We start from the raw sequence: 55951 nt of genomic DNA, 5'->3' as shown, positions 1-55951 counted from the left end.
CGCCGTGGACCGACACGCACGCGACCTCGCCGGCGGCGTACAGGCCCGGGACGACGGTGGTGTTGTCCATGAGGACCTCACCCTCGACGTTGGTCGGGATGCCGCCCATGGCGTAGTGCGCGGTGGGCTGGATCGGGATCGGGTCCGTGTACGGCTCGATGCCCAGGTAGGTGCGCGCGAACTCGGTGATGTCCGGGAGCTTCGCGTCGAGCTGCTCCGGCGGCAGGTGCGTCAGGTCCAGGTACACGTGGTCACCGGCCGGACCGCAGCCGCGGCCCTCACGGATCTCGGTGTAGATGGAGCGCGAGACGACGTCACGGGACGCGAGGTCCTTCATGACCGGCGCGTACTTCTCCATGAAGCGCTCGCCGTCCTTGTTGCGGAGGATGCCGCCCTCACCGCGGGCGCCCTCCGTCAGCAGGATGCCCATGCGCCAGATGCCCGTCGGGTGGAACTGGAAGAACTCCATGTCCTCCAGCGGCAGGCCGCGGCGGTAGCAGGCCGCCTGGCCGTCACCCGTGAGGGTGTGCGCGTTGGAGGTCACCTTGAAGAACTTGCCGGTGCCGCCGGAGGCGTAGATGACGGCCTTGGCCTGGAACACGTGGATCTCGCCGGTGGCGAGCTCGTACGCGACCACACCGGCCGACTTCTTGACGCCGTCCTCCTCGACCAGGAGCTGGTCGAGGACGTAGAACTCGTTGAAGAACTCCACGCCCTCCTTGACGCAGTTCTGGTACAGCGTCTGGAGGATCATGTGGCCCGTGCGGTCCGCGGCGTAGCAGGACCGGCGGACCGGGGCCTCGCCGTGGTTGCGCGAGTGGCCGCCGAAGCGGCGCTGGTCGATGGTGCCGTCCGGGGTGCGGTTGAACGGCAGGCCCATCTTCTCCAGGTCGAGGACGGCGTCGATGGCCTCCTTCGCCAGGATCTCGGCGGCGTCCTGGTCGACCAGGTAGTCACCGCCCTTGACCGTGTCGAAGGTGTGCCACTCCCAGTTGTCCTCTTCCACGTTGGCCAGCGCGGCGGCCATGCCGCCCTGCGCGGCGCCCGTGTGGGAGCGGGTGGGGTAGAGCTTCGTCAGCACGGCGGTGCGGCTGCGCTTCGTCGCCTCGATGGCGGCGCGCATGCCCGCGCCGCCGGCGCCGACGATGACGGTGTCGTACTTGTGGATCTTCATGAGTCGATTCGCCTCAGCCCGTGCCTAGCGGATGTTCGGGTCGAAGGTGAAGATCACCAGCGTGCCCAGAAGGATGGTGAACACCGTGGCGGTGTAGAGCAGGCCCTTCAGCCACAGCCGCGTGTTGGCGCGCTCCGCGTAGTCGTTGATGACGGTACGCAGACCGTTGGCGCCGTGCAGCATGGCCAGCCACAGCATCAGCAGGTCCCAGACCTGCCAGAACGGGGACGCCCAGCGGCCGGCCACGAAGGCGAAGCCGATCTTGGAGACGCCGCCGTCGAGCACCAGCTGGATCAGCAGGTGGCCGATGACCAGGACGACGAGCACGATGCCCGAGAGGCGCATGAAGAGCCACGCGACCATCTCGAAGTTGCCGCGGGTCGAGCGCGGGGTCTTGCCGGTGCGCTTGCGCGGGGCCTCGATGTACGGCGCCGGGTTCTCGGTGTCGTAGAGGGGCGTGCCCTCCACGTCGCCGAGGACCTTTGCGGAAGAAGTGTCAGAAGACATACGTGTCACTTCCCGAACAGTTCAAAGTAGGCGTGGCCGAGTACGGGGTACAGGGCGAAGGCCATCAGCACGGCCCAGATGATCACGACCCACCAGAGCATCTTCTTCTGGTGGCGCGGACCCTTGGACCAGAAGTCCACGGCGATGACACGCAGACCGTTGAGCGCGTGGAACAGGATTGCGGCGACGAGGCCGTACTCCAGCAGCGCGACGATCGGAGTCTTGTAGGTAGCCACCACATCGTCGTACGCCTCGGGGGAGACGCGGACGAGTGCGGTGTCGAGGACGTGCACGAACAGGAAGAAGAAGATGAGGACGCCGGTGACTCGATGAGCCACCCAGGACCACATTCCTTCCCGGCCGCGGTACAACGTTCCAGCCGGCACGGAAAACCCTCCGGAAGCGGGGCGGGGGCCAGCCGGCTTCTTTGTCGGTCGGGCCCGGCCGGGTACGGTCCTCCGGCCCCGGACATCGTAGCGACGCTTTGTCGGTTCCTTCGCGCGGGGTCCATCGGTGTGATCAAACAGGCTCGGACGGACTATCCGACAGGGGCGAATAGCCCCATTTCCACCCCGGACAGACCATCCGTCGACGTCAGCCAATGTGTCAGGTCGCACAGTCGGGCCTGCGCGACGCGGCGCAGCTCATCGGCGGAGATCGCGCGTTCCTCGTCCTCCTCGTGACCCATCCGCCGGCGGATCGCGGCCAGCAGATGGGCCGCCTGCTCGTCCGGCGGGTGCCCGTCGAGGCAGATCACGAAGGCGTGGCCGAACTTCCGTTCGTACTCGGCGTGGGCCGCGTCGAGGGCGAGCAGCGCCGCGTACGAGGCGCCGTGGTCCAGCTCCTCCGAGCACTCGGCGGCCAGCGCCTCCGTCAGGTCCGCCTGCGAGAGGTCGTACGAAGCTTCGTCCGCGGCGGCGATCAAAGCGTCGAGATCGGGGTAAGGGCGGTGCATGGCGACCCGGTGTGCCCAGCGGTGGCTTCCGCAGCACTGCGTCAGGGCCGCCCGGACGGCTTCGGGGGACAGGGCGTTGAACCGCGCCAGCCCGGAACCGTGCGAAGGAACGGCGCTTCCCGCAGACTTCTCCCCCGGACTCCTCCCCCACGCTCCGTCTGGGAGGGGCCCGCAGGGAGGGGCTCCCGAGGAGGTAACCCCATGGGCCTGTGCCGGAAGGTGGCTGGACAGCGGGGGGCTCCTCGGGGCGTGACGCGGGTGTACCGCCACGCTATAGACGCAGGGCAGGGTGTGTCGTACCCATTCGGGGATTTCACCCGGAAGTGAGCCGAAAGGATGACGTGGGTACCGTGGACCTGAACGGGCGAGCGCCCGGGAGCGGAAAGGGGAGGGCGGCCGAGGCCGCCACCCCCCACAGGAGAGGCCCCGGCCGCCATCCGTCACGGGCTCGTGCGACAAGCCCGTATCCCTGTCAGCGTCCTGAGTGCGTTTTGTGTCACACCCCGCTCCGCGCAGGATTGGTTGCTCGTTGTACAACTCGTGGACGAAGGTGCGGGAAAGCCGTAACGTGCTGATTTGCGCCAGACGTACAGGACAGTGAACGGGTTGGGGACTTTGCTGGGGGACGACGCGGAGCTGACCGCCGCGGTGCTCGCGGCACAGGGCGGCGACGAAAACGCGTTCCGTGCTGTGTACCGCGCCGTGCACCCACGCCTGCTCGGATACGTACGCACGCTCGTCGGTGACGGCGACGCGGAAGACGTGACCTCCGAGGCCTGGCTGCAGATCGCCCGCGACCTCGACTCCTTCACCGGCGACGCCGACCGCTTCCGGGGCTGGGCAGCCCGCATCGCCCGCAACCGGGCCCTCGACCACATCCGCATGCGCGGCCGCCGCCCCGCCATCGGCGGCGACGACACCGAGCTCGCCGGCTGGGCCGCCGACAGCGACACCGCGGGCGCGGCCATGGAGTCCCTGTCCACCGGCACGACCATGGCGCTCATCGCGCAGCTGCCGCAGGACCAGGCGGAGGCCGTCGTCCTGCGGGTCGTGGTCGGCTTGGACGCGAAGAGCGCGGCCGAGACCCTCGGCAAGCGGCCCGGCGCCGTGCGCACCGCCGCCCACCGGGGTCTGAAGAAGCTCGCGGAGCTGCTCGGAGCGCAGGACGCGGAGGGCGGCATCGGGCCGGATGCGGTACCGGACTCCGACCCGGGCCGACGCGTCGGCCATAATGCCGGTGGCCAGGCACGGGGCGGCGGGGGCGGGAGGGATCTCGACGCCGTACCCGCACAGCGCGGCCACGGCGGGGGCCTCGTAGAACAAACCGGTGTGACGCATTCACGTTGGCGGACGCAGAAGGACATGTGATGGCCGACGAGCGCGACAGGTGGCTGGACAGAGCCGCGGCGGACAAACTGCTGCGCGGTGAACCGGCGGAACCTGTGGGACCGGCCGCCGACCCGCGGACCCGGCGCGAGGCAGCCCGGCTGCGCGCTGCCCTCGACGCCCTGGCCGGACCGCCGCACGCGACCGGGGAACTGCCCGGCGAGGCCGCGGCCGTGGCCGCCTTCCGCGCGGCGCGCGGTGCCTGCGCGGCCGTGCCCGAGCGCCCCGGGCCCGCGGCGTCCTTCGGTGAACCCCTGGTCGACCTCGGCCGCGCCACCACCCTGCGCGTACCCGCGCCCCGGCGCGCCCGGGCGGTGCGGTTCGGCCTGGCGGCGGCCCTGGCGAGTGTCGCGGTCGGCGGACTGGCCGCCGCGGCGGGCGCCGGGCTGCTGGACGGGTCGCGGCACGACAGCGCCGGTCCGGGACCCGCGATGTCGGTGAGCGCCGACGGCGTGCCCACCCCGGGCGATGACGGCGGAGCCTCGACGCTCAGCCCGCAACTGCGGCCCACCCCGATGCGGGACGGCGCGGGTCCGTCGGCCTCCGCGGGCACGACCCAGCCGCCGGGCACGCCCGTGGACAGTACGGCGTCAGCCGGCGGACCCTCGTCCGGTACGTCGGTCACCGGCGGCTCGGGCAAGGACGGCAAGGACGGCAGGTCCAAGACGGACGGGACCCCGGACGTCTCCGGCAGCGCGGGCGGCGGCACCGACCGCGACCAGGACCGGGAGAACCAGCGCCGGGCCGTGGACCTCTGCAAGGACTACCGTGCCGGTCACCTCAACGCCGACCGGCGCGAGCGGCTCTCACGCCTGGCCCGGGGCCTCGACCGCATCCCGTACTACTGCGGGGCGCTGCTGGACGGGGTCGTCGACGGCGGCAGGCACCTGGACGCTCCGGGTAGCTCGGTGGGTACGGGCGACGGGGTGGTCAAGGCCCCGACCCTGACGCCGGCGCTCCCGGGGGCTTCGGTGACCCCGCCCGACCAGCTCTGACCGGCCTCCACCGGCCTCCGGCCACCTGCGCCGAGCTGCCTGTAACACTTTTCGAATCGGCGACGCAGTACATAACGAGCCGACTGGTCATCGGCCGCGCATGAGCCGGGGTTCCCCCCGTACCCCTGGGCTCTGCGCAAACGGCGCGGGCGGGGCACGTTCCCCCGGCCCTGCCCGCGCCCCATACTTCCGACCATCGGCCGGCCTCCGGCCGCCGCCCGGCTCACCAGTAGACGACGACCTTGTCGCCGACCTGCACCTGGTCGAAGAGGGCCGACAGCTTCCCCTTGTCCCGGACGTTCACACAGCCGTGCGAGGCGCCGGCGTAGCCGCGGGCCGCGAAGTCGGCCGAGTAGTGCACCGCCTGGCCGCCGCTGAAGAACATCGCGTACGGCATCGGCGTGTGGTAGATCGTCGACGTCCACTCCTTGGCCTTCCAGCCCACGTTGAACACGCCCTCACGGGTCGGGGTGTTCTCCGAGCCGAAGCGCACGTCCATCGTCGAGACGACCTTGCCGTCGATCATCCAGGCGAGGGTGCGGCTCTCCTTGCTGATGCACATGACCCGGCCCTCCATGCAGCGCGGGTCGGGCGCGTCCGCCTCGTTGACCGTCGGCGGGCGCAGCTCGTCGGCGGTGGGCTTCTTCGTGGAGCTCTGGATCTTCTTCCAGGTGGCCTCGTCGACCGAACCGGTGGGGTTCAGGCCGTTCTTCGACTGGAAGGACTTGACCGCCGCGGTGGTCTTCGTGCCGTAGAAACCGGTCGGCGCGACCGACATCAGCTTGAGCTGCTTCAGGCGGGCCTGGAGCTCGCGCACCTGGTCGGTGTCGTCGCCGTTGGCCATGATCTGCTTCACCGTCGGCGAAGGCTTGGCGGACGGGGACGCCGACGCCGAGGGCGAGGCCGAGGGCGAGGCGTCGCCCGGCTTGCCATCGGTGGACGGAGAGGCTTCGGGGGTGGCGCCCGCCGTGGGCGAGGAGGGGGCCGAGGAAGCGGAGCCCGCGGACTCCGACTTCTGCGGTCCACAGGCGGTCGCGGCGAGCGCGACGGCGGTTGCCACCCCGATCGTGCGGATTATGACTCTCTGGCGCTGCATTGCAGTCCCCCGATTTCTACGTCGTGTATTTAGGTGATGCCTCGCATGCGTGGAGAGTTGCACTGGGGCCCGGGATGTTGCGCCATTGTGACCAGGGGTCGTCCGCAGCCTTACGAAGCGATTGAGCGGGGACGTTGTATCAGTCCCGGGCCCGGTCGCTCTATGGAGGGTTTCGTCACATGGCACGCACCGAGAGCGGCATCCCGATCGAACCGGTCTACGGGCCCCGCGACCTGACGGAGTGGGACCCGGCGGTCGAACTGGGCGATCCGGGCGATTTCCCCTACACCAGGGGGATTTATCCGACCATGTACACCGGCCGGCCGTGGACCATGCGCCAGTACGCCGGCTTCGGCACCGCCACCGAGTCCAACGCGCGCTACCGGCAGCTCATCGAGGGCGGCGGGACCGGGCTGTCCGTCGCCTTCGACCTGCCGACGCAGATGGGCCACGACTCCGACGCCCCCCTCGCGCACGGCGAGGTCGGCAAGGTCGGCGTCGCCATCGACTCGATCGACGACATGCGGACCCTGTTCGGCGGGATCCCCCTCGACCGGGTCTCCACCTCGATGACCATCAACGCGCCCGCCGCGCTGCTCCTGCTCCTCTACCAGCTGGTCGCCGAGGAGCAGGGGATCGAGGGCGCGCAGCTGACCGGCACCGTCCAGAACGACGTGCTGAAGGAGTACATCGCCCGGGGGACGTACATCTTCCCGCCCGAACCCTCGCTCCGGCTCACGGCCGACACCTTCCGCTACTGCCGGGCCGAGATCCCGAAGTGGAACACCATCTCCATCTCCGGCTACCACATGGCCGAAGCGGGGGCCTCACCCGCGCAGGAGGTGGCCTTCACCCTCGCCGACGGCATCGCGTACGTCCGTACGGCACTGGCGGCCGGGATGGCGGTCGACGAGTTCGCGCCCCGGCTCTCCTTCTTCTTCGTCGCACGCACCACCCTGCTGGAGGAGGTCGCGAAGTTCCGCGCCGCCCGGCGGATCTGGGCCCGCGTCATGCGGGAGGAGTTCGGAGCGCGGGACCCGAAGTCGCTGATGCTGCGCTTCCACACCCAGACCGCGGGCGTCCAGCTGACGGCACAGCAGCCCGAGCTGAACCTCGTACGGGTGGCCGTGCAGGCACTGGCCGCCGTACTGGGCGGGACGCAGTCGCTGCACACCAACTCCTTCGACGAGGCGATCGCGCTGCCGACGGAGAAGTCCGCCCGCCTGGCGCTGCGCACGCAGCAGGTCCTCGCGTACGAGACGGACGTGCCGCACACCGCGGACCCCTTCGCCGGCTCGTACGCGGTGGAGCGGATGACGGACGACCTGGAGGCGGCCGCGCTCGACCTGATGCGGCAGGTCGAGGCCCGGGGCGGAGCGGTGGCCGCGATCGAGGCCGGGTTCCAGAAGGACGAGATCGAGCGGAACGCCTACCGCATCGCGCAGGAGACCGAGAGCGGGGAGCGGGTGGTGGTCGGGGTCAACCGTTTCGCGCTGGAGCGGGAGGAGCGTTACGAGCCGCTGCGGGTGGATCCCGCGATCGAGGCGCGGCAGTGCGCGGCGCTGGCGCGGCTGCGGGCGGAGCGGGACGGGGCGGCGGTGGCGGCCGCGCTCGCGGCGGTGCGGGAGGCGGCCGCGGGGACGGAGAACGTGCTGTATCCGATGAAGGAGGCGCTGCGGGCCCGGGCCACGGTGGGGGAGGTGTGCGGGGCGCTGCGGGAGGTGTGGGGGACGTACGAGCCGGCCGGTTCCGCCTGGTGACCGCGCTCATCGGAAAACCGACTGGCGCGACAGGTGCGTCCTCATGCGACACTCCTGCACATGCTGGGTGTCACCGATCTGCCTACCTATCTCGCCGGCCTGGTGCTGATCATTCTGCTGCCGGGGCCGAACTCGCTCTACGTGCTGTCCGTCGCCGCCCGCCGCGGGGTGCGCACCGGGTACAAGGCCGCCGCCGGGGTGTTCACCGGCGACGCCGTGCTGATGCTGCTGACCGCCGTGGGCGCCGGTGCGCTGCTCAAGGCGAGCCCGCTGGTCTTCACCGTGGTGAAGTTCCTCGGCGCCGGGTACCTGGCGTGGCTGGCCGTGGGCATGATGCGGGGCGCCTGGGCGCTGTGGCGCTCGCGCGCGACGCGTGCCGAGGCGGAAGCCGCCGCCCCCGCCGATCCGGGCGAGGCCGAGCGGCCCTACCGGCGGGCGCTGCTGATCAGCCTGTTCAACCCGAAGGCCATCCTCTTCCTGATGTCCTTCTTCGTGCAGTTCGTGGACCCGTCCTACGCCTACCCGGCCCTGTCGTTCCTGGTCCTGGGCGGTCTGCTGCAGACGGGCAGCTTCCTGTACCTGACGCTGCTGATATTCGGCGGCACCCGCCTCTCGGCGGCCTTCCGGCGCCGCAAGCGGCTGTCGGCCGGGGCCACCTCGGCGGCGGGCGTGCTGTTCCTGGGCTTCGCGGCCAAGCTCGCCGTCAGCTGAGGCGTCAGCCGAGGCCCCTCAGCCGAGGCGCCTCAGCCGAGGACGCGGCGCAGCCGCCGGGCCACGCGCCGCACCGCCCGGCTCCGCGGCAGGAACGACAGCTGGGCCGGGATGCCGCCCGGCAGGCCGAGGGCGGTCAGCCGGCGGCGGGTGAAGTACCGCCAGGTGCGGGTGGTCAGATGCCGGGCCAGGTAGGCCTCGGCCACCGGCCGGCGCGCCGCGAGGATCTGCGGCTGCATGGTGAACCCGACCGCGGTCAGCAGCCCGGCCGACTCCGTCCGGACCCGCTCGGGCGTCGGGGGAGTCCAGGAGCCCACCGCCTCCGCGTCCCCGAGGTCGGGGAGCAGCGCGTCCACCAGCACCAGCGGGACCCGGTTGCTGTTCGGGTACGGCGTCAGGCGGGCCAGTACGGCGTCCGTACCGGTCCGGGCCACCGGGAGCCCGTACAGCGTGGCGGCGGTCAGCAGGCCCGTCGAGAAGCAGCCGACGACCAGCGCCGGGCGCAGCCGCTGGTAGAGGGCCTCGGCCAGGACCGGGGTGTCGATCACGGTGATGCGGGCGCCGAGCCGCTCGGCCTCCACCTCCGCGCGCCGCGAGTAGGCGGCGGGGGCGCTGGGGTGCGGCTTGAAGACCAGCTCGGTGTGGCCGAGGGCGTGCGCGCCTCGGACCATCGAGACGTGGAGCTCCTCCTCCTGGTCCGGGGTCATGAGGTCGAGCGCCGAGAGGTACTGGCCCAGCAGCAGGGCCGGGGACTCCCCGATGCCGTCCAGGTCCGTGTCGTGCGGGGGCAGCTCCGCCAGGACCTTCAGGAACGGCTCCGTCGGCACCAGTTCGACCCGTACCCCGAACTCCGTCAGCAGCAGCGGCTCCAGCCCCGGCACCAGGTCCAGGTGGAGTACGCGCCGCACCCGCATCCCGAGCTGCGGGTCGAGGCGGAAACGCGTGGGTCCGTAACTCATCAGCCCGTCCGCGTAGACGTCGACCGCCGCGCCCGGGAAGAGCCGGCAGAGGGTCTGGGCGGGCGGTACCTGGAGGGACTCCACGACGAGCTCGACGCGGTCCTCGCCGAGGCCCCACAGGGTGCGCAGCTGCCGCTCCCACAGGGGGACGTCCTCCGCGCGGGGGGCCCAGGTGCTCGGGTGCTGCGGCTCGATGACGCGGTTCCAGTCGAGCACCTCGTCGAAGCGGGTGCGCAGGGCGGCGAAGCCCGGCATGTCCGCGATACCGGGGCTGACCTCGGCGGTGACGGCGTGGTTGCTGGTCAGCAGGATGCGGCGGCCGGCGGGCGGGAAGCAGCCCGCATCGATGCCCGCCGCGAGGGTGGCGGCCCCGTAGAGGGTGGATGCCAGGAAGACCTGCGTGGGCATCAGGCGGCCGCTCCCGACGTGGTGCGGCGGCGGCCGCGCAGGCGGCGCAGCAGGGTGGAACGTTCCGTGTCCATCGAGTCCAGGACCCGGTCGAGCACGTCCTGCGGCATGTCCCCGAGCGCCGCCGTGCTCATCGAGCGGAGTTTCCTGGCCACAGCCGGTTCGAACCTCTCGATGGAACCGAAATGGTGCGCGATAATCGCGCAATACGTTCGGACGGCTTTCGGTAGGAACAGGTCGGATTCCCGGTCCGCGGTGACATCCGAGATCACTTGATCGAACGCCCGGATGAAATCGAGCTGCCTTTCATCCTTGATTTGCGTCAGTGAGGTGGCGACCCCTCGCCGGTAGAAGATCCCGGGCAGTCCCACCGCGGCGAAGGACCGGGCCTCCCGGTGCAGCCGCCAGATCCACGGCCGGTCCTCCGCCGTCCGCAGCCCGTCGGTGAAGTGCAGCACCCCGCGGTCCAGGAGCCGCCGGTGGTACATGCCGGCCCAGGCGTACGGGTAGTCCACCGAGGTGGCCCGGTCGGCGGGCAGGATCGCGCTCCGCGGATCGGCGACGACCGACTGCGGCCCGTACGGCACCCGCTGCACGCTGCGGGACCTGCCCGTGCACTTCACGTGGTCGGTACGGACGAAATCGCAGTCCAGGGCCTCGATGGCGGCCAGGGTCCGGGCCAGGTGGCCGGGGGCCAGCCAGTCGTCCCCGTCCAGGAAGGCCACGTACTCGCCGCGGGCCGCGTCCAGACCCGTGTTCCGGGCGGTGGCCAGACCGCCGTTGTGCCCGTGTCTGAGGTGCACCGCCCCGGGCAGCTCGCGGGCGGCCCGCTCCAGCAGGCCGGGAGTCCCGTCCGTAGAGCAGTCGTCGACGAGCAGGAACTCGAAATCGTCCCGGGCGTTGAGTTCGAGACTCTTCAGCGCATCCGGTGCATATGTCTGCACGTTGTAGAACGGCACGACAACAGAGAGCTTGGGCACCTGCGAGACATTAGGGCGCCGTCCGGCATTCACCATGGCCCGGATGCAGATTCCACATGAACGACGCGGGGCGGGCGCGTTAACCCGCACGCTTTCGCAATCAATCGACGCGTTGTTAACCCGCTGTTGTGCGTTCGTTGGGCCGATCACCGAAATTGCGGAATAGCTTCTGCCGCGTGCCAGAACGCAAACGCGTCGCCGTCCTCGCCGATTCCGACACGCGATGGAAATGGGGCGCACTCACCGCCCGCCGTCTCGCGCCCGACCACCGGCTCACCGGATACCTGCTGCGCGGCCGCGCCACACCCACCGCGCGCCAGCTCGGCGAAGTGGGGGTCCGGGGCGACTGGCCGGCCGAGGTGACCTGCGCCGAATTCCTCGCCGAGATCGGGCGGGAGCAGTACGACGTGGTCGTCCTCGCCCTCGTCGGCGGGGCCGTCCAGGCCGTCCTGCACGGGGCCCGCGCCCTGTGGCCCGAACCGGCGGGCCGCCCCGTCCTCGTCACCGGCTACGTGGGTGTCGTCTACGAGAAGCTCGCCGACGGGCTGCTGCTGCGGCACGGCGCCGACCTCGTCCTCGCCAACTCCCGGCACGACGCGGAGCGGTTCCGCGCCGTGTACGAGGGCGTCGGCGCGGACCCGGGCGCCGTCACCGAGACCGCGCTGCCCTTCCTCGGCGGGGCCCCGTACGAGCCCGCCGGGAACGGGACCCCGCCATCGGGCCACACCGTCGTCTTCGCCGTCCAGCCCTCCGTACCCGAGAGCCGCGCCGACCGCGCGTACCTGCTGGGGCGGGCGGCCGGGCACGCGCGGCTGCACCCGGAGCGCGAGGTGCTGATCAAACTGCGCAGCCGGCCGGGGGAGCACACCACGCACCTGGAGGAGCAGCCGTACCAGCGGCTCGCCGCCAAGCTCCCCGGCGGCCTCCCGCCCAACTGCCGGCTGGTGTACGGGAACATGGGCGAGGTGCTGGACCGCACCGACCTGCTCGTCACGGTCTCCTCCACCGCCGCCCTGGAGTCCCTGCACCGGTCCATTCCGACGGCCGTCCTCACCGACCTCGGCATCCGCGAATCCCTCGGCAACCACCACTTCCTGGGCTCCGGCTGCCTGGCTTCGTGGGACCAGCTCGACGCCGGTCTGCTCCCGCAGGGGGACGCGGACTGGCTGGCGGCCCAGGGGGTCCTCCCGCCCCGGCCTCGGCCGGATGCGCCGGCGGCCGCCCCCGCCGCGCGTGCTCCGGCCGCGCGGGACGGGGCCGCGCCTGCTGCGGCCGGCCCGTGCGACGCTGTGGCCGCGCCCGATGCGGCTGCGGTGGCGAAGGGTGACCCGTACGCCCTCGCCCGGGCCAAGGTCGCCGGGCTGCTCGCCCGGGCCGAACTCGCCGCCCCCGCGCCGTACTACACGCTCACCACCGCCCCCGGGTACCTGCCCGGGATCCTCGCCCGGCACCGGCTCGCCCCCGACGGCACACCGCTCCCCGCCGCTGCCCGCCCGACGGCGCGTGAGTCCCGGCTGCGGCGCAGGCTCCGCGCCCCCCTGCGCGAGGCCGCCCGCGGGGCGTACCGGCACGGAGTGCAGCGGGTGGCCCCCGTGATCCGCCGGCTGGGGGAGCTGTGAGCCCCCGCGTCCTGGCCGTGATCCCCGCGCGCGGCGGCTCCAAGGGAGTCCCCGGCAAGAACCTCGCCGAGGTCGCCGGTACCCCGCTGGTCGCCCGCGCCGTCCGAGCCTGCCTCGCCGCGCCGACCGTGACCGACGTGGTGGTCTCCACCGACTCCACCGGGATCGCCGCCGCCGCCCGCGCCGCGGGCGCCGACGTGATCGCCCGCCCCACCGCGATCTCCGGCGACACCGCGAGCAGCGAGGCCGCCCTGCTGCACGCCCTCACCGCCTTCGAGGAACTGCACTCCCTGACCGTGGACGTGGTCCTCCTCGTCCAGTGCACCAGCCCCTTCCTGGCCGCCTCCGACGTCGAATCCGTCGCCGCGGCCGTCGCCTCCGGGGCCGCCGACTCCGCACTGACCGTGGCCCCCTTCCACGGCTTCCTCTGGCGCGAGGACCCCGACGGCGCCGGAACCGGGGTCAACCACGAGACGACGTACCGCCCCCGGCGCCAGGACCGCCCCCAGGACCTGCTGGAGACGGGCGCCGCCTACGCCATGGACGCCCCCGGCTTCCGCACCGCCCGGCACCGCTTCTTCGGCCGTGTCCTGCCCGTCGCCACCGACCCCGCTCGGGTCCTGGAGGTCGACGACCCGCACGACCTGGAGCGGGCCCGCCTGCTCGCCCCGCTGCTCGACGTACGACCCGACCCGCAGCCCACACCCCGTACTCCGTCCACACCCCCTGCGCCCCGCACACCCGACACACCCCACACGCCCGCACCCCCGCACCGAAGGACGTCACCTGCCATGACCGCCTCCCCCAACAGCCGCCTGCGCACCTTCGGAACGCGCACCGCGGGCCCCGGCCGGCCCGTGTACGTCGTCGGCGAGATCGGCATCAACCACAACGGCGACCTCGGCAACGCCTTCGCCCTGATCGACGCCGCCGCCGAAGCCGGCTGCGACGCGGTCAAGTTCCAGAAGCGCACCCCGGAAATCTGCACCCCGCGCGACCAGTGGGACATCGAGCGCGACACCCCCTGGGGCCGGATGACCTACATCGACTACCGCCACAAGGTCGAGTTCGGCGAGACCGAGTACCGCGCCATCGACGAGCACTGCGCCAAGCGCGGAATCGACTGGTTCGCCTCCCCGTGGGACACCGAGGCCGTCGCCTTCCTGGAGAAGTTCGACCTCCCCGCCCACAAGGTCGCCTCCGCCTCGCTCACCGACGACGAGCTGCTGCGCGCCCTGCGTGCCACCGGCCGCACCGTCGTCCTGTCCACCGGCATGTCCACCCCGAAGCAGATCCGCCACGCGGTGGAGGTGCTCGGCAGCGACAACATCCTTCTCTGCCACGCCACTTCGACGTACCCGGCCAAGGCCGAGGAGCTCAACCTGCGGGTGATCAACACCCTCCAGGAGGAGTACCCGAACGTCCCCATCGGCTACTCCGGCCACGAGACGGGCCTGCAGACCACCCTCGCCGCCGTCGCCCTCGGCGCCGCCTTCGTCGAGCGCCACATCACCCTCGACCGTGCGATGTGGGGCTCCGACCAGGCCGCCTCCGTCGAGCCCGGCGGCCTCGCCCGCCTGGTCCGTGACATCCGCACCATCGAGACCGCCCTCGGCGACGGCGTCAAGCGCGTCTACGAGTCCGAGCTGGCGCCCATGAAGAAGCTCCGCCGCGTCCAGGGCGAGCTCGCCGCCGTCTGACGCGGCTTGCGGTCCGGCGCGTACGAGGTCCCGTCCCCTGCCGAGGAGTACGTGATGCCCACTTCAGCCTCCACCCTGGCTTTCGTCGAGAGCCCGGTCCAGCTCCTGAACGTGCTGGAGTGGGCGTACGCGCACGGCGCCGCGCCCCGCGGCCCGCTGCTGGACGGCGTCCCGCGCCAGCCGGCCGGGGGCTCGGAGCGCCCGGACCCGGCCGGGCCCGCCGGACCAGCCCTGCGGATCGTCGTCCTGCCCCCCACCGACCCGATGTCCCGCGGCCAGCTGCGCCGGATGGCGGCGCTCGCCCGTGACGAAGGGCACGAGGTCCGCTGGCAGGAGGCCCGCGGTGGCCGGCTCGCACCGCTGAAGGCGCTCGCCGCACTGTCCCGCCACGTACGAGCGGCGCGCACGGTCGTCGTCGGCGACCCCTTCTCCCGCTACGTCCAGCTGCTGCTGACCCTCGTGCGGGCCGAGGAGCTCGTCGTGGTCGACGACGGCACCGCCACCATGGAGTTCATCGCCCAGACCGCCCGCGGCGAACGGCTCGTCCGCTGGCACCGGGTCGGCGGCGGGGGACTGCCCGGCCGGATGCGCGAGCTGGCCTACGCGCCCGTCTCGGCGACCGCCCGGCGCCGCTTCACACCGGGCAAGGCCACCGGCACGGGCGCAGCCAGGCGCGTCGAGGTGTTCAGCTCGATGCCCGTGACCGCCCACGGGGCGATGACGCTCCGGGTCAACGACTTCGCCTGGACACGTGCCCGCTTCGGCCCGCCGCGGCTGACCAAGGGCACCGACCTGGTCGGCACCTCGCTCGTGGAGACCGGCGTGGTGGACCCGGCGTGCTACCTCGACGCGGTGCGCACCCTGACCCGGGAGCACAGTGTCACCCGCTACTTCGCGCACCGCCGGGAGTCCCCGGAGAAGCTGCGCGCCCTGAGGGAGGCGACCGGACTGGAGATCGTCCGCCCGGACCTGCCGCTGGAGCTGATCGCGCGGCGCGGCCCGGTCGGCCGGACGATCGTCAGCTTTCCGTCCACGGTCGTCCACACCCTGCCCTACGCACTGACCGGTACGGGAGTGACCGTCGCCGTATGCGATATCGACCCCGCCTGGCTGACCGGGTCGGCGTCGCCGCGTGCCCGCGGGTTCCTCGCCGGGGTCACCGATACCGCCCGTGATGTGCACAGACTGCCCGTTCAGGCAGCTCCGGCGGCCGGGTGAGCGCGTGAGTTTACCCCCGTGCGTACCCGGTCATGCGCCAGAGGCCGGGTTTCTTTCCCCTAACGGCATGAACTTTTCGTGATCCCCGGCCAGTTGACCCATGGGTGCGCCTACCCTTCAACAGGTGACCCAGTTGATGTCCCGCGAGTCCCAGACCGACCAGCCCGCCGCGTCCGAGCGGCCCGAGCTGCCCGGCAAGCTTCCGGACCACCTGCGTGCCGAACTGATCGCCTTCCGCCGGGACTTGCACATGCACCCCGAGCTCGGACACCAGGAATTCCGCACCACGGCGGCGATCAAGGCCAGGCTCGAAAAAGCCGGCCTCCGACCACGGGTGCTGGCCTGCGGGACGGGTCTGGTCTGTGACGTCGGGACCTGGGACGGCGTACGGCCCATGCTGGCCATGCGCGCGGACATCGACGCCCTGCCCATCCCGGACGCCAAGACGCACGTCTCGTACCGCTCGGTCTACCCCGACCGGGCCCACGCCTGCGGCCACGACGTGCACACCACCGTCGTCCTCGGCACCGGACTGGTGCTCGCCGAACTCGACCGCCAGGGGCTGCTGCCCCGCCCCGTGCGGCTGCTCTTCCAGCCCGCCGAGGAAGTGCTCCCCGGCGGGGCCACCGAGGCCATCGACTCCGGGATCCTGGACGGCGTGGGCAAGATGATCGCCGTGCACTGCGACCCCCGGGTCGACGCCGGGCGGATCGGGCTGCGGCCCGGGCCCATCACCTCGGCCTGTGACCGGCTGGAGGTCACCCTCACCGGCTCCGGCGGGCACACCGCGCGCCCGCACCTGACCACCGACCTCGTGACGGCCGCCGCCCGGGTGGCCGTGGACGTCCCGGCCCTGCTGACCCGCCGGATGGACGCCCGCTCGGGCATGTCGGTCACCTGGGGCCGCATCGAGGCGGGCCACGCCTGCAACGTCATCCCGATGCACGCCGAGCTGTCCGGAACCGTGCGGTGCCTGGACCTGAACGCCTGGCACGACGCCCCGGACATGATCTACGCGGCGATCGACGAGGTCGCGACCATGCACGGGGCCAAGTTCGAGATCAACCACGTCCGCGGGGTGCCCCCCGTGGTCAACGACCCCGTGGTCACCGAACTGCTCCGCGAGGCGATGTCGGTCCGGCGCGGCGCCGAGTCGGTCGAGGACACCGAGCAGAGCCTGGGCGGCGAGGACTTCTCCTGGTACCTGGAGCACGTCCCGGGCGCCATGGCCCGCCTCGGGGTGCGCAGGCCCGGCGACACCGCCAGGCACGACCTGCACCGGGGCGACTTCGACGTCGACGAGGCCGCGATCGCAGTCGGCGTGGAGTTCTTCACGGCCGCGGCGCTGCTCGACGGGCTCCGGGCCGGGCCGATCGGGTAAAGGCCGGTACAACATCGGCGCGTCGCGCGTCGGACGCGTCCAGCCCTTGGTACACAAGGGCTGGGCGCGTGACGCGTTACTGATCGGTCACTGTCCGGTTCGCGACGATCCGATAACGACTCATGAACGGGCCTTTAACTGACATCTACGCGCGTTACGATCGCGGCGAAACCAGCGCCGGTCGTGGCGCTTCGGTCAGGTTTTGAAGGAGCCTCCCCTTGCGCCGGATCACCAGGATCGCCACCGTGGGCATCGCGTCCGCGGCGCTGGCCCTCTCGGCCACCGCCTGTGGCGGTAAGAAGTCGTCGGACACCAGCTCTTCCCCGTCGGCGGGCGAAGCCAGCGCCGCCATCGCGTACGACATCGGTGGCCGCGGCGACCAGTCGTTCAACGACGCCGCCTACGCGGGTCTCGAGCAGGCCAAGAACGACCTGAAGATCAAGACCGCCGAGGCGGAGCCCACCGACGGCGAGGGCGAGGCCGACAAGGTCCAGCGCCTCACCGAGCTGGCCCGCAAGGGCAACAACCCGGTCATCGGCGTCGGCTTCGCGTACGCCCCGGCCATCAAGAAGGTCGCGCCGAAGTTCCCGAACACCACGTTCGGCATCATCGACGACACCTCGGTGACCGGCCCGAACATCGCCAACCTCGTCTTCAACGAGGAGCAGGGCTCCTACCTGGCCGGCGTCGCCGCCGCCAAGGCGTCCAAGACCGGCACGGTCGGCTTCATCGGCGGTGTCGAGGTTCCGCTGATCAAGAAGTTCGAGGCGGGCTTCGTCCAGGGCGTCAAGGACACCAACTCGAGCGCCAACGTGCTCGTCCAGTACCTGACGCAGCCGCCGAACTTCGACGGTTTCGCCAAGCCCGACCTCGGCAAGGCCGCCGCGCAGGGTCAGCTCGACAAGGGCGCCGACGTGGTCTACGCCGCCGCCGGTCTGGCCGGTTCCGGTGCCATCGAGGCCGCCTCGACCAAGGGCAAGTGGGCCATCGGCGTCGACTCCGACCAGTACAACCAGGCCGGTCTGGCGAAGTACAAGGAGCACATCCTGACCTCGGTCACCAAGGACGTGCAGGACTCGGTCTTCAACCTGATCAAGTCGGTCAAGGACGGCAAGCCCGAGACCGGTGAGATCCGCTACGGTCTCGACAAGGACGGCGTCGGCCTGGCCGACTCCAACCCCGAGTACAAGAAGATGGCCGAGCTCACCGCCGCGGTGGAGAAGGCCAAGGCCGACATCATCGCGAAGAAGATCACCGTCAAGACCGCGCCGTAAGGCCGACCCTGACATGTAGTCGTGGTCTCCGGGGTCCGGGAAGCGGTCTCTACCGCTCCCGGGCCCCGAACCACGTTCTGCACAACACAGTTCGTGCTGCTTGTGGCCAGTTGGCCTCAAGTTTTCACATCCGACAGTGCTACGCGCGTAGAAGCATCGTGGACGCGATACTTTCACTCCCCGCCCTGTCCCCCCGCCTGCCTCCGCTCCTTCCGCGCCAAGGAGAGTGCGTCATCAACGCGTCCAGCCCGCCCCCCGCCGTAGAACTGCACGGCATCACCAAGCGCTTCCCCGGCGTCGTCGCCAACAAGGACATCGCGATCACCGTCCGCAAGGGCACGGTCCATGCCTTGATCGGCGAGAACGGCGCCGGCAAGTCGACCCTGATGAAGATCCTCTACGGCATGCAGAAGCCGGACGAGGGCACCATCGCCGTCGACGGGGAGCAGGTCTCCTTCCACAGCCCCGGCGACGCCATCGCCCGCGGCATCGGCATGGTGCACCAGCACTTCATGCTCGCCGACAACCTCACCGTCCTGGAGAACGTGGTTCTCGGCGGCGAGAAGCTCTACGGCATCGGCGCCAAGGCCCGTAAGAAGATCAAGGAGATCTCGGACGCGTACGGCCTCGGCGTACGCCCCGACGCCCTGGTCGAGGACCTCGGTGTCGCCGACCGGCAGCGCGTGGAGATCCTCAAGGTCCTCTACCGCGGCGCCAAGATCCTCATCCTCGACGAGCCGACCGCCGTGCTCGTGCCGCAGGAAGTGGACGCGCTCTTCGACAACCTGCGCGAGCTCAAGGCCGAGGGCCTGACCGTCATCTTCATCTCGCACAAGCTGGGCGAGGTGCTGAAGGTCGCCGACGACATCACCGTCATCCGGCGCGGCACCACGGTCGGCACCGCCGACCCGAAGACCGCCACCACCAAGCAGCTCGCCGAGCTGATGGTCGGCGCGGAGCTGCCCTCGCCGGAGACCCGAGAGTCGACCGTGACGGACGTCCCGATGCTGAAGGTGGCGGGCCTGACCCTCGCCGCGAGCGACTCCGTCGTCGCCGAGCCGGAGATCCTGACCCGCCAGGCCATGGAGGACTCCACCCTCCACGAGCACCTCGAAGCCGGCCGCCTCCTGCTGGACGACGTCACGTTCACCATCCACAAGGGCGAGATCCTCGGCATCGCCGGTGTCGAGGGCAACGGCCAGACCGAGCTGATCGAAGCCCTGATGGGCATGAACCCCGCCGACGCGGGCGTGATCACGCTGGACGGCCGGGACATCACCAAGGCCCCGGTGCGCGAGCGCCGCACGGGCGGCATCGGCTACATCCCCGAGGACCGCCACCGGCACGGCCTGCTGCTGGAGTCCCCGCTGTGGGAGAACCGCATCCTCGGTCACGTCACCGAGGCGCCCAACTCCAAGCGCGGCATCCTCGATCTGAAGGCGGCCCGCAAGGACACCGAGCGGATCGTGCGCGAGTACGACGTCCGCACCCCCGGCATCGAGGTCACCGCGGCCTCGCTCTCCGGCGGCAACCAGCAGAAGCTGATCGTCGGCCGCGAGATGAGCCACAACCCCAAGTTCCTCATCGCCGCCCACCCCACCCGCGGTGTGGACGTCGGTGCGCAGGCGCAGATCTGGGACGCGATCCGCGACGCCCGCCGCGAGGGCCTGGCCGTCCTCCTGATCTCCGCCGACCTCGACGAGCTCATCGGCCTGTCCGACACGCTGCGCGTCATGTACCGCGGCCGCCTGGTCGCGGACGCCGACCCGGCGACCGTCACCCCGGAGGAGCTCGGCACCGCCATGACGGGCGCCGCTTCCGGGCACCTGGAAGCAACCGACAACCACTCCGCCGCCGGTACCGAGCCTGGCACCGATGCACCGGAGGACGAGGCCCGATGAAGAAATTCGACAAGGACCGGCTGCTCCTCGGCATCGCCGGGCCCGTGCTGGCGCTGGTCACCGCCTTCCTGCTGACCATGATCGTGCTGGCCGCGACGGGCATCGACCCGATCGAGCCGCTGCGCCTCATGGTCGAGAACGCCGGTTACGAGGACGTCCAGGTCCTCATCGTGAACCAGGCCGGCACCTATTACCTGGCAGCCCTGGCCGTGGCCATCGGCTTCCGGATGAACCTCTTCAACATCGGTGTCGACGGCCAGTACCGCCTCGCCGCGATGATCTCCGCGCTGGTCGGCACGGCGGTCACGCTGCCCGGCCCGCTGCACATCCTGCTGATCGTGGTCGTCGCGATGCTGACCGGTGCCTTCTGGGCCGGTATCGCGGGTGTCCTGAAGGCCAAGCGCGGTGTCAGCGAGGTCGTCTCCACGATCATGCTGAACGCCATCGCGACCAGCCTGATCGCCTGGCTGATCCTGCCGAAGAACCTCGGCGTCCAGCCGGCGGGCTCGAACGACCTGACGACCGGCGACATCGCCGAGTCCGGCTGGTTCCCGGCCCTGTCGATCGGTGACGGCCTGGAGATCTACGGCTTCACCTTCGTGGCCTTCGCCCTCGGCGTCGTCTACTGGTTCGCGCTCAACCGCACCCGCTTCGGCTTCGACCTGCGCGCCACCGGCGCCAGCGAGTCCGCCGCGCAGGCCTCCGGTGTCGACGCCAAGAAGATGATCATCACCTCGATGCTCATCTCGGGCGCGGTCGCCGGCCTGTCCGGCATGCCGCAGCTGCTGGGCGAGACCCACACCTACAACCTGGGCTTCCCGGTGGGTGTCGGCTTCACCGGCATCACCATCGCGCTGCTCGGCCGCAACAGCCCGGTCGGCATCTTCTTCGCCGCGCTCCTGATGGCCTTCATCGACAAGGCCTCGGCCTCGCTCGACCAGGCCGGGTACGCGAAGGAGATCGGCACGATCATGAAGGGCCTGATCGTGATCGCGGTCGTCGTCTCGTACGAGCTCGTCCGCCGCTACGGCATCCGCCGACAGCAGCAGAAGGTCGGCGAGGAGCTGGCCGCAGGCCACGCCATCAAGACCGATAAGGAGGTCGCGGCGTGAGCACCAGCACTGTCTCCCCGACGGCCGCCGCGCCGAAGAAGTCGGGCGGCCGCAAGAAGCTCACCCTGCCCTGGATCATGCTGATCATCGCGGGCGGCCTCGCGCTGGTCTCGCTGGTCCGCCTGATCAGCGGGGCACAAGACCTGACCTCCGTGGGCCAGGTCTCCGGCGCCCTCTCCCTCGCGGTGCCGATCGGCCTCGCCGGCCTCGGCGGTCTGTGGGCCGAGCGCGCGGGCGTCGTCAACATCGGCCTCGAAGGCATGATGATCCTCGGCACCTGGTTCGGCGCCTGGGCCGGCTACCAGTGGGGCCCCTGGACCGGTGTCCTCGCCGGTGTCATCGGCGGCGCCATCGGCGGCCTGCTGCACGCGATCATCACGGTCACCTTCAACGTCAACCACATCGTCTCCGGTGTGGCCATCAACATCCTGGCGCTGGGCTTCACCCAGTACCTGTCGAACTTCACGTTCGCCGACGCCCCGGGCGGCTCCTCCAAGCAGTCCCCGCAGGTCGAGCCGATCTACAAGATCACCGTGCCAGGGCTGTCGGACTGGATGACCGACCTCCAGGGCAAGCACTGGTTCTTCGTCTCGGACCTCGCCGGAGTCATCGGCGGCCTGGTCACCGGCCTCTCGCTGCTGACCGTCGTCGCGCTCCTGCTGATCCCGGGCACCTGGTGGGTGCTGTGGCGCACGACCTTCGGCCTGCGGCTGCGCTCCTGCGGTGAGAACCCGGTCGCCGCCGAGTCCCTCGGCGTCAACGTCTACAAGTACAAGTACATCGCCGTGATCGTCTCGGGCGCGCTCGCTGGCCTCGGCGGCGCGTTCCTGTCGATCGTCGCCAGCCCCATCTACCAGGAGGGCCAGACCGGCGGCCGCGGTTACATCGGTCTCGCCGCGATGATCTTCGGTAACTGGATGCCGGGCGGCATGGCGCTCGGTGCGGGCCTGTTCGGCTTCATCGACAGCCTCAAGCTGCGCGGTGGCGCCGAGAACGTCCACGCGATGCTGCTGCTGATCGCGATCCTGCTGCTGCTGGTCGGCGCCTGGCAGCTGTACAAGAAGAAGTACCTCCAGGCAGGCGTTTCGGCGCTCTTCGCCGCGCTGCTGTTCGTCTGGTACGCGACGACCGACTCGGTGCCGAGCCAGTTCGTCGACGCGGCCCCGTACCTGACGACGCTGCTCGTGCTCGCCCTGTCGGCGCAGCGCCTGCGCATGCCGAAGGCGGACGGCCTGCCGTACCGCAAGGGCCAGGGCAAGTGACGACGGCACACACCGTCGACTGGGAAGCCCTGCGCGAGGCCGCCCGGGACGCCATGTCCCGGGCGTACGCCCCGTACTCGGGCTTCCCGGTCGGTGTCGCCGCACTCGTCGACGACGGCCGTACCGTCGTCGGCTGCAACGTGGAGAACGCGAGCTACGGGCTCGGCCTGTGCGCCGAGTGCGGCCTGGTCTCCTCGCTCCAGGCCACGGGCGGTGGCCGGCTGACGCACTTCACCTGCGTCGACGGCCGGGGCGAGATCCTCGTCCCGTGCGGCCGCTGCCGCCAGCTGCTGTTCGAATTCGGCGGACCGGAACTGCTGGTGGAGACCCCGAAGGGGATCCTCACGCTGGCGGAGATGCTGCCCCAGGCCTTCGGGCCCGACCACTTGAGATAGCCGTGCCGACGGCCCTCCACCCCCTCTCCGGGGCGGAGGGCCGTCTCGATTCCTCCCCACTCCTCTCTCTATGCGCGTAGAAGGAAGCACCTCATGGACGTCATCTCCGTCATCCGGACCAAGCGGGACCGCGGTGAGCTGAGCCCCGAACAGATCGACTGGGTCATCGACGCGTACACCCGCGGTGTCGTCGCCGACGAGCAGATGTCCGCGCTGGCGATGGCCATCCTGCTGAACGGGATGAACCGGGCCGAGATCGCCCGCTGGACCGCCGCGATGATCGCGTCCGGTGAGCGCATGAACTTCGACTCCCTCTCCCGCCCGACCGCCGACAAGCACTCCACCGGCGGCGTCGGCGACAAGATCACGCTGCCGCTGGCCCCGCTCGTCGCGGCGTGCGGCGCGGCCGTACCGCAGCTGTCGGGCCGCGGGCTCGGCCACACCGGCGGCACCCTCGACAAGCTGGAGTCCATCCCCGGCTGGCGCGCGCTGCTGTCCAACGAGGAGATGCTGCACGTCCTGGACACCACCGGCGCGGTCATCTGCGCGGCGGGCGACGGCCTGGCCCCGGCGGACAAGAAGCTCTACGCCCTGCGCGACGTGACGGGCACGGTCGAGGCCATCCCGCTGATCGCCTCCTCGATCATGTCGAAGAAGATCGCCGAGGGCACGGGCTCGCTCGTCCTCGACGTCAAGGTCGGCAGCGGCGCCTTCATGAAGAACATCGAGGACGCGCGCGAACTGGCGCGGACCATGGTGGGCCTCGGCACCGACTCGGGCGTCAAGACCGTCGCGCTCCTGACGGACATGTCCACGCCGCTGGGTCTGACCGCCGGAAACGCGCTGGAGGTCCGCGAGTCGGTGGAGGTCCTGGCCGGCGGCGGCCCCGCCGACGTGGTCGAGCTGACCATCGCGCTGGCCAAGGAGATGCTGGACGCGGCGGGCATCAAGGACGCCGACCCGGCGAAGGCCCTGGCCGACGGCTCCGCGATGGACCACTGGCGCCGGATGATCGCGGCCCAGGGCGGCGACCCGGACGCGGCGCTGCCGGTCGCGCGCGAGCAGCACGTGGTGACGGCCCCGGCCTCGGGCGTCCTGACCCGCCTCGACGCGTACGCGGTGGGCGTCGGCGCCTGGCGCCTCGGCGCGGGCCGCGCCCGCAAGGAGGACCCGGTGCAGGCGGGCGCCGGCATCGAGCTGCACGCGAAGCCGGGCGACTCCGTGACGGCGGGTCAGCCCCTGATGACCCTGCACACGGACACCCCGGAGAAGTTCGCCTACGCCCTGGCCGCGCTGGACGGCTCCCACGACATCGCCCCGGCGGGCACCGCCTTCTCCGCCACGCCGATCGTCCTGGACCGCATCGCCTGACCTGCGGCTTCTCATTCGGGTGAACGGGACCGGTAGCCCCTTGCCGGTCCCGTTCGGCATGCTGGGATCGGTGACGAACCGATTGAGGAGCAATCCATGAGCGCACTCACCGTCCAGCATGAGCCACGTGGTGGCGACAGCTGGGACGCGCTTGTCCGTCTCTGGGAGGAGACGGACTGGCCGGAGGGCTGCAAGGTGGAGATCATCGAGGGGATCATCACCGTGGCGCCCACGCCTGCCAACCAACACAACCTCATCGCCGGAGAGGTGCAGCGCAAGCTCTACTCGGTCCTCCCCGACGATTGGGGCATCTATCAGACTCAGAGTGTGGCGGTCCCGTCCCGTAAAGGCATGTTCATCCCGGACCTTCTGGTGATGCCGACGGAGGTCCTCTCCGGGTCCGAGTCCGTGTACTACGTGCCTGCCGCCGCTGCGGAACTCGTTGTCGAGATCACGTCCCCTTCGAATGCATCGCACGACCGCATCGCGAAGGTTGCCGGATACGCTCAGGCTGGTGTTCCGCTGTACCTCCTCATCGATGCGTTCGCCGGGGGCGGCCCGACGGTCACGCTGTACGGCGAGCCCAGTGACGCTGTCTACCGGGTGCTCCAGGCCGGCAAGTTCGGCGACACCTTCTGGCTGCCCGCGCCTTTCGGCATCGACCTCGGCACGTCCCTCTTCCCCACCTCCTGAGGCGATTCTCCTGCGCCGATGAGTTCCGGGCCACGGCGGAGTCATCCCCTCGTGGAGATCATGCGAATCGTGCTGCCCGGGCCGGCCCCGACCGCGCAGGACACGGCCCGGCTGTGTGCCCGGCTCGCCCTGCTGTACGACGGCGGGGCCTCCGCCGTGGTGTGCGACGCGACGGTCGTCACCGCGCCGGGCCTCGCCTCCGTGGAGGCCCTGGCCCGGCTGCGGCTCACCGCCGGGGACCGGCCCTTCCGGGTCGTCGGGGCCGGGCCGGCCCTACGCGCCCTACTGGACCTCGTAGGCCTCGTCGAGCTGCTCGGGGAGGCCGAAGAGCGGGAACCAACGGGCGGTGTCCAGGAAGGCGTTGAGCCCGGTGATCCTGCCGTCTGAGACCTCCAGGACCTGGAGCGCCCACGGGAGGTGACCCGGCGCCCCGTCCTCGCGCGGCCGGTACTGGCCGAAGGCCGGCATGCCGTTCGCCGTGGTCGGGATCAGGCGGGAGCCCTTGCAGCCGATGCCCTGGTTCAGGTGCCAGGCGGCGATGTCCTCGTGGCCCTGGAGCCACAGGTCGAACGGCGGCATCGACAGCACCGCGTCCTCGTGCAGGAGCGTGGTGAGGCGCGAGATGTCGTACGCCTCGAAGGCGGACAGGTACTGCTCCAGCAGCTTCGCCTGGTCCGCGTCCAGCGGGTCGGCGGCCTCGCTCTCGCGGATCCGGATGCCGGCGAGCGTGGCCCGCGCCCGCTGGAGCGCGCTGTTCACCGAGGCCACCGTGGTGTCCAGGAGCGTCGCGACCTCGTCCGCCTTCCAGGCCAGCACCTCGCGCAGGATCAGCACCGCCCGCTGCTTGGGCGGCAGGTGCTGGAGCGCCGCGACGAAGGCCAGCCGCACGGATTCCCTGGCGAGGGCCATCTCCGCCGGGTCGGCGGTCTGCGGCAGCACCCGCCCGTCGGGCACCGGCTCCAGCCAGGTCACCTCGGGCCGTTCGTTCAGCACGGCGGACGCCTGGTGCTGCGGGGCGGACAGGTCCATCGGGCGGGCCCGCTTCTTCCCCGCGTTCAGCAGGTCCAGGCAGACGTTGGTAGCGATCCGGTACAGCCACGACCGCAGCGAGGAGCGGCCCTCGAACTTCTCGAAGCTGCGCCAGGCACGGACGTACGTGTCCTGCACGGCGTCCTCGGCGTCGAAGGACGAGCCGAGCATCCGGTAGCAGTAGCCCGTCAGCTCGACCCGGTAGAGGTCCATGGCGGTGTCCAGCTCCGTGCTGGTGGCGAGGTCGCTCATGTCCGTTCATCCCCCTGGTGGTTCCCGGTCCTTCGGAAACTACCGGAGGGGTCTGACAGTCGCAGCCGGACGCGGTGGTCTATCGATATCAAGTATCTTGACGTCAAGATTGATCTGGGGCAGGGTTCCGTCATGTATCTCGACATCGAGATACATGACGACCGACGGGAGGCCCGGGATGCGGCGCGGCACGGAGATCCGGAAGGCGCGGCGGGGGGAGGCCGGCCTGCTGGCGCAGCTGCGCCGGCCGCCGGGCGGCCGCGACGCGCGGATCATGCTGCTCGCCCAACTGCTGGACCGCGCCGGTACGGGCGTATGGGCCGCGTCCTCCGTCCTGTACTTCACCTTCGTGGTCGGACTCGACACCGGGCAACTGGGCCTGCTGGTGGGCGCGGCCGGAGTGGCGGGCATCGCCGGATCACCGCTGGCGGGCCACCTGGCCGACCGCTTCCCGGTGCGCTCCCTGCTGATCGGCTGCCACCTGCTCCGCCTCGTCGCCCTCTGCGCGCTGCTGCTGGTCAATCGCTTCGACCTGCTGCTGCCCGTCGTCGCCGTCACGTACCTGGGCGACCGGGCGGCCAAGACGCTGGAGATGCTCTTCGCCACCCGGGTCGCGGGCGAGCGGCGCTCCACCTACCAGGCGCTGTCGCGCAGTTCGGCCAACGCCGGCTACGCGCTCGGTGCGGGCCTCGCCGCCATCGGCCTCGCCGTCGGCACCCGGGGGGCCTACCACGTGCTGATCCTGGCCAACGCCCTGTCGTTCCTCGTGGCCGCGGTCCTGGTGTGGCGCACCCGCGAGCCGCGCGGCCGCGGGCTCGTCGCCGCACGGACCGGCGGCGTGCCCCCGGAAACGGCGGCAGGTACGCCCGGGAGCGACGCCGCGGCCGGGGCGCCCGGGACCGACGCGGCGGCCGGGGCTGCCGGGGCGCCCGGGCGGAGTCCCTGGCGGGACCGCGGCTACCTCCGGTTCGCCCTGCTGGACATCCCGATGAACCTGGACGACTCGATCCTGGGCGTCGGCCTGCCGCTGTGGCTGGTGCACCACACGGCGGCGCCGCACGCCATGGTCCCGGCCTTCCTGGTCATCAACACCGTGCTCGTCGTGGTCTTGCAGCTGCGCGTGTCGGCGATGGTCCAGGGCCCCCGCCAGGCGGCGGGAGCCGTCGCCGTGTACGGACTGACGATGTTCGCGGGCTGCGCCCTGCTGGCCACCGCCACCGGGGGCGGGGCCGCGGCCGCCTCGGCGGCCCTGCTCGCCTCGGCGGTCCTGGTCACCGCGGCAGAGCTGATGCGCTCGGTGAGTTCCTGGGAACTGGCCGTCTCCCTCGCGCCCAAGGAGGCGCGCGCCTCGTACCTCGGCGTGGCCGGCACGGCCCAGTCCGTCCAGAAGTCCGCCGGCCCGCTGCTGCTGACCGGTGCGGTGATGACGGCGGGCCCGGCGGGGTGGCTGGCGCTCGGGGCGGCGGTGGCCGGGCTGTCCCTCGTGCAACGACGCGCCAGCCTGCGGCGGTTGGACGCCCTGGCAGAGGCCGACAGGCCCTACGTGCCCGGCTTGCGGCCGTAGACGTAGACGTCCTCGCCGTTCCCCAGCAGGTTCCAGTACGCCTTGGCGTCGGCGGGCCGCATGTTCACGCAGCCGCCCGAACCCGGCGGGTTCCACATGCTCTTGGCGGTCGAGTGGAAGGCGATGCCGCCGTCGAAGAACTGTGAGTACGGCATCGACACGTTGTAGATCGTCGACCAGTGGTCGATGCTGCGGTAGTAGATCTTCTTCAGGCCGGTCCGGGTCTCCGTGCCGTCCTTGCCCGTGCGGACCGGGACGGGACCGTACTTCAAAGCGGCGCCGTCCTGGATCCAGCTGAGCTGCCGCGTCAGGTCGACGCAGGCGATGCGCCCCCGGTTCACCGGGCATGCCCCGGCCCCGTTGGGGGTGGTTCCGGCCGCCCGCTGGGCCAGCATCGTGCTCATCGTCTGCCAGGTCAGCGGCCCCGCGTACCCCTGGGTCGGGGTGATCCCGTGGCTCGCCTGGAAGCTCCTGATGGCCGTGCAGTCGGCCGCCGACTGCCTGCCGTCCACCGGCCGCCCCAGGAACTGCTCCACCTGCCGCTGGTACGGCCCGGTGGTCAGATTGCAGGACGCGGCCCGCGCCGCTCCACCACCCGCGACCACCATCGGCAGCGCGAGCGCCACCGCCCCGCCGAACACCACCGCAGCCCGCCGCCCCGCGCGCACGCGCGCCTTCCGCGTCCCCATCCGGTCCTCCCCTTCGCCGTACGTCTCCGTGTGCATGCCCGGAAACCGGCGCGAGTTGCCTGCGGGAGGGACGTATTTCTGTGCCTTACCGGCTCCTGCGGCGAGTTCTTCAGCGCGCGGCCACCGCCGGAGCCGGCATCCGCCGCTCCGCGCGGGCCGCGTGGGACCCGTACAGGGTGATCGAGACGACGCCGAGCACGGCCAGCAGCGCGATGCCGACCGTGGCCGCCCAGCCGGCGGAGTGGTAGGCGAGGGCGCCCAGGGTGCCCCCCGCGCTGGAACCCAGGTAGTACGCGGACTGGTAGAGCGCGGAGGCCTGCGCCCGGCCCGACGTCGCGGTCCGGCTGACGGCCGCCGAGGCCACCGCGTGCCCCGCGAAGAAGCCCGCCGTGATCAGGACCAGGCCGAGCAGGACCGCGGCCAGGGCGTCGGACAGCGACAGCAGCAGCCCCACCGCCGTGGTCGTCACCGCCAGGTACAGGGCGCCCCGGCGCCCCGCGCGGGCCACGAGCTGCCCGGCAGCGGCCGAGGAGACCGTACCGACCAGGTAGATCAGGAAGATCGACCCGATCACGCCCTGCCCGAGCGAGAACGGCTCGTCCACCAGCCGGTAGCCGATGACGGTGTACACGGCGCCGAAGACGGTCATGAACAGCGCGCCGATCCCGTACAGCCGCAGCAGCAGCGGATCGCGCAGGTGACCGGCGACGGTACGGCCCACCGCGCGCGGGTCCAGCGACGCGGGGCGGAAGAACCGCGCCCGGGGCAGCAGCACCAGGAAGGCCGCCGCGCAGGCCAGCGCCATCAGCCCGACGGCCAGCAGACCTGCCCGCCAGCCGCCCAGCTGCGCCGCCCAGCCGGTGATCAGGCGGCCGCTCATGCCGCCGATGGAATTGCCCGCGACGAACAGCCCGATCGCCCCGACCAGGGCCTTCGGCTCGACCTCCTCCGCCAGGTACGCCATCGCGGAGGCCGGGACCCCGGCGATCGCCGCGCCCTGGACGGCGCGCAGCGCCACCAGCCACTCCAGGCTCGGCGCGAAGGGCACCAGCAGGCCGACGCCCACGGCCACCGCCATCGACCAGGTCATCATCCGAGTGCGCCCGAACCGCTCGGACAGCGCGCTGAGCGGCAGGACGAACAGCGCGAGCGCGCCGGTGGCCGCGGACACCGTCCAGCTGGCCTGACCCGCCGTCACCCCGAAACCGTCGGAGATCGCGGGCAGCAGCGCCTGGGTGGAGTAGAGGAGGGCGAAGGTGGCGAGTCCGGCGGCGAAGAGCGCGAGGGTCATCCGGCGGTAGCCGGGGCGGCCGGGCTCCCGGCCCTCAGGGGTGTTGGTCTTGAGGTCCTGGAACGACGAGGTGGAGGCACCCGCGATGACGGGTGCCCCGGTATGAGCGGGAGGCATACGTCGAAGGTAGACCCGTGTTTTTCATGCGTCCAATGCACAGATTCGCCATAATCGATCCACTCACGCATCAGTACAGCTCAGGGCGGCGCATGTCGATGAACCGTTACGAAGAAGACGTGTCGGTGACACGTTTGCTGGCCCCGCGCCTCGCGTATTTCGCGGCCGTCGCCCGGCACGAGCACGTCACCCGGGCCGCCCACGAACTGGGCGTCCCCCAGTCCACCCTGTCGCGGGCCATGGTCCGGCTCGAACAGGACCTGGGCGTCACGCTGTTCGCCCGCAGGGGCCGCACCGTCGCCCTCACCACGGCGGGCCGCACCTTCCTGGCCTCCGCCGAACAGGCCCTGGACGGGATCGCCCGCGCCGCCGAGTCCGTCCAGCAGGACGCCGACCCGTCCTCCGGCAAGGTCGCCTTCGGCTTCCTGCACACCCTGGGCTCCGAGACCGTACCCGGCCTCATCCGCGCCTTCCGCGCCGACCACCCGCGGATCCGCTTCTCCCTCGTCCAGAACTACGGCGAGGCCATGCTGGAGAAGCTCCGCGCGGGAGAACTCGACCTGTGCCTGACCTCCCCGCTGCCGGACGCGCCCGACCTGGTCGCCCGCCGCCTCGACGAGCAGCGGCTGCGGCTGGTGGTCCCGGACGACCACCGGCTCGCGACCCGCAAGCGCATCCGCCTCGCCGAGGCCGCCGAGGAAACCTTCGTCACCCTGGAGCCGGGCTACGGCATGCGCCGCATCACCGACGACCTGTGCGCGGAAGCCGGGTTCACCCCGAAGATCGCCTTCGAGGGCGAGGAGGCCGAGACCCTGCGCGGCCTGGTCGCCGCCGGCCTCGGCGTGGCCCTCCTGCCGCCCCCGGCCGTGCCCCGCCCGGGCGTCGTCGAGCTGACTGTCACCGCCCCGCGCGCCGTCCGCGAGATCGGCGTCGCCTGGCTCGACGGCCACCCGGAAACCCCGCCGGTGGCGGAGTTCAAGCGCTTCCTCCTCTCCCGCCGCGGCCGCCTGATCCCCGAACTGGAGCCGCCCGTCGCGTGAGCGGCCACGGCGCCCGAAGAGTGCTGGTGCGGCTGCCGTCCATCCGCAGCCCCGGGCTGCGCGCCTGCTACGAGCGCTGCGGCCGGCCGGACCGGTCACCGCCGGGCGGTACGGCCCGGGCGGCGTCCTGCGCGTCCGTGAGGGCTTGAGTTGACGCCGCCGACAGCAAGTACCCGGCCTGGAAGCGGGACTTGGCCCCCACCGCCCGCATGATCTCGGCGATGTGGCGCTGGCACGTCCGCTCCGACATGCCCAGCCGCCGCGCGATCACCTTGTCCTCCAGGCCCTCCGACAGCAGCCGTACGATCGTCTGCCGCAGCTCGTCCGAGATCGACCGCGCCGCGTCCGGACTCACCGTCACCGGGAAGGGCTCCGCCCCCAGCCAGGACCGCTCGAAGGCCGCCGTCATGAAGTGCACGACATTCGGCTCGCGCACCACCAGCGCCGCCCCGCTGCGGTCCGGGACGGCCATCAGGCCCGTGTGGGCGTCGAAGACGAGCATCCGCATCAGCCCGTCGCCCAGCGTCCGGACCTGCGCGCCCAGGGCCGTCACCCGCTCGACGTAAGCGGCCGTCGGTCGCGAATACCGCGCCGTGTGCTGGTAGATCGTCCGCATCCGGACCCCGCGCGCCAGCAGCGACTCGTCCCGTCCGATCGACTCCTCCAGCGTCTCCAGCGGCCGGCCGCCGCCCGGCTGCGAGGTCAGCAGTTCCCGCTCGCACGCCGCGACCAGCTCCGCGATCAGTGCCCGTACCGCGCCGAGGTCCGTCACCAGCTCCAGGCGCCCCGAACCGCTCAGGTCCCGGTGCGCGGTCCCCGCCTCGTACGACGGCACCAGCGCCTCCAGCCGCGCCCGCAGCCGGTCCATCTCGTCCTGGGTCTCCCTCGCGAGCAGAGCCAGCGGGGCCAGCGCCCGCGCCGCCGCCGCCCGCGGCGCCACCGCGCTCCACCGGTCGGGCCCGCCGGCCGGCGCCCGCTGCAGCAAGTGCGCCGCGGCCAGCTCCGTGATCGCGGCGGCCGCGCGCACGCCCAGGGCCTCGGTGGCCTCGGCCGCGTCGAAGGCGTCCCGCTCGACCGCGTACGCGTAGAGGCGTCGGGCCGCGGGGCTGAGGTCCTCGGATGGAGCGGCTGGCATATGCCTATTCGTCCCGGCGTGCGTCTGTTTATAAACCCCTCGTATTCCCGCAAGGCGGCAAGACGACGCCTGTCCAGCCGCAATCGGCATATGCCGAAGCGGCACAGTGGCACCACGGCGTGAAGGGGGAGCGCGGTATGCGGCAGCGGACACCGATGGAAGGGCGGGGGCCCGTGGCCGTCCTGCTGAGCCCGCGACCCGCCGTGGTGGCGGCAGCCCGCCGTGCGGGTGCCCGCACCGTGGTGGTCGCGCCGGATCCATCGGTGCCATCCGACCGTGAGGGGGCGGAGCGGCGGGTACGGGCGGACTGGCGCGACCACCGCCACCTCATCGGAGCCGTCGGCCGGCTGGAGGCGGTACGGCACGGCCGCGCCGCCGTCTTCGGCTTCGACGCCGCCGGAGCCCTCGCCGCCGCCCGCGCCAACGAGGAACTGGGCCTGTCCGGCACACCCGCCGCCGCCGTCACCGCCCTGATGGACAAGGCCGCCCTGCGCGCCCGTTCCAACACCCTGCACCCCGCCCGGCCGGTCTCCTTCGCCCGCTGCGGGCGCGCCGACACCCTCCCCTTCGTCGCCACCCTCATCGGCTACCCGTGCGTCATCAAGCCCCGCGCGGGCGCCGACGGCGAAGGGGTCCGGCTCGTTCACGACGAGGCCGGCGCCCGGGCCGCCGCCCACACCTACCCCGCCATCACCGACCTCCTCGTCGAGGAGTACCTCGAAGGGCCGGAACTCACCGTCGAAGCCCTCTCCCGCGAAAGCCGCCACCGCATCCTGGGCTGGTCCCGCCGGCTCGCCGGACCCCACCTCACCGCCACCGGCCACGTCCTGCCGGTCGCCCTGGAACCCGGGACCGCCGAGGCCGTACGGGCCCTCGTACGCGGCGTCCTCGACCTCGCCGGACACCGCGACGGCCCCTCCCACACCGAAGTCATCCTCACCGCGCGGGGCCCCCGCCTCGTCGAGGCCCACGCCCGCCCCGGCCGCGAGGAGTTCAGCCGGCTGCTCCGGGCCGCCCACGGCACCGACGTCCTCGCCCTCACGCTCGCCGCCGGGCTGGGCCTGCCCGAGCCGGTGCACAGTCCGCGCGCCGCGTACGCGGGGCTGCGGTACGTGGACTTCCCGCCCGGCCACCGCCCCGACGGGGCCCTGCCGGGCATCGCCGCCGCACGCGCCGTGCCCGGCGTGGTCCGCGTGCAGCTGGAGATCCCGCCGGGCGCCACGGTCCGCCGGGCCCCGACGGGCGGTCTGCACCACGCGTACGTCCTGGCCACCGCACCGACGGCGGGCTCACTGGACCGCACCCTGGACCGGGCCGCCGGCCTGATGCGGCCCGCGGACCGGCGGATCCGTCAGCCGGACGGCTTCGCGTAGTCGGCGAAACCGGTCCAGTCCAGCGTCACGCAGGCCTCGTCACCCAGGACCCAGGCGTTGTGCCCGGGAGGCACCCGCATGTAGTCACCGGGGCCGAACTCGGTGCTCTCCCCGTCGTCCATGACGACTTTCATGCGGCCGCTCACCACGTACCCGGTGTGATCGGCCTGGCAGCTGTCCGTCCCGGCCAGCGGCTTGACGTGCTCCGACCACTTCCAGCCCGGCTCGAAGGTGGAGCGCCCGACGCCCGCGCCGCCCGCGTCCAGCAGGTCCAGCCTGCCTTTCCCGTCGACGAACGGCCGGGTCTCATCAGCCTGGTCGAAGCTCCTGGACACCAATCCGGCCATGATGTGTCGCCTCCCGGAGAGAAGCCCCCCGTACCGTTCTCACTCTACGCGCGGGGCCCGTGCCTCACCGCCGGAGCGAGCGCCCGAAACCCGAGGCCAGCGGCATCCGCAGGCCCAGCGGCGGGGGAGCCGCGAGCGCGTCCGTCACCGGCCGCGAGTACCGGCCCGAGAACACCGAGCCCAGCACGAAGTCCACGGCCAGCGCGACGACTTCCGGCTGGTGCTCGCGCAGCCCGTGCCCGTCCGAATGCACCTCGAAGCGGCAGGTCGACCGGTTGGCCTTCTTCGCCCGGGCCGCGAGCTGAAACGATGCCTCCGGGTCGCTGCGCGCGTCGTTCGTGCCGTGCACGATCAGCACCCGCCGCCCCGACAGCTGTTTCACCGGTTCAGGCGGGTCGGCCGCGGGCGTCGTCCCTAAGCAAGGCGCCAGCGACACCACGGAGTTGACGGCGTGGTGGCCCGCCGCCCGCAGCGCGGCCAGGCCGCCCGCGCCGAAGCCGGCCAGGCACACCGGCACGTCCCCGTACCGCCGTACCGCCTCGTCCGCCGCCCACCCCGCCTGCTCCTCGCGGGAGGATCCCCCGCCGTGGATGACGGCGTGCGCGACCAGCCCCTCCGCCCCGCCCGCCCGGACCAGCGCGCGCCCGAGGGGCCGCAGCGGACCGGGGGAGAACCTGGACGCTCCGGGAAGCAGGAGCACCACACCACTGACCGTCGATCCCGGGCCGTTCGCGCCGGCCGCCCGCCCCAGGCGGGCCCCGCGCGCCGGCGGCGCATGCTGTGCCATGACGGAACAGTTTCAGACCCCGAGGTGTACGCCATCCGTCCGCGCGGTCACTGTTACATATCTGCGGCCGTCGTCGGCGCGTCGCTCTACGCGCGTAGGAGTTAGAGTGCCCAGATGACGAGCGAGACCCCCAACCTGCCGACCCCGGATCAGATCCGCCGCTCCCCGAAGGTGCTGCTGCACGATCACCTCGACGGTGGACTGCGCCCCGGGACCATCATCGAGCTGGCCCGCGAGGCCGGCTACGAGAACCTCCCCGAGACCGACGCCGACAAGCTCGGCATCTGGTTCCGGGAAGCCGCCGACTCCGGTTCCCTTCCGCGCTACCTGGAGACCTTCGCGCACACCTGCGCGGTCATGCAGACGAAGGAGGCCCTCTTCCGGGTCGCCGCCGAGTGCGCCGAGGACCTGGCCGAGGACGGCGTCGTGTACGCCGAGATCCGCTACGCCCCCGAACAGCACCTGGAAGCCGGCCTGACCCTCGAAGAGGTCGTCGAGGCCGTGAACGACGGCTTCCGCGAGGGCGAGCGCCGCGCGAAGGCCAACGGCCACCGCATCCGCGTCGGCGCCCTGCTGACCGCGATGCGCCACGCCGCCCGCGCGCTGGAGATCGCGGAGCTGGCCAACCGCTACCGCGACAACGGCGTGGTCGGCTTCGACATCGCCGGCGCCGAGGCCGGGTTCCCTCCCACCCGCCACCTCGACGCCTTCGAGTACCTGAAGCGCGAGAACAACCACTTCACGATCCACGCCGGCGAGGCCTTCGGTCTGCCCTCGATCTGGCAGGCCCTGCAGTGGTGCGGCGCCGACCGGCTCGGCCACGGCGTGAAGATCATCGATGACATCGAGGTCGCCGCCGACGGCTCCGTGAAGCTGGGCCGCCTGGCCTCGTACGTCCGGGACAAGCGCATCCCCCTGGAGATGTGCCCGACCTCGAACCTGCAGACGGCCGCGGCCGCCTCGTACGCCGAGCACCCGATCGGCCTGCTACGGAAGCTGCACTTCAGGCTCACGGTGAACACCGACAACCGCCTGATGAGCGGCACCAGCATGAGCCGCGAGTTCGAGCACCTGGTCGACACCTTCGGCTACTCGCTCGACGACATGCAGTGGTTCACCGTCAATGCGATGAAGTCCGCGTTCATTCCTTTCGATGAACGACTGGCCATGATCAATGAGGTCATCAAGCCGGGCTATGCGGAGCTGAAGTCGGAGTGGCTGTTCCAGCAGACCGCCTCCACCAGCGGTTCTGTCTCGGCGTAGGCCACGGCATGACGTACTGAAAGCGCCCGGGAGCGGCAATTCCCGGGCGCTTTCTCATATTTAAGGATGTTTGCGGGCGGGGGTTTGAAGTGACTAGTTTGCGGAGCCGCTCAAATTCCCCGTCGCAAGGAATATTTTTCATGAAGCAGTCAGCTGCCAAGATCCTCGGTGCCGCCGCTGTCGGTGCCGCCTTCGCCGCCGTCGCCGCCGGTACCGCCTCCGCCGCCGTGCCGGCCGTCGGCCTCACCGACGCGCTGGGCACCGCCACCGGCGCCATCCAGGGCCTGACCAGCCAGCAGCAGGTGAGCCCCGGGGAGGGCCAGCAGTCGAGCGACCCCACCGCCCCGGTCACCGGCCTGCTCGGCGGCCTGGCCCCGGCCACCGGCGCCCTGAACGGCCTCGGCGGCTGACGCTGCCGCGATGCGCACACGCGTACGGCGGGCGTGCACCTCTTCGACGAGGTGTGCGCCCTGCCGTGCCGTGTGCCACGATCACCACCAACTGCCCGCCGACGCACGCGGTTTAGAGGTCCTTGGTCATGCGCATGAAGGCACGAGCGACGATGGTCGCGCTGGTCCCGGCCCTGCTGTTCGCAGCGGTCGGGTGCGGCGCGGGCAGCCCCGCGAAGGACAAGGACCCGGACCCCAAGGGTTCGGCGGGCCAGGCACCGGGCGCGCCCGGATCTCCGGCCCCGACCGCTCCCGGCGGCTCGGCCACGCCCAAGGCCGGCGGCAGCAGGCTGGAGCGGTCCGCGCTGGAACAGGGCGACCTGCCCGGCTACCAGGTCTCCGCCCAGGGAAAGAATCCCCATGCTCCGGACGGGCAGCCGCAGGCCGACAAGAAGGCCTGTCAGCCGCTGGCCGACATCATGGGCGACAAGCCGGACCCGGCCGCGCGCGAGACCGTCAACCGTGGCGTCGGCTCCCAGAAGCAGGTCGGACTCGCCGTCTCCGCCTCGGTCAGCTCGTACGCCGAGAGCGACGCCAAGGCGCTGATCGCCCGGCTCAAGGCGGCCGTGGCCGCCTGCGGCACGGGCTTCTCCGCCGCGGTCGAGAAGCAGACCGGGAGCTATCGCGACGTGCGGGCCGCCGACTACCGCACCAGCGGCGACGAGACCGTCAGCTGGACCACGACCGCGGCCGCGCAGGACGTCTCGGCACAGGTCCACCTGGTCGTCGTGCGCGAGGGCGACACCGTCGTACGGCTGATGGCCCTCAATGTGGCGGCCGGCCGGCAGAAGACGCAGGTGCCGCAGGAAGTCGCCGACAAGCAGCTGGAAAAGGTCCAGCGGGCCGGCTGACCCGCCCCCGGCCCCCAGGCGCCGGCCGGCCGGTTACCAGGCGGTGGCGGCGGACTTCTCGTTCGGCAGCAGCAGCCACAGCGCCAGGTAGATCAGGAACTGCGGGCCGGGCAGCAGGCACGAGACGACGAATATGACGCGCATCGTATTCGCGGAAATTCCGAAGCGGCGCGCCAGTCCGGCGCAGACTCCGCCGATCCACCGGCCGTCACGGGGGCGGGCAAGGGCGCTCATGGTGTTCTCCTCTTCCGGGATCGGATCGCTTTCCTGCGATGCCTCAATACTCCCGGGGAACCGCCGACAAGACCTCGGTCCAGGGGCCGAGGCCGACCCTGGTAATTCTCGGGGTGGCCCCCTGATAAGCGGTGCGTGAACGCCGCATCCGGGCGCGCAGCGCCGGTACGACGGCCGCGTGCGCGAGCAGCACACCGAGGGTGTTCAGCAGGACCGAGTCCACGTCGGCCACCTGGCCCGGCACCGCGGTCTGGAGCATCTCGATGCACACCGAGACCAGCGCGCCGGCTGCCGCGGTCCGGGCGAGCGAGGACCAGGCGGACAACGCCGACGGCGCGAGCCGCCCGCTGACCAGCGGCAGCAGCACCCCGAGCGGGGCCAGCAGCGCCAGGCCCTCGCCGATCCGGTGGGCGGCCTCCAGCGGCCCGTAGGCGAGGTCCGCCCTGATCCCCTCCAGCGGGTTCAGATTCGCGGCCGCGGCCCAGGGCACGTCCAGCGGTCGCAGGGTCAGCCAGCCGACGACCACCAGGTGGGCGGCCAGCAGGAGGGCGGCCAGGAGCCGGAACCGGAGATGAATGGCGGTGGCGGCGCTGCCGCCGGCCTCATTGCGCTGCACATCTGCGAGGACGCACCGTCCGGTAGCCCTGGTTCCGCCCGACCGGGAAGCGCCTCGGGGGATCCCGTCAGCCCGTGGCGAGGAGCACGATCAGCAGCACCGCACCCACGACGACGGGCGCGATGACCTCGTACGACCACTTCACGCGGACGCTGCCCTGGGCGCCGGCCCGCGAGGCCCCGCGCTCGGCCAGCTCCTGCAGCTCGTCCACGACCCGGTCGGCCTCTGCCCGCCGCGGGGCGCCCGGTACGGCCCCGTTCTGCGCCGCCGAGGAGGACGGCCTGCGGCCGGTGAGCCCGCCGCGGCCGCCGGACTGCTGCTGCCGGGCCGCCTTCTTCCGCTCGCGCAGGGAGACGGGGACGGACCAGAGCTGGTACTTCGAGCCCTCGGCCAGCACCTCGGCCGAGTACCCGGCGCGTACCGCGTCCACGGCCGCCCAGGGCAGCTCGATGACCCGGAACGGGTTCCGTACGCGCATCCGGTCGGCGTTGGCGAAGACGGCCGGGCGGATGGTGAAGGCCACGACCAGCGGTACGGCGCACAGCGCGACCGCCAGGGCCGTCCACGGGGCGTTCCCGGAGCCGCGCAGCACGGCGTCCCCGCAGAGCCATGCGATCAGGGCGAGCATCAGCACGCCGGTGACCACGGCCATGGGGGAGCGGTAGACCCGGTCGTGGTACACCGGCTCGTCGTCGGGCTGCTGGCTGCTCATGGGCCCGATTCTGCCCCACGCCGTCTCACCCCACGAGATCGGCGTACAGAATGATGTTGTCGGGCCGGTGACCGGCGGTGATGTCCCCGCCGCAGGTGATGACGCGCAGCTCCGGCCGCACGGTGTCCCCGTACACCTTGGTGGTGGGGAACTCCTTCTTGTCGACCTGCTCCAACTCGCGGACGCGGAAGACGGCGGTGCTGCCGTCCGCGCGCGAGACCGTGATCTGATCGCCGACGTGGACCCGCGAGACGTCCTTGAGCACGGCCGGGCCGCGGGCGGTGTCGAAGTGGCCGATCAGCACGGCGGGGCCGGTCTCGCCGGGGGTGACGCCCTTCCCGTACCAGCCGATCTTGTCCCCGTCGGCCACGGAGGGCACCTCGACCGTACCGTCGGCGGCCAGTCCCAGCGTCAGCACCGGTGAGGCGTCCACCCCGGCCGCGGGGATCCGTACGCGTACGGGCGCGGAGGCGGGCAGCGGGGCGGCCGGCGCCGTGGCCGCGGGCGCGGCCGTGGGCGCGACGGAGGGCGGGGCGGCGGTCGTCGGCGGGGCGCTCGGGGTGGGGGCAGTGGGGGCGGCGGTGCCGCAGCCGGTCAGGGCGGCGGCGAGGAGGACGGCGGCGAACAGCGGGCGGGTGGCGCGGCGGGCCATGGGGTGCTCCGGGAACGGGCTCCGGCGGGCCACCGTGACGGTGGCCCGCCGGAGGCGAGGCGAGACCGAGGTGTGTCAGCCCTGGGCGCGACGGCGGAGCAGGGCCATGCCGGCGCCGAGCGCACCGAGGATCGCCATGAGGCCGGCGCCGGCCGCCACGGTCGTGGTGTTGTCGGTGTCCTCGGCCGCGGCGGCCGGGATCTCGGCGCCCGCGGCGACCGCGCCCTTCGGCACCACGGAGGTCTGGCCGGCGGTCTGCGGCTTCGCCGGGGCCGGGGCGGCGGGCTTCTCCACCGGCTCGGTGCCGGTGAACTTGTAGTTCGGCTTGCACCCCTTGGGGAACGCGGGGAAGGAGGCGTGGCCGGTACGGTCGCTGCCGCCCTCGGTCTTCCACTCGAAGACGGGCGTCGCGCTGCTGGGGTTCACGATCCGGGCGATGATGCCGGCCGAGTCGGGCAGCGCGGGGTGGGTGCGGTCCAGGGTGGCCCAGGCGCCCTTGTCCTCGTCGGCGAAGAGGACCGCCTTCGGGCCGTTCTCGGTCACGTACAGCTCGGCCCGCATGCCTCCGCCGATCGGCTGCCCCTTGGGCCCCACCCGGCAGTCCGTGCCGAACTGGCCCGCGGGCAGCGGGTAGGACTTGGTGGTCCCGTCCTTGGCGGTGACGACAAGTACCGGGGCGGCGGTCTCGGCCTTGGTGAGCTTGAGGGACAGCCCGTTGGCCGTGTCGGAGGTCTGCTCCCTGTCCAGCTTGGCCAGGACCCGGAACATGTAGGGGTCGCCCGGCTTCCAGCCGGCGCCGACCACGCGGATCCAGGCCTCGGGGCCCTCGGCCTTGTTGCGCAGCACCGCGACCAGGCCCTCGCCGATGTAGACGGGCTCGCCCTCGTAGCGGCTGTTGTCCGATGCCGTGGCGGTCCGCGGGGCCGCGGCGGGCGCGGCGAACGCGGCGCCGGCGGCCGGGATGAGCATCGCGCCCGCGAGGGCGGCGGTGACGATCGAGGTGCGGAGGGCGAGGGCGGTACGCATAACGACTCCTGAAGCGTGGATGAGGAGAGTGGAGGAGAGTCGCATGCCGCGTTGAGTCTGTTCGGTCTGTTTCACCGGGGTCAGGTGTGGCGGGCTGCTGAAGAGAAATCTATGGATCTTGTGCGGCCGGACGATCCGGGTCCTGTCATGGCCGCGTAACAGCGGACGTGCGTACGAACGGAGGTGTCGATTCCGCAGCGTTTCCGCCGGAATCGAGGGGAGGGGGTGACAGGTTGCTACGCGCGTAGATATGCTCATGTGGTGACCATGCCCACCACCCTCACCGCATTCGCTGACGTGACGACGTCCGACAGTGCGCTGCGCCGCTTCCTGCACGGGCTGCCCGGCGTCGACGCTGTCGGCCTGGAGGCCCGCGCGGCCTCCCTCGGCACCCGTTCGATCAAGACGACGGCCAAGGCGTACGCCATCGACCTGGCCATCTCGATGATCGACCTGACGACGCTGGAAGGCGCGGACACCCCGGGCAAGGTCCGGGCGCTCTCCGCCAAGGCCGTCAATCCCGATCCGACCGACCGCACCACCCCGATGACGGCCGCCGTCTGCGTGTACCCCGACATGGTGGCCACCGCGAAGGCGGCGCTCAACGGCGCCGACGTCAAGGTCGCCTCCGTCGCCACCGCGTTCCCGGCCGGCCGCGCGGCCCTGCCCGTCAAGCTCGCGGACACGGCCGACGCCGTGGCCGCCGGCGCCGACGAGATCGACATGGTCATCGACCGTGGCGCCTTCCTCGCCGGCCGCTACCTGGAGACGTACGAGCTGATCAAGGCCGTCAAGGAGGCGTGCGTGCGCCCCGACGGCACCGCGGCCCGCCTCAAGGTGATCTTCGAGACCGGCGAGCTGTCCACGTACGACAACATCCGCCGTGCCTCCTGGATCGGCATGCTCGCGGGCGCCGACTTCATCAAGACGTCGACGGGCAAGGTGGGCGTCAACGCCACGCCTGCCAACACCCTGCTCATGCTCGAAGCCGTACGCGACTTCCGGGAGCAGACTGGAATCCAGATCGGCGTGAAGCCGGCCGGCGGCATCCGCACCACCAAGGACGCGATCAAGTTCCTGGTCCTGGTCAACGAGACCGCGGGCGAGGACTGGCTGAGCAACCACTGGTTCCGCTTCGGCGCGTCCAGTCTGCTCAACGACCTGTTGATGCAGCGCCAGAAGCTGAGCACCGGCCGTTACTCCGGTCCCGACTACGTGACGGTGGACTGATCACCATGGCATCCCTCTTCGAGTACGCACCGGCTCCCGAGTCCCGCTCGGTCGTCGACATCGCCCCCTCCTACGGGCTCTTCATCGACGGTGAGTTCACCGACGCCGCCGACGGCAGGGTCTTCAAGACCGTCTCGCCGTCGTCCGAGGAAGTCCTGGCCGAGGTCGCCCAGGCGGGCGCCGCCGACGTGGACCGCGCCGTCAAGGCCGCCCGCAAGGCCTTCGCGAAGTGGTCCGCGCTGCCCGGCTCCGAGCGCGCCAAGTACCTCTTCCGCATCGCCCGGATCATCCAGGAGCGCAGCCGCGAGCTGGCAGTCCTGGAGACCCTGGACAACGGCAAGCCGATCAAGGAGACCCGCGACGCGGACCTCCCGCTGGTCGCCGCCCACTTCTTCTACTACGCGGGCTGGGCCGACAAGCTCGACCACGCGGGCTACGGCCCGAACCCGCGCCCGCTGGGTGTGGCGGGCCAGGTCATCCCCTGGAACTTCCCCCTCCTCATGCTCGCGTGGAAGATCGCCCCGGCGCTCGCCACCGGCAACACGGTCGTCCTGAAGCCGGCCGAGACCACGCCCCTGTCGGCGCTGTTCTTCGCGGACATCTGCCGCCAGGCGGGCCTGCCCAAGGGTGTCGTCAACATCCTCACCGGGTACGGGGACGCGGGCGCGGCCCTCGTCGAGCACCCGGACGTCAACAAGGTCGCCTTCACCGGGTCGACGGCCGTGGGCAAGAAGATCGCCCGCCACGTCGCCGGCACCGACAAGAAGGTCACCCTGGAGCTGGGCGGCAAGGGCGCCAACATCGTCTTCGACGACGCCCCGATCGACCAGGCCGTCGAAGGCATCGTCAACGGCATCTTCTTCAACCAGGGCCAGGTCTGCTGCGCGGGCTCCCGCCTGCTGGTCCAGGAGTCGATCCACGACGAGCTGCTCGACAGCCTGAAGCGCCGCCTATCGACGCTTCGCCTCGGCGACCCGCTCGACAAGAACACCGACATCGGCGCGATCAACTCCGCCGAGCAGCTCGCCCGGATCACCGCGCTCGCGGAGACCGGCGAGGCCGAGGGCGCCGAGCGCTGGTCCCCGGCGTGCGAGCTGCCGTCCGCCGGCTACTGGTTCGCCCCGACGCTCTTCACGAACGTCACCCAGGCGCACACCGTCGCCCGCGACGAGATCTTCGGTCCGGTGCTGTCGGTGCTGACCTTCCGAACGCCGGACGAGGCGGTCGCCAAGGCCAACAACAGCCAGTACGGCCTGTCCGCCGGCATCTGGACGGAGAAGGGCTCGCGCATCCTCGCGGTCGCGGGCCAGCTCCGGGCCGGCGTCGTCTGGGCCAACACCTTCAACAAGTTCGACCCGACCTCGCCCTTCGGCGGCTACAAGGAGTCGGGCTTCGGCCGCGAGGGCGGCCGCCACGGCCTGGAGGGCTACCTCGATGTCTGACCAGTCGGCGGCACCGTCCCGCCTGAGCGTCTTCAAGACCTACAAGCTGTACGTCGGGGGCAAGTTCCCCCGCTCCGAGAGCGGCCGGGTGTACGAGGTGAGCGACTCCAAGGGCAACTGGCTGGCGAACGCCCCCCTGTCCTCCCGCAAGGACGCGCGTGACGCGGTCGTCGCCGCCCGCAAGGCCTTCGGCGGCTGGTCGGGCGCGACCGCGTACAACCGCGGCCAGATCCTCTACCGCATCGCCGAGATGCTGGAGGGCCGCCGGGACCAGTTCGTCCGCGAGGTCGGCGAGGCCGAGGGCCTGTCCAAGTCGAAGGCCGGCGCCGTCGTGGACGCGGCCATCGACCGCTGGGTCTGGTACGCGGGCTGGACCGACAAGATCGGCCAGATCGTCGGCGGGGCCAACCCGGTCGCGGGCCCCTTCTTCAACCTCTCCACCCCCGAGCCGACCGGCGTCGTCACGGTCGTCGCCCCGCAGGACTCGTCCTTCCTGGGCCTGGTCTCGGTGCTCGCCCCGGTGATCGCCACCGGCAACACCGCCGTCGTGATCGCCTCCGAGAGGGCGCCGCTCCCGGCGCTCTCCCTCGGCGAGGTGCTCGCCACCTCCGACCTGCCCGGAGGCGTGGTCAACATCCTGTCCGGCAAGGCCGCCGAGATGGGGCCGCACCTGGCGTCCCACCAGGACGTCAACGCGATCGACCTGGCGGGCGCCGACGTCGCGCTGGCCAGGGAGCTGGAGATCGCCGCGGCCGACAACCTCAAGCGCGTTCTCCGTCCACAGCCTGTGGACGACTGGACCGCGGACCCGGGCACTCACCGCATGACGGCGTTCCTGGAGACCAAGACCGTCTGGCACCCGACGGGTTCGCTGGGCGCGGGCGGATCCTCGTACTAGAGCCCTCCGGCCGAAACTCTTCGCCTGAGGCTCTTCGGTGGAGCTCTCCGAGTGGAGCTTTCCGAGAACCGGCCCCGGCAGTGTCCCCCGCACTGCCGGGGCCTTCTCGTGCCTGCGCACCTACGCCTTGGGGAGTACCGGCCCCAGCAGCGAGGTGACGGCGGCCGTGGGGAGCTCGCCGACTGAGGGTCCCTGCGTCAGGACGCCGGTGACCATGCCCGTACCGACCGCGGGGAAGTCCGCCACCTTGGTGGCGACCCCGTTGTCCAGCGGGTCCACGCCGGTGTGGGCCAACGGGTTCACCTTGAGGTTCGAGATCGGGTCGGTGACCCCGGCGAGCGCCGCCGGGACATCGAGTTCGCCGGCCTGCGCGCCGCCGGCGGCCATCGCCAGGGCCGCGCCGGCCATCGAGACCGTCAGCCCGGCGGTGCGGAGCCGGTTCGTTGCGGAGGGGGCTGCGTGACGTGCCATGGATTCCGCCCTGTGATCGTAGTCGCGTGCGCACGCAGCGTAGTTGACATGTGATCCTCGATACCAACCGGTCACCGGGAGGATCCCCTACCCGGGGGAATGGTTCAGACTGGTGTCCCGTGAGCTGTTCTTCTCCTTCACCGACCCGCGTCGTACTCCTGACCGGTCCGTCGGGCTCCGGAAAATCCGTACTGGCCGCCAGGTCCGGGCTGCCCGTGCTGCGCCTCGACGACTTCTACAAGGAGGGCGGCGACCCCACCCTCCCGCTGGTCGACGGCAGCTCCGACATCGACTGGGACTCCCCGGGCTCCTGGGACGCGGAGGCGGCCGTGACCGCGATCGCGGAACTGTGCGCGGTGGGGAGGACGGAGGTGCCGGTGTACGACATCGCCACCTCCTCGCGGACCGGGACCGAGACCCTGGACGTCTCGCGGTCGCCGCGGACGCCGCTGTTCATCGCTGAGGGGATCTTCGCCGCCGACATCGCGGCGCGCTGCCAGGAGCTCGGGCTGCTGGCCGACGCGATCTGTCTGCGGGGGCGGCCCTCGACCACCTTCCGGCGGCGGCTGGCCCGTGATCTGCGGGAGGGGCGAAAGTCCGTCCCCTTCCTGCTGCGCAGGGGCTTTCGCCTGATGCGGGCCGAACGGGGCATCGTGGCCCGGCACGTCGCGCTGGGCGCGCACGCCTGTGGCCGTGACGAGGCCCTCGGTCGCCTGGCCGCCGCTGCGGCGGGCCGCCACCGCGCCGCCGCCCCGGCGTAGCCCGCCCCACCCCGGGGCTCCGCCCCGCCCCCCACTGCGGCACCGCTGCCGGGGACCGGCCCCCGGCCCCCCGCGCCTCAAGCGCCGGCGGGGCTGGAGGTGGGGCTCTGCCCCCGAACCCCCGCGCCTCAAGCGCCGGCGGGGCTGAAGATGCCCCCGGGCCCCCGCGCCTCAAACGCCGGCGGGGCTGAAAGTGCCCCGAGCCTCAAGCGCTGGCCTGGCTGGAGGTGGGGGGCTCTGCCCCCGGAGCCCCGCGCCTTGTTGCGGTGAGGTGGAGGTGGGGGGTTGCCCTCGGGCCCCGCGTCTCAGCGGCAGGTCGTGCCTGGTGGAGCCGGGCAGCGGCAAATTCAGCCCCGCCGGCGTTTGAGGCGCGGGGTCTGGGGCGGAGCCCCGGGTTTTGAGCCGCGCCGGGCATGTTCAGCCCCGCCGGCGATTGAGGCGTCGGGTCTGGGGCGGAGCCCCGGGTTTTTGAGGTGGGCCGGGCATGTTCGGTCGCGCCGGCGTTCGGGACGCGGGGTCTGGGGCGGAGCCCCGGGTCTTTGAGCCGCGCCGGGCACGTTCAGCCCCGCCGGCGATTGAGGCGCGGGGCCGGGCAGGGCCTGGAGGGATCGGCCCGGCCGCGGACGCGAAAAGGCGGGATCATGCGGACCCCCGGCCGCCTGATCCCGCCCTTTCCCCCCGCGGCCCCCGCCCCACCCCCGTAGGACGGGCCCCCTGGCCCGATGGCTCCATGCGGCGCCGCGCCGCACCCGCGCTACGCGACGAGCTCCTCGAAAGACTCCGCCTCGTCACGGCCGAAGCTCAGCGCCTCGTCCTCCCGCAGGCGCCGCAGCGACCGCCAGATGCTCGACTTCACCGTGCCGACGCTGATCCCGAGGATCTCCGCGATCTCCGGGTCCGTGCGGCCCTCGTAGTACCGCAGCACCAGCATCGTGCGCTGCGGCTCCGGGATCCGGGACAGCGCCTGCCACAGCACCGCGCGCAGCTCCGTACCGCGCATCGCGTCCGTGTCCGAGGCGGTCTCCGGCAGTTCCTCCGTCGGGTACTCGTTCAGCTTCCGCCGGCGCCACGCGCTGATGTGCAGGTTCGTCATCGTGCGGCGCAGGTAACCGCCCACGGCCGCCTTGTCGCTGATCCGGTCCCAGGCGCGGTACGTCGAGAACAGCGCGCTCTGCAGCAGGTCCTCGGCCTCGTGGCGGTCGCCGGTGAGGTGGAAGGCCGTTGCGTACAGCGCGGCCCGGCGCTCCTGGACGTACGCCGTGAACTCGGCCTCCGACGTGGAGGACGGGGTGGTGGTGCCCTGTGCGGGAACCGCCCGGTACTGGTTTGCGTCAATGGCTACGACGTGCGCCGGCCGGGGCCGGATGACCGCAACCGTACGGACACCCGCCCGGCGGTTCACATCGTGCAGCCGCGTGACAACCGCGCTGGTGGTGGTGCTGTGCAGCGTGTTCATCTCGCGCCCCCCGTCGTGGAGTCTGCTTGGGTCCGTCGTGTTCGGTTGCTGAACAGAAGACTGCCCGGCCGACTTAACCGGGGTGTCCGTCGACTGTCACAGCCCTGTCACAGCGACCTCGGCAGGGCCGCCGGGGGGCCGCCGCGAGATCCCGTACGCCTGACGGTCGAACTCCCGTCGGCCGATGGGACAGAATGAGCCCGTGCCTTTCCTGTTGCTGATCGAGGACGACGACGCCATCCGCACGGCCCTCGAACTCTCGCTGTCTCGCCAGGGCCACCGTGTGGCCACCGCGGCGACGGGCGAGGACGGCCTGAAACTGCTGCGCGAGCAGCGGCCGGATCTGATCGTGCTGGACGTCATGCTGCCCGGGATCGACGGTTTCGAGGTGTGCCGGCGCATCCGGCGCACCGACCAGCTGCCGATCATCCTGCTCACCGCGCGCAGTGACGACATCGACGTGGTCGTGGGCCTGGAGTCCGGGGCCGACGACTACGTGGTCAAGCCCGTGCAGGGGCGGGTCCTCGACGCCCGCATCCGTGCCGTGCTGCGCCGCGGCGAGCGCGAGTCCAGCGACTCCGCGAGCTTCGGATCCCTCGTCATCGACCGCGCCGCCATGACGGTGACGAAGAACGGCGAGGACCTCCAGCTCACCCCGACCGAGCTGCGGCTGCTGCTGGAGCTGAGCCGCCGTCCCGGACAGGCTCTGTCCCGCCAGCAGTTGCTCCGGCTCGTCTGGGAGCACGACTACCTGGGCGACTCGCGGCTCGTCGACGCCTGCGTGCAGCGGCTGCGCGCCAAGGTCGAGGAAGTGCCGTCCTCACCGACCCTGATCCGTACCGTCCGGGGTGTCGGCTACCGACTGGACTCCCCGCAGTGATCAGAGCTCTGTTCGCGGGCCGGCGCTGGACCAGCCTGCGGCTGCGGCTCCTCGTGGTGTTCGCGCTGGTCGCGTTGACGGCCGCGGTGTCCGCCTCGGGGATCGCGTACTGGCTCAACCGCGAGGCGGTCCTCACCCGTACCCAGGACGCCGCCCTCGGCGACTTCCGGCAGGAGATGCAGAACCGCGCCGCGGCGCTGCCCGCCGACCCGACGCCGGAGGAGCTGCAGCGCACCGCCGAGCTGATGGCGGGCAGCAGTCCCGGGTACAGCGTGCTGCTGGTGCAGGAGCTCAAGGACCACCGCCAGGTGTCGGGGGCCGCGGGGCCCGACACCTTCGGGCTGGGCGACGTACCCAAGTCCCTCCAGCACGCGGTCGATGACCGGCAGAAGACGACTGCGGCGAACGACGCCGAGTACCACGTGTACTGGCAGCGGACGAAGCCGAACGGCAATCCGTACCTGGTCGGCGGCACGCGCATCGTGGGCGGCGGCCCGACCGGCTACATGTACAAGTCGCTCGCACAGGAGCGGGACGACCTGAACGCGCTGGCCTGGTCGCTGACGATCGCGACGGGTCTGGCGCTGCTGGGCTCGGCGCTGCTGGCGCAGGCCGCGGCCCGTACGGTCCTCAAGCCCGTGCAGCGGCTCGGCGACGCGGCGCGCCGGCTCGGCGAGGGCGAACTCGACCACCGGCTGGACGTGTCGGGGACGGACGAACTCGCCGACCTGTCGCACACCTTCAACAAGACGGCGGAGGCGCTGGAGAAGAAGGTCGCCGACATGAGCGCGCGGGAGGAGGCGAGCCGCCGCTTCGTCGCGGACATGTCGCACGAACTGCGCACGCCGCTGACGGCGTTGACGGCGGTCTCCGAGGTGCTGGAGGAGGAGGTCGACGACCTCGATCCGATGATCGCACCGGCGGTGGCGCTGGTCGTCAGCGAGACGCGGCGCCTCAACGACCTGGTGGAGAACCTGATGGAGGTCACCCGCTTCGACGCGGGGACGGCCCGGCTGGTGCTGGACGACGTGGACGTCGCCGACCAGGTCACGGCCTGCATCGACGCGCGGGCCTGGCTCGACGCGGTCGAACTCGACGCCGAACGGGGCATCGTGGCGCGGCTCGACCCGCGCCGCCTCGACGTCATCCTCGCCAACCTGATCGGCAACGCGCTCAAGCACGGCGGTTCGCCGGTGCGGGTGTCGGTGGTCGTGGAGGGCGAGTGGCTGGTGATCGCGGTCCAGGACAACGGGCCGGGCATCCCGGAGGAGGTCCTGCCGCACGTCTTCGACCGGTTCTACAAGGCGAGCGCGTCGCGGCCGAAGTCGGACGGGAGCGGGCTGGGCCTGTCGATCGCGGTGGAGAACGCGCACATCCACGGCGGTGACATCACCGCAGCCAACGGGCCGGAGGGCGGGGCGCTGTTCACGCTGCGGCTGCCGGTGGATGTGGGGAAGGTGATCGCGGGTGACCAGGATGCGTAAGGCTCTGCCGGTGGCGGTGGCGCTCCTCGCCGTGTCGGGATGCGGCATCAGGGCGACCACCGTGCCGGTGGACGTGGGCCCGGCGCCCTCGCGGGTGTCGTGCGACACCCCGGCGCAGCCGAGCGGGCAGGACGGGGTGCAGGGCTTCCGGGCCACGGTGGAACTGGTCTGCGGATCGCAGCTGGTGGGCGTGGAGCGAGTGGTTCCGATCCCCGAGAAGCGGGTGCTGCGGGACCCCGTGGCGCTCGTCGCGCAGGCGCTGCTGGAGGCGCTGGAGAAGACGCCGAGCGGGGAGGAGCGGGACGCCGGCTTCACGAGCGGGGTCCCCTCGGGGCTGACGGCGGTCGCGCCGAAGTCGGGCGATCCGGCGGGCACGGTGCGGTTGAGCCGTAAGCCGGAGGATCTCCCGCCGGTGGCGTTGTCGCAGATCGTGTGCACGCTGGCGGGCAGCGAAGCCGTGTCGGCGGGGCCGGGGCCGGTGGTCCTGGGCGGCCCGGATGCGGATCCGCCGCGTGCCTGGGACTGCACGGACGCGGTCCGCTCCCGCCCGGAGTCGATCCCGACCCTGGGCGACGTCGTCCACCCTTCCGCTTCCGCGGCGGCCACACGCCGCTGACGCCGCTGCGGCCCCGCCGCCGGGGCGCGCCGCCGCCCGCCTCAGGCGCCGGCGGGGCTGGGTCGTGCCCGGCGGGGTTGAGGGCCGGGGTGCTGGCCCGTGGCCCCGCGCCTCAAGTGCCGGCGGGGCTGGGTTGTGCCCGGCGGGGTTGAGGGACCGGGGTGCTGCCCCGTGGCCCTGCGCCTCAAGTGCCGGCGGGGCTGGACTTGGCTGGAGGAGTGGGGGACAGGCCCGCAGGGAGCCGGGTACGGCGACGGCCCCCGGAGCCGGAGCTCGGGGGCCGTCACCGGGCACGGCGGGCTAGATGCCGGCCGCGGCCGCCAGGTCCTTCTTGATCGCGTCCAGGATTTCCTGGGCGCGGGTGCGGGCCGGGGGGAGGTCCGAGGCCTCGGGGACCGGGACCACGACCTCCAGGTAGCACTTCAGCTTCGGCTCCGTGCCCGACGGGCGGACGATCACGCGCGCCTTGTAGGCGCCGTCCAGGTAGTAGCGCAGGCCGTCCGTCGGCGGGAGGGACTCCGTACCCTGGTTCAGGTCCTCCGCCGAGACGACCTGCAGGCCCGCGAGGGAGGCCGGGGGCTCCGCCCGCAGCCGCGCCATCGCCGAGGCGATGACCGACAGGTCCGAGACGCGGACCGACAGCTGGTCGGTGGCGTGCAGGCCGTGGGCCATCGCCAGGTCGTCCAGCAGGTCGGTCAGGGTGCGGCCCTGCTCCTTGAGCTCCGAGGCGAGCTCCGCCACCAGCAGGGCGGCGGTCACGCCGTCCTTGTCGCGGACGCCCTCGGGGTCCACGCAGTAGCCGAGCGCCTCCTCGTACCCGTAGCGCAGGCCCTCGACGCGGGCGATCCACTTGAAACCGGTGAGGGTCTCCTCGTACGGCAGCCCCGCGGCTTCCGCGATCCGCCCGAGGAGGGAGGAGGAGACGATCGACTCCGCGAAGGTCCCGCGCGCCCCCTTGTGCACCAGGTGGGCCGCCAGCAGCGCGCCGACCTCGTCGCCTCGCAGCATCCGCCAGCCGGAGGCGGCGGAATCGTCCGGGACGGCCACCGCGCAGCGGTCCGCGTCCGGGTCGTTGGCGATCACGATGTCAGGGCCGGCCTCCGCCGCCTTCGCGAAGGCCAGGTCCATCGCGCCCGGCTCCTCCGGGTTGGGGAAGGCCACCGTCGGGAACGCCGGGTCCGGCTCGGCCTGCTCGGGCACCAGGACCGGCTCCGGGAAGCCGTGCCGGGCGAAGGCCGCCATGACGACCTCCTTGCCGACGCCGTGCATGGCCGTGTAGACGGTCCGCACGCCCCGGGGGGACCCGGGGGTCAGGACGGAGTCCGTACGGGTCAGGTAGGCCTCCAGGACCTCCTCGTCGAGCTGCAGCCAGCCGTCCGTCGGGCGGGGTACGTCCGAAAGGGCCCCGATCGCGGCGATCTCCGCCGCGATCTCGGCGTCCGCCGGGGAGACGATCTGCGAGCCGTCGCCGAGGTAGACCTTGTAGCCGTTGTCCCGGGGCGGGTTGTGGCTCGCGGTCACCTCGACGCCGGCGACGGCACCCAGGTGCCTTATGGCGTACGCGAGGACGGGCGTCGGCAGCGGGCGGGGCAGGACGGCCGCGCGCAGCCCGGCGCCGGTCATCACGGCCGCGGTGTCGCGGGCGAAGTCCGCGGACTTGTAGCGGGCGTCGTAGCCGACGACGACCAGGCCGCCGGTGTGGCCCTGGGCCTTCAGGTACGCCGCGAGGCCCGCCGCGGCCCGGATGACCACGGCACGGTTCATCCGCATCGGGCCCGCGCCCAGCTCGCCGCGCAGTCCGGCGGTGCCGAACTGGAGCGTGCCGGAGAAGCGGTCCGAGAGCTCCGCCGTGTCGCCGGCCTCGATGAGCTTGGCGAGCTCGTCCGCCGTCTCCGGGTCCGGGTCCTCCGCCAGCCAGGCCTGGGCCCGGGTGATCAGCTCGTCCTGTGCCTGTTCCTGCACTACTTCCGCCTTAGCTCTCGTACGTCGATCAGATGCGGGCGAGGACCTGGGTCAGCAGCTTGCCCATGCGCGCGGCCGAGTCACGGCCGGCCTGGAGCACCTCTTCGTGGTTCAGCGGCTCGCCGGAGATGCCCGCCGCCAGGTTGGTGACCAGGGAGATTCCGAGCACCTCGGCGCCGGCCTCGCGGGCGGCGATGGCCTCCAGCACGGTGGACATGCCGACCAGGTCGGCCCCCATGACGCGGATCATGTTGATCTCGGCCGGGGTCTCGTAGTGCGGGCCGGGGAACTGCACGTAGACGCCCTCTTCGAGGGTCTCGTCGATCTCCTTGCACATCGCGCGCAGGCGCGGCGAGTAGAGGTCGGTGAGGTCCACGAAGTTCGCGCCGACGATCGGCGAGGTGGCCGTCAGGTTGAGGTGGTCGCTGATCAGCACGGGCTGGCCGGGCTTCATGCCCTCGCGCAGGCCGCCGCAGCCGTTGGTCAGGACGACGGTCTTGCAGCCGGCGGCGACTGCGGTGCGCACGCCGTGGGCGACGGCGGCGACGCCGCGGCCCTCGTAGAAGTGGGTCCGGCCGAGGAAGAGCAGCGCGCGCTTGTCGCCGATCTTGTACGAGCGGATCTTGCCGCCGTGGCCCTCGACGGCGGGCGGCGGGAAGCCGGGCAGCTCGGTGACCGGGAACTCGGCCTCGGGGGCGCCGAGCGCCTCTGCGGCGGGGGCCCAGCCGGAGCCCATGACGAGGGCGACATCGTGGGTTTCCGCGCCGGTCAGCTCGCGCAGGCGGGCGGCTGCGGCTGTGGCGTCGGCGAAGGGGTCGGTAACAGATGCGTTCACGCGGAAGAGCGTAGCCGCTCATTGCCTACGCGCGTAGATGGCACAGCTCACGGTGTTCGGATCGTTGCCTTGTCGTTTCCGCCGAATCGTCCCCGGAGGGCTCAGCAGGGCTCAGCAGGGCCCAGCAAGCAGCGCGGCTCAGCAGGCAGCGCGGCTCAGCAGGGGCGCTTGCGGATTTCCATCACGTAGTCGTGCGGGGCGCCCGCGGATTCGGCCGCGTCGGCGATCTCGCCCAGGTAGCGCGCCGAGGGAAGACCGCCCTCGTAGCCGTTGAGGACGTACACCCAGGCCGCCTCCTCGCCGTCCAGCGTGTGCACGCGCACCCGCATCCGGCGGTAGATGTCGAGCCCGACGCCCTCCCAGCGGTCCATCGAGTCCTCGTCCAGCGGCGCGATGTCGTACAGGGCGACGAAGACCTGGTGGCGCGGGGCTTCGACGATCGTGGCGAGTGCGCCCTCCCAGCCCATCTGCTCGCCGCCGAAGGTCAGCCGCCAGTCGTTGATCCAGCCCGTTCCGCGCAGCGGCGAATGGGGAGCGCGGCGCGTCATCAGCCGCGGGTCGAGGTTGCCGGCGTACGCGGCGTAGAGCGACATGAGGTCGAGGGTACGGGAGGGTCGGCCCGGGCCGCTCTCCCGGCCGGGCACGGGCCGCCGTACCGGATGGAGGGACCGGGCGCGAAGCACCTTGAAGCGTGCGGGACAATGGGGCACGGAATGCATCCCCCGGGGAGACCCCCCGGAACACCGGCCGGGGCGGCAGCCGGCCGGGTAGACGTGAGGCGGACTTTTCGTGACCCGGATCGTGATCATCGGCGGCGGACCCGGCGGGTACGAGGCGGCCCTGGTAGGGGCCCAGCTCGGCGCGGAGGTGACCGTCGTGGACTGCGACGGCCTGGGCGGGGCCTCGGTCCTGACCGACTGCGTACCTTCCAAGACTCTCATCGCGACCGCCGAGGTCATGACGACCTTCGATTCCTCGTACGAGGAGCTCGGCATCGTCGTCGCGGACGACACCCCGCACATCGAGCAGGCCGCGCGCGTCGTCGGCGTGGATCTCGGCAAGGTGAACCGGCGCGTCAAGCGCCTGGCGCTCGCCCAGTCGCACGACATCACCGCCTCCGTGACCCGGGCCGGCGCCCGCGTCGTACGGGGCCGCGGCAAGCTCGGCGGCCCGCAGGGCATCGACGGCACCCGGGACGTCATCGTCACGGCCGCCGACGGCACCGAGACGATCCTGACCGCGGACGCCGTGCTCATCGCGACCGGCGGGCACCCCCGCGAGATCCCGGACGCCATGCCCGACGGTGAGCGGATCCTGAACTGGACCCAGGTCTACGACCTGGACGAGCTCCCCGAGGAGCTCATCGTGGTCGGCTCCGGTGTGACCGGCGCCGAGTTCGCCGGCGCGTACCAGGCCCTCGGCTCCCGGGTGACGCTGGTCTCCTCCCGCGACCGCGTGCTGCCGGGCGAGGACCCGGACGCGGCCGCCGTCCTGGAGGACGTCTTCCGGCGCCGCGGCATGAACGTCGTCGGCCGCTCCCGCGCCGAGTCCGCCAAGCGGGTGGGCGACCGGGTCGAGGTGACCCTCTCCGACGGCCGCGTCCTGACCGGTACGCACTGCCTGATGGCGGTCGGCGCGATCCCCAACACCAAGAACATGAACCTGGAGGAGTCCGGCGTCCGGCTCAAGGACTCCGGGCACATCTGGACCGACAAGGTGTCGCGCACCTCCGCGCCCGGCGTGTACGCGGCCGGCGACGTCACCGGCGTCTTCGCCCTCGCGTCCGTCGCGGCGATGCAGGGCCGCATCGCGATGTACCACTTCCTCGGTGACGCGGTGGCCCCGCTGAACCTGAAGACGGTGTCCTCGAACGTCTTCACCGACCCGGAGATCGCCACCGTCGGTTACACCCAGGCCGACGTGGACTCCGGCAAGATCGACGCCCGGGTGGTGAAGCTCCCGCTGCTGCGCAACCCGCGCGCCAAGATGCAGGGCATCCGGGACGGCTTCGTGAAGCTGTTCTGCCGCCCGGGCACCGGCATCGTGGTGGGTGGCGTGGTCGTCTCCCCGCGTGCGAGCGAGCTGATCCACCCCATCTCGATCGCGGTCGACAACAATCTGACGGTCGAGCAGATCGCAAACGCGTTCACCGTGTACCCCTCGCTGTCGGGTTCGATCGCCGAGGTCGCGCGGCAGCTGCACACGCGGAAGGCCGCGGGAGAGGCGTAACCGCCGCATGCCGTAAGGAGTTTGGGGCGGGGCGCCGTCCTGTGGCCGGTCGTTCACACAACGATCCGACCGCGTATACCACTAGTCGCCCCGCCGTATGGACAACTTCGGTATTCCGGTGCAAGGAGCTGAAAGCAGACGGTCGTTGGGGTTACTGTCAGTTTCGTGTTCGCTGCAGAACGTCGCCAATTGATCCTCGAAATGGTGCGGGCCAACGGAGCGGTATCGCTCCGGGAGCTCGCCCGCGTCGTCCAGACCTCCGAAGTGACCGTACGGCGGGACGTGCGGGCACTGGAGGCAGAAGGACTCCTCGACCGCCGGCACGGCGGTGCGGTCTTGCCGGGCGGTTTCACGCGGGAGTCCGGCTTTCCGCAAAAGTCCCATCTCGCGACGGCGGAGAAGACCGCCATCGCCGATGTCGCGGCCTCCCTCGTCGAAGAGGGCGAGGCCGTCGTCGTCGGCGCGGGCACCACGACCCAGGAGCTGGCCCGTCGGCTCGCCCGGGTGCCCGGACTGACCGTCGTCACCAACTCGCTGCTGGTCGCGCAGGCGCTGGCGCACGCGAACCGGGTGGAGGTGGTCATGACCGGCGGCACCCTGCGCGGGTCCAACTACGCGCTGGTCGGCAGCGGTGCCGAGCAGTCCCTTCAGGGGCTGCGGGTGACGCGGGCCTTCCTCTCGGGGAGCGGCCTGACCGCCGAGCGCGGGCTGTCCACGTCCAACATGCTCTCCGCGAGCGTGGACCGGGCGCTGGTGCAGGCGGCGGCGGAGGTGGTGGTGCTGGCCGACCACACGAAGCTCGGCACGGACACCATGTTCCAGACCGTGCCCACCGACGTGATGACCCGTCTGGTGACGGACGAGCCGCCGCCGCACGACGACCGGGCCGCCACGGAGCTCCAGGCGCTGGCCGATCAGGGCGTGCAGATCACCGTGGCCGGTGGTGGGATGGCCGCGTCCGGTGGTGGTGACGGCATGGCGGGGCGGCGGCCGCGCCGCGATTCGCCGTTGCCGGTGCAGCGTCGGGGCGGCCCGACCGCGCAGCTGCGCAGTGCGCCGGCCTCGTTGCTGGAGCAGCAGGCCGGGGAGCGGGCACGGGTCGCGGACATGCGGCGCCGGTAGTCCCTGCGGGACCGGCTGCCCGGGCTCGCCCCGACCCCCGCCTCATACGTCGGCGGGGCGGAAAAAGCGGGGCTCCGCCCCGGGCCCCGCGCCTGACACGCCGGCGGGGCCGGATCGTGCCCGTGTGCCACAAGAAACGAAGGCGGGGCTGGAATCCCAGCCCCGCCGACGTTTTGCGTACTGCAGGACGTCAGTCCTTGATCTCGCAGATGGTGGCGCCGGAGGTGAGGGAGGCGCCGACTTCGGCGGTGAGGCCGACGATGGTGCCGGAGCGGTGTGCG

54 protein-coding genes and 1 pseudogene (1 of these 55 cut by a window edge) are annotated in these 55951 nt (G+C 71.8%); 32 read left to right on the top strand and 23 right to left on the bottom strand.

What is annotated here, in order from left to right; translation table 11 throughout:
* From sdhA to AB0D48_RS29050, 4 genes are all read right to left on the bottom strand, one after another.
* Nucleotides 1-1174: the 5' portion of a succinate dehydrogenase flavoprotein subunit gene (sdhA, locus tag AB0D48_RS29065; RefSeq protein ID WP_362403263.1), read on the bottom strand. The gene continues 581 nt to the left of window position 1, outside the view; 1174 of the gene's 1755 nt are visible here — the first part of the coding sequence; it begins with the start codon at nucleotides 1172-1174; its stop codon lies beyond the left edge, outside the window.
* A 24-nt stretch (nucleotides 1175-1198) separates the two neighbouring features.
* Nucleotides 1199-1681 carry a succinate dehydrogenase hydrophobic membrane anchor subunit gene (locus AB0D48_RS29060; RefSeq protein ID WP_362403260.1) on the bottom strand — a complete coding sequence of 161 codons (483 nt, stop codon included), beginning with the start codon at nucleotides 1679-1681 and terminating at the stop codon, nucleotides 1199-1201.
* Between the two features lie 5 nt (nucleotides 1682-1686).
* Complete coding sequence (sdhC, locus tag AB0D48_RS29055; RefSeq protein ID WP_362403256.1) at nucleotides 1687-2067, bottom strand: succinate dehydrogenase, cytochrome b556 subunit; 381 nt, start codon at nucleotides 2065-2067, stop codon at nucleotides 1687-1689.
* Nucleotides 2068-2219: 152 nt separating this feature from the next.
* Nucleotides 2220-2906, bottom strand: a complete 687-nt coding sequence (locus tag AB0D48_RS29050) for a 2-oxo-4-hydroxy-4-carboxy-5-ureidoimidazoline decarboxylase (RefSeq protein WP_362403253.1) — start codon at nucleotides 2904-2906, stop codon at nucleotides 2220-2222.
* A 345-nt stretch (nucleotides 2907-3251) separates the two neighbouring features.
* Between AB0D48_RS29050 and AB0D48_RS29045 the strand changes: the two genes are divergently transcribed.
* A complete protein-coding gene (locus AB0D48_RS29045; RefSeq protein ID WP_362403299.1) occupies nucleotides 3252-4004 on the top strand; it encodes an RNA polymerase sigma factor in 753 nt (250 codons plus the stop codon).
* On the top strand, nucleotides 4004-5017 hold the full coding sequence (locus AB0D48_RS29040; protein WP_362403250.1) for a hypothetical protein: 1014 nt from the start codon (nucleotides 4004-4006) through the stop codon (nucleotides 5015-5017). Before AB0D48_RS29045 ends, AB0D48_RS29040 begins: the two co-directional genes overlap by 1 nt.
* Before the next feature lie 223 nt (nucleotides 5018-5240).
* Here the strand turns inward: AB0D48_RS29040 and AB0D48_RS29035 are convergent, their stop codons facing one another.
* The gene (locus AB0D48_RS29035; protein WP_362403247.1) at nucleotides 5241-6077 is read right to left on the bottom strand and encodes a L,D-transpeptidase family protein; all 837 of its coding nucleotides are present in this window, start codon (nucleotides 6075-6077) and stop codon (nucleotides 5241-5243) included.
* 215 nt (nucleotides 6078-6292) lie between these two features.
* Here AB0D48_RS29035 and AB0D48_RS29030 point away from each other — a divergent pair, with 215 nt between their 5' ends.
* Together AB0D48_RS29030 and leuE are read left to right on the top strand one after the other, a co-directional pair.
* A complete protein-coding gene (locus AB0D48_RS29030) occupies nucleotides 6293-7873 on the top strand; it encodes a methylmalonyl-CoA mutase family protein (RefSeq protein WP_362403244.1) in 1581 nt (526 codons plus the stop codon).
* Nucleotides 7874-7933: 60 nt separating this feature from the next.
* Complete coding sequence (leuE, locus tag AB0D48_RS29025; RefSeq protein ID WP_362403241.1) at nucleotides 7934-8584, top strand: leucine efflux protein LeuE; 651 nt, start codon at nucleotides 7934-7936, stop codon at nucleotides 8582-8584.
* A gap of 32 nt (nucleotides 8585-8616) precedes the next feature.
* On the opposite strand, the gene AB0D48_RS29020 is transcribed toward leuE, so the two are convergent.
* Nucleotides 8617-9951: a polysialyltransferase family glycosyltransferase gene (locus AB0D48_RS29020; protein ID WP_362403238.1), complete on the bottom strand. Its 1335-nt coding sequence runs from the start codon at nucleotides 9949-9951 to the stop codon at nucleotides 8617-8619.
* Nucleotides 9951-10931, bottom strand: a complete 981-nt coding sequence (locus tag AB0D48_RS29015; RefSeq protein ID WP_362403235.1) for a glycosyltransferase family 2 protein — start codon at nucleotides 10929-10931, stop codon at nucleotides 9951-9953. The genes AB0D48_RS29020 and AB0D48_RS29015 overlap by 1 nt, the downstream gene beginning before the upstream one ends.
* Before the next feature lie 176 nt (nucleotides 10932-11107).
* Between AB0D48_RS29015 and AB0D48_RS29010 the strand changes: the two genes are divergently transcribed.
* From AB0D48_RS29010 to AB0D48_RS28950, 13 genes and pseudogenes are all read left to right on the top strand, one after another.
* Entirely contained in the window at nucleotides 11108-12550 is a 1443-nt protein-coding gene (locus AB0D48_RS29010) for a DUF6716 putative glycosyltransferase (protein ID WP_362403232.1), read from the top strand.
* Nucleotides 12547-12942 (top strand): annotated as a pseudogene (locus tag AB0D48_RS29005) (NTP transferase domain-containing protein); the annotation flags it as partial. The gene AB0D48_RS29010 and the pseudogene AB0D48_RS29005, both read left to right, overlap by 4 nt.
* A gap of 399 nt (nucleotides 12943-13341) precedes the next feature.
* Nucleotides 13342-14250 (top strand): N-acetylneuraminate synthase family protein, encoded by a 909-nt coding sequence (locus AB0D48_RS29000; protein WP_362403296.1) that lies wholly within the window; start codon nucleotides 13342-13344, stop codon nucleotides 14248-14250.
* A 54-nt stretch (nucleotides 14251-14304) separates the two neighbouring features.
* Complete coding sequence (locus AB0D48_RS28995; protein ID WP_362403229.1) at nucleotides 14305-15468, top strand: hypothetical protein; 1164 nt, start codon at nucleotides 14305-14307, stop codon at nucleotides 15466-15468.
* A gap of 136 nt (nucleotides 15469-15604) precedes the next feature.
* Nucleotides 15605-16849, top strand: a complete 1245-nt coding sequence (locus AB0D48_RS28990) for an amidohydrolase (protein ID WP_362403293.1) — start codon at nucleotides 15605-15607, stop codon at nucleotides 16847-16849.
* A gap of 218 nt (nucleotides 16850-17067) precedes the next feature.
* Nucleotides 17068-18123, top strand: a complete 1056-nt coding sequence (locus tag AB0D48_RS28985; protein ID WP_362403227.1) for a BMP family ABC transporter substrate-binding protein — start codon at nucleotides 17068-17070, stop codon at nucleotides 18121-18123.
* Between the two features lie 233 nt (nucleotides 18124-18356).
* Entirely contained in the window at nucleotides 18357-20024 is a 1668-nt protein-coding gene (locus tag AB0D48_RS28980) for an ABC transporter ATP-binding protein (protein WP_362403290.1), read from the top strand.
* A complete protein-coding gene (locus AB0D48_RS28975) occupies nucleotides 20021-21136 on the top strand; it encodes an ABC transporter permease (RefSeq protein WP_362403224.1) in 1116 nt (371 codons plus the stop codon). Before AB0D48_RS28980 ends, AB0D48_RS28975 begins: the two co-directional genes overlap by 4 nt.
* Nucleotides 21133-22398: an ABC transporter permease gene (locus AB0D48_RS28970; protein WP_362403221.1), complete on the top strand. Its 1266-nt coding sequence runs from the start codon at nucleotides 21133-21135 to the stop codon at nucleotides 22396-22398. Before AB0D48_RS28975 ends, AB0D48_RS28970 begins: the two co-directional genes overlap by 4 nt.
* A complete protein-coding gene (locus AB0D48_RS28965) occupies nucleotides 22395-22793 on the top strand; it encodes a cytidine deaminase (RefSeq protein WP_362403218.1) in 399 nt (132 codons plus the stop codon). Before AB0D48_RS28970 ends, AB0D48_RS28965 begins: the two co-directional genes overlap by 4 nt.
* 93 nt (nucleotides 22794-22886) lie before the next feature.
* The gene (locus AB0D48_RS28960) at nucleotides 22887-24164 is read left to right on the top strand and encodes a thymidine phosphorylase (protein ID WP_362403215.1); all 1278 of its coding nucleotides are present in this window, start codon (nucleotides 22887-22889) and stop codon (nucleotides 24162-24164) included.
* A 96-nt stretch (nucleotides 24165-24260) separates the two neighbouring features.
* Complete coding sequence (locus AB0D48_RS28955) at nucleotides 24261-24857, top strand: Uma2 family endonuclease (protein WP_362403212.1); 597 nt, start codon at nucleotides 24261-24263, stop codon at nucleotides 24855-24857.
* A gap of 60 nt (nucleotides 24858-24917) precedes the next feature.
* Nucleotides 24918-25244, top strand: coding sequence for an STAS domain-containing protein (locus tag AB0D48_RS28950; protein ID WP_362403287.1), 327 nt, complete (start codon nucleotides 24918-24920; stop codon nucleotides 25242-25244).
* Here AB0D48_RS28950 and AB0D48_RS28945 read toward each other — a convergent pair.
* Nucleotides 25140-26138 carry a sigma-70 family RNA polymerase sigma factor gene (locus tag AB0D48_RS28945; protein ID WP_362403209.1) on the bottom strand — a complete coding sequence of 333 codons (999 nt, stop codon included), beginning with the start codon at nucleotides 26136-26138 and terminating at the stop codon, nucleotides 25140-25142. The genes AB0D48_RS28950 and AB0D48_RS28945 overlap by 105 nt on opposite strands.
* A 154-nt stretch (nucleotides 26139-26292) precedes the next feature.
* On the opposite strand from AB0D48_RS28945, the gene AB0D48_RS28940 reads away from it, so the two are divergent.
* Nucleotides 26293-27702: an MFS transporter gene (locus AB0D48_RS28940; RefSeq protein WP_362403206.1), complete on the top strand. Its 1410-nt coding sequence runs from the start codon at nucleotides 26293-26295 to the stop codon at nucleotides 27700-27702.
* Here AB0D48_RS28940 and AB0D48_RS28935 read toward each other — a convergent pair.
* Complete coding sequence (locus tag AB0D48_RS28935) at nucleotides 27678-28391, bottom strand: L,D-transpeptidase family protein (protein ID WP_362403203.1); 714 nt, start codon at nucleotides 28389-28391, stop codon at nucleotides 27678-27680. The two genes, AB0D48_RS28940 and AB0D48_RS28935, sit on opposite strands and share 25 nt — an antisense overlap.
* A gap of 109 nt (nucleotides 28392-28500) precedes the next feature.
* Nucleotides 28501-29799: an MFS transporter gene (locus AB0D48_RS28930; protein ID WP_362403199.1), complete on the bottom strand. Its 1299-nt coding sequence runs from the start codon at nucleotides 29797-29799 to the stop codon at nucleotides 28501-28503.
* A gap of 98 nt (nucleotides 29800-29897) precedes the next feature.
* Here AB0D48_RS28930 and AB0D48_RS28925 point away from each other — a divergent pair, with 98 nt between their 5' ends.
* Nucleotides 29898-30839 carry a LysR family transcriptional regulator gene (locus AB0D48_RS28925; protein WP_362403284.1) on the top strand — a complete coding sequence of 314 codons (942 nt, stop codon included), beginning with the start codon at nucleotides 29898-29900 and terminating at the stop codon, nucleotides 30837-30839.
* A 67-nt stretch (nucleotides 30840-30906) separates the two neighbouring features.
* Here the strand turns inward: AB0D48_RS28925 and AB0D48_RS28920 are convergent, their stop codons facing one another.
* Nucleotides 30907-31974 carry a helix-turn-helix transcriptional regulator gene (locus AB0D48_RS28920; RefSeq protein ID WP_362403195.1) on the bottom strand — a complete coding sequence of 356 codons (1068 nt, stop codon included), beginning with the start codon at nucleotides 31972-31974 and terminating at the stop codon, nucleotides 30907-30909.
* 137 nt (nucleotides 31975-32111) lie between these two features.
* Here AB0D48_RS28920 and AB0D48_RS28915 point away from each other — a divergent pair, with 137 nt between their 5' ends.
* Complete coding sequence (locus tag AB0D48_RS28915) at nucleotides 32112-33347, top strand: ATP-grasp domain-containing protein (RefSeq protein WP_362403192.1); 1236 nt, start codon at nucleotides 32112-32114, stop codon at nucleotides 33345-33347.
* On the opposite strand, the gene AB0D48_RS28910 is transcribed toward AB0D48_RS28915, so the two are convergent.
* Both AB0D48_RS28910 and AB0D48_RS28905 read right to left on the bottom strand, forming a co-directional pair.
* Nucleotides 33326-33694: a cupin domain-containing protein gene (locus AB0D48_RS28910; RefSeq protein ID WP_362403189.1), complete on the bottom strand. Its 369-nt coding sequence runs from the start codon at nucleotides 33692-33694 to the stop codon at nucleotides 33326-33328. The two genes, AB0D48_RS28915 and AB0D48_RS28910, sit on opposite strands and share 22 nt — an antisense overlap.
* 64 nt (nucleotides 33695-33758) lie before the next feature.
* Nucleotides 33759-34481, bottom strand: a complete 723-nt coding sequence (locus AB0D48_RS28905; RefSeq protein ID WP_362403186.1) for an alpha/beta hydrolase — start codon at nucleotides 34479-34481, stop codon at nucleotides 33759-33761.
* Nucleotides 34482-34595: 114 nt separating this feature from the next.
* Here AB0D48_RS28905 and AB0D48_RS28900 point away from each other — a divergent pair, with 114 nt between their 5' ends.
* The 3 genes from AB0D48_RS28900 to AB0D48_RS28890 all read left to right on the top strand — a co-directional run bounded on the left by AB0D48_RS28900 (nucleotide 34596) and on the right by AB0D48_RS28890 (nucleotide 37044).
* Nucleotides 34596-35744, top strand: a complete 1149-nt coding sequence (locus tag AB0D48_RS28900; RefSeq protein ID WP_362403183.1) for an adenosine deaminase — start codon at nucleotides 34596-34598, stop codon at nucleotides 35742-35744.
* Between the two features lie 140 nt (nucleotides 35745-35884).
* Nucleotides 35885-36154, top strand: a complete 270-nt coding sequence (locus tag AB0D48_RS28895; RefSeq protein WP_362403180.1) for a hypothetical protein — start codon at nucleotides 35885-35887, stop codon at nucleotides 36152-36154.
* 134 nt (nucleotides 36155-36288) lie between these two features.
* Nucleotides 36289-37044: a hypothetical protein gene (locus AB0D48_RS28890; protein ID WP_362403177.1), complete on the top strand. Its 756-nt coding sequence runs from the start codon at nucleotides 36289-36291 to the stop codon at nucleotides 37042-37044.
* A 33-nt stretch (nucleotides 37045-37077) separates the two neighbouring features.
* Here AB0D48_RS28890 and AB0D48_RS28885 read toward each other — a convergent pair whose 3' ends face one another.
* The 5 genes from AB0D48_RS28885 to AB0D48_RS28865 form a co-directional block, all read right to left on the bottom strand.
* On the bottom strand, nucleotides 37078-37278 hold the full coding sequence (locus AB0D48_RS28885; protein ID WP_362403174.1) for a PspC domain-containing protein: 201 nt from the start codon (nucleotides 37276-37278) through the stop codon (nucleotides 37078-37080).
* A gap of 43 nt (nucleotides 37279-37321) precedes the next feature.
* A complete protein-coding gene (locus tag AB0D48_RS28880) occupies nucleotides 37322-37894 on the bottom strand; it encodes a VanZ family protein (RefSeq protein WP_362403171.1) in 573 nt (190 codons plus the stop codon).
* Between the two features lie 67 nt (nucleotides 37895-37961).
* A complete protein-coding gene (locus AB0D48_RS28875; RefSeq protein ID WP_362403168.1) occupies nucleotides 37962-38606 on the bottom strand; it encodes a PH domain-containing protein in 645 nt (214 codons plus the stop codon).
* A gap of 25 nt (nucleotides 38607-38631) precedes the next feature.
* Entirely contained in the window at nucleotides 38632-39258 is a 627-nt protein-coding gene (locus AB0D48_RS28870; RefSeq protein WP_362403165.1) for a class F sortase, read from the bottom strand.
* 75 nt (nucleotides 39259-39333) lie between these two features.
* Complete coding sequence (locus tag AB0D48_RS28865; protein ID WP_362403162.1) at nucleotides 39334-40284, bottom strand: hypothetical protein; 951 nt, start codon at nucleotides 40282-40284, stop codon at nucleotides 39334-39336.
* A gap of 267 nt (nucleotides 40285-40551) precedes the next feature.
* Between AB0D48_RS28865 and deoC the strand changes: the two genes are divergently transcribed.
* Genes deoC through AB0D48_RS28850 form a run of 3 tightly spaced genes read left to right on the top strand, consistent with a single transcriptional unit; the run spans nucleotide 40552 to nucleotide 43854 of the window.
* On the top strand, nucleotides 40552-41514 hold the full coding sequence (gene deoC / locus AB0D48_RS28860; protein WP_362403281.1) for a deoxyribose-phosphate aldolase: 963 nt from the start codon (nucleotides 40552-40554) through the stop codon (nucleotides 41512-41514).
* Nucleotides 41515-41519: 5 nt separating this feature from the next.
* The gene (locus AB0D48_RS28855; protein ID WP_362403159.1) at nucleotides 41520-42956 is read left to right on the top strand and encodes an aldehyde dehydrogenase family protein; all 1437 of its coding nucleotides are present in this window, start codon (nucleotides 41520-41522) and stop codon (nucleotides 42954-42956) included.
* Nucleotides 42949-43854: an aldehyde dehydrogenase family protein gene (locus AB0D48_RS28850; protein ID WP_362403156.1), complete on the top strand. Its 906-nt coding sequence runs from the start codon at nucleotides 42949-42951 to the stop codon at nucleotides 43852-43854. Before AB0D48_RS28855 ends, AB0D48_RS28850 begins: the two co-directional genes overlap by 8 nt.
* Before the next feature lie 120 nt (nucleotides 43855-43974).
* On the opposite strand, the gene AB0D48_RS28845 is transcribed toward AB0D48_RS28850, so the two are convergent.
* On the bottom strand, nucleotides 43975-44325 hold the full coding sequence (locus AB0D48_RS28845) for a hypothetical protein (RefSeq protein WP_362403153.1): 351 nt from the start codon (nucleotides 44323-44325) through the stop codon (nucleotides 43975-43977).
* Between the two features lie 53 nt (nucleotides 44326-44378).
* Here AB0D48_RS28845 and AB0D48_RS28840 point away from each other — a divergent pair, with 53 nt between their 5' ends.
* A complete protein-coding gene (locus AB0D48_RS28840) occupies nucleotides 44379-45086 on the top strand; it encodes a uridine kinase (protein ID WP_362403278.1) in 708 nt (235 codons plus the stop codon).
* 754 nt (nucleotides 45087-45840) lie between these two features.
* Here the strand turns inward: AB0D48_RS28840 and AB0D48_RS28835 are convergent.
* Nucleotides 45841-46542 (bottom strand): SigE family RNA polymerase sigma factor, encoded by a 702-nt coding sequence (locus AB0D48_RS28835; protein ID WP_362403150.1) that lies wholly within the window; start codon nucleotides 46540-46542, stop codon nucleotides 45841-45843.
* A gap of 202 nt (nucleotides 46543-46744) precedes the next feature.
* On the opposite strand from AB0D48_RS28835, the gene afsQ1 reads away from it, so the two are divergent.
* From afsQ1 to AB0D48_RS28820, 3 genes are read left to right on the top strand one after another with little or no spacing between them, the layout of a single operon-like run.
* Complete coding sequence (afsQ1, locus tag AB0D48_RS28830) at nucleotides 46745-47422, top strand: two-component system response regulator AfsQ1 (protein WP_063783935.1); 678 nt, start codon at nucleotides 46745-46747, stop codon at nucleotides 47420-47422.
* A complete protein-coding gene (locus AB0D48_RS28825) occupies nucleotides 47419-48906 on the top strand; it encodes a HAMP domain-containing sensor histidine kinase (protein WP_362403145.1) in 1488 nt (495 codons plus the stop codon). Before afsQ1 ends, AB0D48_RS28825 begins: the two co-directional genes overlap by 4 nt.
* Entirely contained in the window at nucleotides 48899-49522 is a 624-nt protein-coding gene (locus tag AB0D48_RS28820) for a hypothetical protein (protein ID WP_362403275.1), read from the top strand. Before AB0D48_RS28825 ends, AB0D48_RS28820 begins: the two co-directional genes overlap by 8 nt.
* Nucleotides 49523-49822: 300 nt before the next feature.
* Here AB0D48_RS28820 and AB0D48_RS28815 read toward each other — a convergent pair whose 3' ends face one another.
* From AB0D48_RS28815 to AB0D48_RS28805, 3 genes are all read right to left on the bottom strand, one after another.
* A complete protein-coding gene (locus AB0D48_RS28815; RefSeq protein WP_362403142.1) occupies nucleotides 49823-51484 on the bottom strand; it encodes a phospho-sugar mutase in 1662 nt (553 codons plus the stop codon).
* Between the two features lie 28 nt (nucleotides 51485-51512).
* A complete protein-coding gene (locus tag AB0D48_RS28810; protein WP_266785266.1) occupies nucleotides 51513-52319 on the bottom strand; it encodes a purine-nucleoside phosphorylase in 807 nt (268 codons plus the stop codon).
* A 155-nt stretch (nucleotides 52320-52474) separates the two neighbouring features.
* Nucleotides 52475-52912, bottom strand: a complete 438-nt coding sequence (locus tag AB0D48_RS28805) for a gamma-glutamylcyclotransferase (RefSeq protein ID WP_030012228.1) — start codon at nucleotides 52910-52912, stop codon at nucleotides 52475-52477.
* A 196-nt stretch (nucleotides 52913-53108) separates the two neighbouring features.
* Between AB0D48_RS28805 and AB0D48_RS28800 the strand changes: the two genes are divergently transcribed.
* Nucleotides 53109-54548, top strand: a complete 1440-nt coding sequence (locus AB0D48_RS28800; RefSeq protein WP_362403137.1) for an NAD(P)H-quinone dehydrogenase — start codon at nucleotides 53109-53111, stop codon at nucleotides 54546-54548.
* Nucleotides 54549-54713: 165 nt separating this feature from the next.
* Complete coding sequence (locus tag AB0D48_RS28795; RefSeq protein WP_362403134.1) at nucleotides 54714-55670, top strand: DeoR/GlpR family DNA-binding transcription regulator; 957 nt, start codon at nucleotides 54714-54716, stop codon at nucleotides 55668-55670.
* Nucleotides 55671-55951 lie beyond the last annotated feature (281 nt).

The organism is Streptomyces sp. NPDC048269 (assembly GCF_040652395.1).
Lineage (GTDB): Bacteria > Actinomycetota > Actinomycetes > Streptomycetales > Streptomycetaceae > Streptomyces.
Note: the sequence above shows the minus strand (reverse complement) of the source record. Positions and strands in the feature narration are given on the sequence as shown.

Excerpts from the sequence above, each read along its gene's own strand:
- AB0D48_RS29060 (WP_362403260.1), bottom strand. The coding sequence starts at position 1,681 with ATGTCTTCTGACACTTCTTCCGCAAAGGTCCTCGGCGACGTGGAGGGC.
- AB0D48_RS29040 (WP_362403250.1), top strand. The coding sequence starts at position 4,004 with ATGGCCGACGAGCGCGACAGGTGGCTGGACAGAGCCGCGGCGGACAAA.
- AB0D48_RS29030 (WP_362403244.1), top strand. The coding sequence starts at position 6,293 with ATGGCACGCACCGAGAGCGGCATCCCGATCGAACCGGTCTACGGGCCC.
- leuE (WP_362403241.1), top strand. The coding sequence starts at position 7,934 with ATGCTGGGTGTCACCGATCTGCCTACCTATCTCGCCGGCCTGGTGCTG.
- AB0D48_RS29020 (WP_362403238.1), bottom strand. The coding sequence starts at position 9,951 with ATGCCCACGCAGGTCTTCCTGGCATCCACCCTCTACGGGGCCGCCACC.
- AB0D48_RS29000 (WP_362403296.1), top strand. The coding sequence starts at position 13,342 with ATGACCGCCTCCCCCAACAGCCGCCTGCGCACCTTCGGAACGCGCACC.
- AB0D48_RS28995 (WP_362403229.1), top strand. The coding sequence starts at position 14,305 with ATGCCCACTTCAGCCTCCACCCTGGCTTTCGTCGAGAGCCCGGTCCAG.
- AB0D48_RS28990 (WP_362403293.1), top strand. The coding sequence starts at position 15,605 with ATGTCCCGCGAGTCCCAGACCGACCAGCCCGCCGCGTCCGAGCGGCCC.
- AB0D48_RS28975 (WP_362403224.1), top strand. The coding sequence starts at position 20,021 with ATGAAGAAATTCGACAAGGACCGGCTGCTCCTCGGCATCGCCGGGCCC.
- AB0D48_RS28960 (WP_362403215.1), top strand. The coding sequence starts at position 22,887 with ATGGACGTCATCTCCGTCATCCGGACCAAGCGGGACCGCGGTGAGCTG.
- AB0D48_RS28955 (WP_362403212.1), top strand. The coding sequence starts at position 24,261 with ATGAGCGCACTCACCGTCCAGCATGAGCCACGTGGTGGCGACAGCTGG.
- AB0D48_RS28950 (WP_362403287.1), top strand. The coding sequence starts at position 24,918 with ATGCGAATCGTGCTGCCCGGGCCGGCCCCGACCGCGCAGGACACGGCC.
- AB0D48_RS28945 (WP_362403209.1), bottom strand. The coding sequence starts at position 26,138 with ATGAGCGACCTCGCCACCAGCACGGAGCTGGACACCGCCATGGACCTC.
- AB0D48_RS28940 (WP_362403206.1), top strand. The coding sequence starts at position 26,293 with ATGACGACCGACGGGAGGCCCGGGATGCGGCGCGGCACGGAGATCCGG.
- AB0D48_RS28935 (WP_362403203.1), bottom strand. The coding sequence starts at position 28,391 with ATGGGGACGCGGAAGGCGCGCGTGCGCGCGGGGCGGCGGGCTGCGGTG.
- AB0D48_RS28930 (WP_362403199.1), bottom strand. The coding sequence starts at position 29,799 with ATGCCTCCCGCTCATACCGGGGCACCCGTCATCGCGGGTGCCTCCACC.
- AB0D48_RS28925 (WP_362403284.1), top strand. The coding sequence starts at position 29,898 with ATGAACCGTTACGAAGAAGACGTGTCGGTGACACGTTTGCTGGCCCCG.
- AB0D48_RS28920 (WP_362403195.1), bottom strand. The coding sequence starts at position 31,974 with ATGCCAGCCGCTCCATCCGAGGACCTCAGCCCCGCGGCCCGACGCCTC.
- AB0D48_RS28915 (WP_362403192.1), top strand. The coding sequence starts at position 32,112 with ATGCGGCAGCGGACACCGATGGAAGGGCGGGGGCCCGTGGCCGTCCTG.
- AB0D48_RS28910 (WP_362403189.1), bottom strand. The coding sequence starts at position 33,694 with ATGGCCGGATTGGTGTCCAGGAGCTTCGACCAGGCTGATGAGACCCGG.
- AB0D48_RS28905 (WP_362403186.1), bottom strand. The coding sequence starts at position 34,481 with ATGGCACAGCATGCGCCGCCGGCGCGCGGGGCCCGCCTGGGGCGGGCG.
- AB0D48_RS28900 (WP_362403183.1), top strand. The coding sequence starts at position 34,596 with ATGACGAGCGAGACCCCCAACCTGCCGACCCCGGATCAGATCCGCCGC.
- AB0D48_RS28895 (WP_362403180.1), top strand. The coding sequence starts at position 35,885 with ATGAAGCAGTCAGCTGCCAAGATCCTCGGTGCCGCCGCTGTCGGTGCC.
- AB0D48_RS28890 (WP_362403177.1), top strand. The coding sequence starts at position 36,289 with ATGAAGGCACGAGCGACGATGGTCGCGCTGGTCCCGGCCCTGCTGTTC.
- AB0D48_RS28885 (WP_362403174.1), bottom strand. The coding sequence starts at position 37,278 with ATGAGCGCCCTTGCCCGCCCCCGTGACGGCCGGTGGATCGGCGGAGTC.
- AB0D48_RS28875 (WP_362403168.1), bottom strand. The coding sequence starts at position 38,606 with ATGAGCAGCCAGCAGCCCGACGACGAGCCGGTGTACCACGACCGGGTC.
- AB0D48_RS28870 (WP_362403165.1), bottom strand. The coding sequence starts at position 39,258 with ATGGCCCGCCGCGCCACCCGCCCGCTGTTCGCCGCCGTCCTCCTCGCC.
- AB0D48_RS28865 (WP_362403162.1), bottom strand. The coding sequence starts at position 40,284 with ATGCGTACCGCCCTCGCCCTCCGCACCTCGATCGTCACCGCCGCCCTC.
- deoC (WP_362403281.1), top strand. The coding sequence starts at position 40,552 with ATGCCCACCACCCTCACCGCATTCGCTGACGTGACGACGTCCGACAGT.
- AB0D48_RS28855 (WP_362403159.1), top strand. The coding sequence starts at position 41,520 with ATGGCATCCCTCTTCGAGTACGCACCGGCTCCCGAGTCCCGCTCGGTC.
- AB0D48_RS28850 (WP_362403156.1), top strand. The coding sequence starts at position 42,949 with ATGTCTGACCAGTCGGCGGCACCGTCCCGCCTGAGCGTCTTCAAGACC.
- AB0D48_RS28845 (WP_362403153.1), bottom strand. The coding sequence starts at position 44,325 with ATGGCACGTCACGCAGCCCCCTCCGCAACGAACCGGCTCCGCACCGCC.
- AB0D48_RS28835 (WP_362403150.1), bottom strand. The coding sequence starts at position 46,542 with ATGAACACGCTGCACAGCACCACCACCAGCGCGGTTGTCACGCGGCTG.
- AB0D48_RS28820 (WP_362403275.1), top strand. The coding sequence starts at position 48,899 with ATGCGTAAGGCTCTGCCGGTGGCGGTGGCGCTCCTCGCCGTGTCGGGA.
- AB0D48_RS28805 (WP_030012228.1), bottom strand. The coding sequence starts at position 52,912 with ATGTCGCTCTACGCCGCGTACGCCGGCAACCTCGACCCGCGGCTGATG.